The organism is Trichocoleus sp. DQ-A1, assembly GCF_039961955.1.
Lineage (GTDB): Bacteria > Cyanobacteriota > Cyanobacteriia > Cyanobacteriales > FACHB-T130 > FACHB-T130.
Genome location: NZ_JAMPKE010000016.1, coordinates 1 through 57,671, shown reverse-complemented (window position 1 = coordinate 57,671; position 57,671 = coordinate 1). Strand labels below are relative to the sequence as shown.

General features: G+C 47.1%; 46 protein-coding genes and 2 pseudogenes (1 of these 48 running past the window's edge). 21 read left to right on the top strand and 27 right to left on the bottom strand.

Features of this window, described 5'->3' with window-relative positions; genetic code table 11:
• From NDI33_RS16450 to NDI33_RS16405, 10 genes are all read right to left on the bottom strand, one after another.
• A protein-coding gene (locus tag NDI33_RS16450) for a hypothetical protein (protein ID WP_190413073.1) crosses the window boundary here: on the bottom strand, nucleotides 1–59 show its 5' end (the start). It extends 124 nt beyond the left edge of the window; the window shows 59 of its 183 coding nt (coding positions 1–59); its start codon is at nucleotides 57–59; its stop codon lies off the left edge, out of view.
• A 9-nt stretch (nucleotides 60–68) separates the two neighbouring features.
• Nucleotides 69–1,238, bottom strand: coding sequence for a zinc-dependent alcohol dehydrogenase (locus NDI33_RS16445; RefSeq protein WP_190413072.1), 1,170 nt, complete (start codon nucleotides 1,236–1,238; stop codon nucleotides 69–71).
• Nucleotides 1,239–1,485: 247 nt separating this feature from the next.
• Nucleotides 1,486–1,926 (bottom strand): hypothetical protein, encoded by a 441-nt coding sequence (locus tag NDI33_RS16440; protein WP_190413071.1) that lies wholly within the window; start codon nucleotides 1,924–1,926, stop codon nucleotides 1,486–1,488.
• Nucleotides 1,927–1,991: 65 nt separating this feature from the next.
• Nucleotides 1,992–3,161, bottom strand: coding sequence for a zinc-dependent alcohol dehydrogenase (locus NDI33_RS16435; RefSeq protein ID WP_190525871.1), 1,170 nt, complete (start codon nucleotides 3,159–3,161; stop codon nucleotides 1,992–1,994).
• A gap of 129 nt (nucleotides 3,162–3,290) precedes the next feature.
• Nucleotides 3,291–3,695: a hypothetical protein gene (locus NDI33_RS16430; RefSeq protein WP_190672689.1), complete on the bottom strand. Its 405-nt coding sequence runs from the start codon at nucleotides 3,693–3,695 to the stop codon at nucleotides 3,291–3,293.
• Between the two features lie 89 nt (nucleotides 3,696–3,784).
• Entirely contained in the window at nucleotides 3,785–4,489 is a 705-nt protein-coding gene (locus NDI33_RS16425) for an SRPBCC family protein (RefSeq protein ID WP_190413068.1), read from the bottom strand.
• Nucleotides 4,490–4,549: 60 nt separating this feature from the next.
• Nucleotides 4,550–5,425: an SDR family oxidoreductase gene (locus NDI33_RS16420; protein ID WP_190672769.1), complete on the bottom strand. Its 876-nt coding sequence runs from the start codon at nucleotides 5,423–5,425 to the stop codon at nucleotides 4,550–4,552.
• Between the two features lie 97 nt (nucleotides 5,426–5,522).
• On the bottom strand, nucleotides 5,523–6,623 hold the full coding sequence (locus NDI33_RS16415; RefSeq protein ID WP_190413066.1) for a DJ-1/PfpI/YhbO family deglycase/protease: 1,101 nt from the start codon (nucleotides 6,621–6,623) through the stop codon (nucleotides 5,523–5,525).
• A gap of 96 nt (nucleotides 6,624–6,719) precedes the next feature.
• Complete coding sequence (locus NDI33_RS16410; RefSeq protein ID WP_190413065.1) at nucleotides 6,720–7,127, bottom strand: DUF2267 domain-containing protein; 408 nt, start codon at nucleotides 7,125–7,127, stop codon at nucleotides 6,720–6,722.
• A 238-nt stretch (nucleotides 7,128–7,365) separates the two neighbouring features.
• On the bottom strand, nucleotides 7,366–7,623 hold the full coding sequence (locus NDI33_RS16405) for a hypothetical protein (RefSeq protein ID WP_190425293.1): 258 nt from the start codon (nucleotides 7,621–7,623) through the stop codon (nucleotides 7,366–7,368).
• A gap of 905 nt (nucleotides 7,624–8,528) precedes the next feature.
• Here NDI33_RS16405 and NDI33_RS16400 point away from each other — a divergent pair.
• Both NDI33_RS16400 and NDI33_RS16395 read left to right on the top strand, forming a co-directional pair.
• Entirely contained in the window at nucleotides 8,529–11,081 is a 2,553-nt protein-coding gene (locus tag NDI33_RS16400; RefSeq protein WP_190672686.1) for a PAS domain S-box protein, read from the top strand.
• Between the two features lie 148 nt (nucleotides 11,082–11,229).
• Nucleotides 11,230–13,371 carry an EAL domain-containing protein gene (locus NDI33_RS16395; protein ID WP_190672683.1) on the top strand — a complete coding sequence of 714 codons (2,142 nt, stop codon included), beginning with the start codon at nucleotides 11,230–11,232 and terminating at the stop codon, nucleotides 13,369–13,371.
• Nucleotides 13,372–13,433: 62 nt separating this feature from the next.
• Here NDI33_RS16395 and NDI33_RS16390 read toward each other — a convergent pair whose 3' ends face one another.
• The 8 genes from NDI33_RS16390 to NDI33_RS16355 form a co-directional block, all read right to left on the bottom strand.
• Entirely contained in the window at nucleotides 13,434–16,994 is a 3,561-nt protein-coding gene (locus NDI33_RS16390; protein ID WP_190672680.1) for an AAA-like domain-containing protein, read from the bottom strand.
• Nucleotides 16,991–18,421: an AAA-like domain-containing protein gene (locus NDI33_RS16385; RefSeq protein WP_190672677.1), complete on the bottom strand. Its 1,431-nt coding sequence runs from the start codon at nucleotides 18,419–18,421 to the stop codon at nucleotides 16,991–16,993. The genes NDI33_RS16390 and NDI33_RS16385 overlap by 4 nt, the downstream gene beginning before the upstream one ends.
• A gap of 360 nt (nucleotides 18,422–18,781) precedes the next feature.
• Nucleotides 18,782–19,354: an HD domain-containing protein gene (locus tag NDI33_RS16380; protein WP_190672764.1), complete on the bottom strand. Its 573-nt coding sequence runs from the start codon at nucleotides 19,352–19,354 to the stop codon at nucleotides 18,782–18,784.
• A gap of 105 nt (nucleotides 19,355–19,459) precedes the next feature.
• On the bottom strand, nucleotides 19,460–20,116 hold the full coding sequence (locus tag NDI33_RS16375) for a hypothetical protein (RefSeq protein WP_242033003.1): 657 nt from the start codon (nucleotides 20,114–20,116) through the stop codon (nucleotides 19,460–19,462).
• 305 nt (nucleotides 20,117–20,421) lie between these two features.
• Entirely contained in the window at nucleotides 20,422–21,444 is a 1,023-nt protein-coding gene (locus NDI33_RS16370) for a serine/threonine-protein kinase (RefSeq protein WP_190672674.1), read from the bottom strand.
• Between the two features lie 193 nt (nucleotides 21,445–21,637).
• The gene (locus NDI33_RS16365; protein ID WP_190672671.1) at nucleotides 21,638–23,185 is read right to left on the bottom strand and encodes a hybrid sensor histidine kinase/response regulator; all 1,548 of its coding nucleotides are present in this window, start codon (nucleotides 23,183–23,185) and stop codon (nucleotides 21,638–21,640) included.
• A complete protein-coding gene (locus NDI33_RS16360) occupies nucleotides 23,182–23,628 on the bottom strand; it encodes a response regulator (RefSeq protein ID WP_190413057.1) in 447 nt (148 codons plus the stop codon). Before NDI33_RS16360 ends, NDI33_RS16365 begins: the two co-directional genes overlap by 4 nt.
• A gap of 41 nt (nucleotides 23,629–23,669) precedes the next feature.
• The gene (locus tag NDI33_RS16355) at nucleotides 23,670–26,102 is read right to left on the bottom strand and encodes a PAS domain S-box protein (RefSeq protein WP_190672668.1); all 2,433 of its coding nucleotides are present in this window, start codon (nucleotides 26,100–26,102) and stop codon (nucleotides 23,670–23,672) included.
• Between the two features lie 341 nt (nucleotides 26,103–26,443).
• Between NDI33_RS16355 and typA the strand changes: the two genes are divergently transcribed.
• On the top strand, nucleotides 26,444–28,234 hold the full coding sequence (gene typA, locus NDI33_RS16350; RefSeq protein WP_190413055.1) for a translational GTPase TypA: 1,791 nt from the start codon (nucleotides 26,444–26,446) through the stop codon (nucleotides 28,232–28,234).
• A 145-nt stretch (nucleotides 28,235–28,379) separates the two neighbouring features.
• On the opposite strand, the gene NDI33_RS16345 is transcribed toward typA, so the two are convergent.
• Complete coding sequence (locus NDI33_RS16345; RefSeq protein WP_190413054.1) at nucleotides 28,380–29,600, bottom strand: type IV pilus twitching motility protein PilT; 1,221 nt, start codon at nucleotides 29,598–29,600, stop codon at nucleotides 28,380–28,382.
• 208 nt (nucleotides 29,601–29,808) lie between these two features.
• Here NDI33_RS16345 and NDI33_RS16340 point away from each other — a divergent pair, with 208 nt between their 5' ends.
• The 7 genes from NDI33_RS16340 to NDI33_RS16310 all read left to right on the top strand — a co-directional run bounded on the left by NDI33_RS16340 (nucleotide 29,809) and on the right by NDI33_RS16310 (nucleotide 36,873).
• On the top strand, nucleotides 29,809–30,966 hold the full coding sequence (locus NDI33_RS16340; protein WP_190672665.1) for a DUF58 domain-containing protein: 1,158 nt from the start codon (nucleotides 29,809–29,811) through the stop codon (nucleotides 30,964–30,966).
• A 95-nt stretch (nucleotides 30,967–31,061) separates the two neighbouring features.
• Nucleotides 31,062–31,424 (top strand): ferredoxin thioredoxin reductase catalytic beta subunit, encoded by a 363-nt coding sequence (locus tag NDI33_RS16335; protein WP_190413052.1) that lies wholly within the window; start codon nucleotides 31,062–31,064, stop codon nucleotides 31,422–31,424.
• Nucleotides 31,425–32,048: 624 nt separating this feature from the next.
• Entirely contained in the window at nucleotides 32,049–32,450 is a 402-nt protein-coding gene (locus tag NDI33_RS16330; RefSeq protein ID WP_190672663.1) for a DUF309 domain-containing protein, read from the top strand.
• Between the two features lie 132 nt (nucleotides 32,451–32,582).
• Nucleotides 32,583–33,095 (top strand): LptA/OstA family protein, encoded by a 513-nt coding sequence (locus tag NDI33_RS16325; protein ID WP_190672660.1) that lies wholly within the window; start codon nucleotides 32,583–32,585, stop codon nucleotides 33,093–33,095.
• Nucleotides 33,096–33,197: 102 nt separating this feature from the next.
• Entirely contained in the window at nucleotides 33,198–33,926 is a 729-nt protein-coding gene (gene lptB, locus NDI33_RS16320) for an LPS export ABC transporter ATP-binding protein (RefSeq protein WP_190413049.1), read from the top strand.
• 194 nt (nucleotides 33,927–34,120) lie between these two features.
• A complete protein-coding gene (locus NDI33_RS16315; RefSeq protein WP_242031305.1) occupies nucleotides 34,121–35,284 on the top strand; it encodes an LptF/LptG family permease in 1,164 nt (387 codons plus the stop codon).
• Nucleotides 35,285–35,703: 419 nt separating this feature from the next.
• The gene (locus NDI33_RS16310) at nucleotides 35,704–36,873 is read left to right on the top strand and encodes a hypothetical protein (protein WP_190672657.1); all 1,170 of its coding nucleotides are present in this window, start codon (nucleotides 35,704–35,706) and stop codon (nucleotides 36,871–36,873) included.
• 50 nt (nucleotides 36,874–36,923) lie between these two features.
• Here the strand turns inward: NDI33_RS16310 and NDI33_RS16305 are convergent, their stop codons facing one another.
• Entirely contained in the window at nucleotides 36,924–38,351 is a 1,428-nt protein-coding gene (locus tag NDI33_RS16305; RefSeq protein ID WP_190672655.1) for an NADP-dependent isocitrate dehydrogenase, read from the bottom strand.
• A gap of 681 nt (nucleotides 38,352–39,032) precedes the next feature.
• On the opposite strand from NDI33_RS16305, the gene NDI33_RS16300 reads away from it, so the two are divergent.
• From NDI33_RS16300 to NDI33_RS16280, 5 genes are all read left to right on the top strand, one after another.
• Nucleotides 39,033–39,713 carry a response regulator transcription factor gene (locus tag NDI33_RS16300; protein WP_190438583.1) on the top strand — a complete coding sequence of 227 codons (681 nt, stop codon included), beginning with the start codon at nucleotides 39,033–39,035 and terminating at the stop codon, nucleotides 39,711–39,713.
• A gap of 136 nt (nucleotides 39,714–39,849) precedes the next feature.
• Nucleotides 39,850–40,344 carry an adenylyltransferase/cytidyltransferase family protein gene (locus NDI33_RS16295; RefSeq protein ID WP_190413045.1) on the top strand — a complete coding sequence of 165 codons (495 nt, stop codon included), beginning with the start codon at nucleotides 39,850–39,852 and terminating at the stop codon, nucleotides 40,342–40,344.
• Between the two features lie 113 nt (nucleotides 40,345–40,457).
• Complete coding sequence (locus tag NDI33_RS16290; RefSeq protein ID WP_190413044.1) at nucleotides 40,458–41,180, top strand: GUN4 domain-containing protein; 723 nt, start codon at nucleotides 40,458–40,460, stop codon at nucleotides 41,178–41,180.
• 482 nt (nucleotides 41,181–41,662) lie between these two features.
• Entirely contained in the window at nucleotides 41,663–43,267 is a 1,605-nt protein-coding gene (locus tag NDI33_RS16285) for a GAF domain-containing sensor histidine kinase (protein ID WP_190672653.1), read from the top strand.
• Between the two features lie 132 nt (nucleotides 43,268–43,399).
• Entirely contained in the window at nucleotides 43,400–44,815 is a 1,416-nt protein-coding gene (locus NDI33_RS16280; protein WP_190438581.1) for an IctB family putative bicarbonate transporter, read from the top strand.
• Between the two features lie 293 nt (nucleotides 44,816–45,108).
• Here the strand turns inward: NDI33_RS16280 and NDI33_RS16275 are convergent, their stop codons facing one another.
• Both NDI33_RS16275 and NDI33_RS16270 read right to left on the bottom strand, forming a co-directional pair.
• Nucleotides 45,109–45,402: a WGxxGxxG family protein gene (locus tag NDI33_RS16275; protein ID WP_190413041.1), complete on the bottom strand. Its 294-nt coding sequence runs from the start codon at nucleotides 45,400–45,402 to the stop codon at nucleotides 45,109–45,111.
• Between the two features lie 235 nt (nucleotides 45,403–45,637).
• Nucleotides 45,638–45,781, bottom strand: a complete 144-nt coding sequence (locus NDI33_RS16270) for a hypothetical protein (protein WP_190413040.1) — start codon at nucleotides 45,779–45,781, stop codon at nucleotides 45,638–45,640.
• A 937-nt stretch (nucleotides 45,782–46,718) separates the two neighbouring features.
• Here NDI33_RS16270 and NDI33_RS16265 point away from each other — a divergent pair.
• From NDI33_RS16265 to NDI33_RS16255, 3 genes are all read left to right on the top strand, one after another.
• Nucleotides 46,719–47,564, top strand: coding sequence for a DUF4114 domain-containing protein (locus NDI33_RS16265; protein WP_190413039.1), 846 nt, complete (start codon nucleotides 46,719–46,721; stop codon nucleotides 47,562–47,564).
• Nucleotides 47,565–47,848: 284 nt separating this feature from the next.
• Nucleotides 47,849–50,812: a DNA polymerase I gene (gene polA, locus NDI33_RS16260; protein WP_190672652.1), complete on the top strand. Its 2,964-nt coding sequence runs from the start codon at nucleotides 47,849–47,851 to the stop codon at nucleotides 50,810–50,812.
• Nucleotides 50,813–51,001: 189 nt separating this feature from the next.
• On the top strand, nucleotides 51,002–51,574 hold the full coding sequence (locus NDI33_RS16255; protein ID WP_190425059.1) for a thermonuclease family protein: 573 nt from the start codon (nucleotides 51,002–51,004) through the stop codon (nucleotides 51,572–51,574).
• A 36-nt stretch (nucleotides 51,575–51,610) separates the two neighbouring features.
• Here the strand turns inward: NDI33_RS16255 and NDI33_RS16250 are convergent, their stop codons facing one another.
• Together NDI33_RS16250 and NDI33_RS16245 are read right to left on the bottom strand one after the other, a co-directional pair.
• Complete coding sequence (locus NDI33_RS16250; RefSeq protein ID WP_190413036.1) at nucleotides 51,611–51,877, bottom strand: LapA family protein; 267 nt, start codon at nucleotides 51,875–51,877, stop codon at nucleotides 51,611–51,613.
• A 74-nt stretch (nucleotides 51,878–51,951) separates the two neighbouring features.
• A complete protein-coding gene (locus tag NDI33_RS16245; protein WP_190672650.1) occupies nucleotides 51,952–53,391 on the bottom strand; it encodes a phosphoglucomutase/phosphomannomutase family protein in 1,440 nt (479 codons plus the stop codon).
• Nucleotides 53,392–53,681: 290 nt separating this feature from the next.
• Between NDI33_RS16245 and NDI33_RS16240 the strand changes: the two genes are divergently transcribed.
• The 3 genes from NDI33_RS16240 to tsaB all read left to right on the top strand — a co-directional run bounded on the left by NDI33_RS16240 (nucleotide 53,682) and on the right by tsaB (nucleotide 55,707).
• Complete coding sequence (locus tag NDI33_RS16240) at nucleotides 53,682–54,239, top strand: Npun_F5560 family protein (protein WP_190413034.1); 558 nt, start codon at nucleotides 53,682–53,684, stop codon at nucleotides 54,237–54,239.
• Nucleotides 54,232–54,930, top strand: a complete 699-nt coding sequence (locus NDI33_RS16235) for a hypothetical protein (RefSeq protein WP_190429186.1) — start codon at nucleotides 54,232–54,234, stop codon at nucleotides 54,928–54,930. Before NDI33_RS16240 ends, NDI33_RS16235 begins: the two co-directional genes overlap by 8 nt.
• A 78-nt stretch (nucleotides 54,931–55,008) precedes the next feature.
• Entirely contained in the window at nucleotides 55,009–55,707 is a 699-nt protein-coding gene (gene tsaB / locus NDI33_RS16230) for a tRNA (adenosine(37)-N6)-threonylcarbamoyltransferase complex dimerization subunit type 1 TsaB (protein WP_190672648.1), read from the top strand.
• A 95-nt stretch (nucleotides 55,708–55,802) separates the two neighbouring features.
• Here tsaB and NDI33_RS16225 read toward each other — a convergent pair whose 3' ends face one another.
• The 3 genes and pseudogenes from NDI33_RS16225 to NDI33_RS16215 form a co-directional block, all read right to left on the bottom strand.
• Entirely contained in the window at nucleotides 55,803–56,141 is a 339-nt protein-coding gene (locus NDI33_RS16225; protein ID WP_190672646.1) for a hypothetical protein, read from the bottom strand.
• A gap of 485 nt (nucleotides 56,142–56,626) precedes the next feature.
• Nucleotides 56,627–57,559, bottom strand: a pseudogene (locus NDI33_RS16220) (iron uptake porin); the annotation flags it as partial.
• A gap of 12 nt (nucleotides 57,560–57,571) precedes the next feature.
• Nucleotides 57,572–57,671: pseudogene (locus NDI33_RS16215) on the bottom strand (IS982 family transposase); the annotation flags it as partial.

The window sequence follows — 57,671 nt, the reverse complement described above, 5'->3', positions numbered from 1 at the left end:
GCAAGCAAATTATTAATCTTGACGGTGTTTTCACCCCGATCAGAGCGGTCAAGTTCCATAGTTTGACCTTATGGTTTTAGTACAACTTTGATGCAGTTGTCTTTTTTATTTTTGAAAATTTCGTAACCGTGTTTCGCCTCTTCTAAAGGCAAGCGGTGTGTGATGACGAAAGAGGGATCGATATCGCCATTTTGGATATGTTCCAACAACGGTTTCAAGTATCTATGGACGTGCGTTTGTCCCATCTTGAACGTCAAGCCTTTATTGAAAGCTGCGCCCATTGGAATCTTGTCGAGGAATCCGCCGTAAACACCCGCTAGCGATACATGACCACCCTTGCTACAAGCGACAATGACTTGCCGCAGGGCGGTGGGGCGATCGGTTTCCATTCGCACGGCTTGCTTGACTTTATCGTAAAAAGCATCCGGCCCGGTACCGTGTGCTTCCATGCCGACGGCATCCAGACAAGAATCTGGCCCGCGTCCGCCAGTCATCTCTTTGAGTGCTTCACCGACATCGAGTTCTTCATAGTTGAGAATTTCTGCCCCGCATTGTTCTTTAGCCATTTGTAAGCGTTCGGGAATGCGGTCGATAGCGATAACGCGATGGGCACCTAGCATGAAGGCACTTTTGATTGCGAACTGTCCGACTGGCCCGCAGCCCCAGACAGCTACAATATCACCCGGTTTAATGTTGCAATTTTCCGCTGCCATGTAGCCGGTCGGGAAAATATCCGTTAGGAACAGTACCTGATCGTCTGTCAATCCATCGGGAATTTTGAACAAACCGACATCGGCAAAAGGCACCCGCGCATACTCCGCTTGACCTCCAGCATAGCCGCCGAACAAGTGGGAGTAGCCGAAAAGTCCTGATGGCGAATGACCGTACATCTGTTCAGCCATCCAGCCGTTCGGGTTGGAGTTATCGCACAGCGACCACAAATCGCGGTTGCAGAATAGGCAGTTACCGCAGGCGATAGTGAAAGGGACAACGACGCGATCGCCTATTTTCACATTCTTGACGGCGCTGCCAAGTTCAACCACTTCCCCCATAAATTCATGACCGAGGATATCGCCCGCTTGCATGGTCGGGATGAAACCATCGTAAATATGCAAATCGGAGCCGCAAATCGCTGTTGACGTAATTTTGACGATGGCATCGCGCGGGTTAAGAATTTTTGGATCGGGTACATTATCTACCCGCACATCGTTGTTTCCATGCCAACAAACAGCTTTCATTAAATTTTTCTCCTTAAGTCATTCGTCATTATTTATGGGTTATTTCCGATTCATTATTAGTCATTATCAATTACTAAGAACAATTTACTAATGACTAATAACTACACATACACCCTAGGTAAATCTTTCTCTTTGCGAGTTCTCCTGGTTAAGGAGGTTAGGAGGAGCGAAATGTCAAGCAAATATTATCCGTTGTTCCACTATCCCCCCTCGTTAAGGGGGGACAATTTGCACGCTGGATTACAGATTATTTTGAGTAAGATGGGCTGCTCAGGTTATTCGCCGCGTCGTTGAAACCTTCCTGCGTCCCTTGAACTGTCTTACCAACTACATCGTCAGCTTTATCTTGAATCTGATTAAAAAACTTTTTGGTACTTGGAGGCGTCGGCTCGTCAAGATTCAGTTTTTCCTTGACATTTTCAGCAGCATCTCCAATTTTATCCAATAAACTACTGCCTGTATCTTCAGTCTGATCTTTTAGCGTTTCAGTCCTAGCATTGATCGAACCATTAGACCCTGGCACTTGGTAAGCGTTGGTTTCTGGTGTCAATGTCGTGTTATTCGCAAGGGCTTGTAGAGGAGTCCCGTAACCGAAAGCTTGCATCACCAAAAATGCAGCACTTACCAGAAAGGCAGTAGCAATCTGGCGCAAACGAATACTTTGTAGAAAAGAAATTACTTGATTCATGAAAACACTCCAGTTTATTATTTGATGATTCGTAATCGGTTAATCTTTCTTCCCAATTACTGACTTCAAGGTTTAAGCACAACTTTGATACACTTATCTTCTTTGTGCTTAAACATTTCGTAGCCATTCTTGGCTTCTGCTAGGGGTAACTGATGGGTGACAACGAAGGATGGATCGAGTTCGCCCTTCAAAACTTTATCCAGCAACATCTGCATATACTTTTGCCCGTGCATTTGCCCCATCCTGAAGGTCAAGCCTTTGTTGAAAGCAGCACCAAAGGGCAGTTTATCCACAAAGCCACCGTAAACACCCATGATTGAGAGCGTGCCGCCTTTACGACAAGCGACCATCATTTGCCGCAGGACGTGGGGACGGTCTGTTTCCAGCCGGACTGCTTGCTTCGCTTTGTCGTAAACTCCTTCAACCCCCATGCCGTGCGCTTCTAATCCCACCGCGTCAATGCAGCAGTCTGGACCCCGTCCGCCAGTCATTTCTTTCAGCGCTTCGCCAGCATCAACTTCTTCGTAGTTAATCGTTTCCGCTTTTGCGTGTTCCCTCGCCATTTGGAGACGTTCGGGAAAACGGTCGATACCGATCACTCTCTCGGCACCTAGCATATAGGCGCTAATCATGGCGAACTGTCCGACAGCGCCGCAACCCCAGACGGCGACAGTATCTCCTGGCTGAATATCGCATAACTCCGCGCCCATAAATCCGGTGGGAATGGCATCGGAGATAAACAATAATTTCTCGTCGGGAATTTCTGCGGGAACCTTGACGACACCCACATCCGCGAAGGGAACGCGGATATATTCGGCTTGCGCGCCTGCATAGCCGCCGAATAAGTGAGAGTAACCGTAAATTGCCGAAGTGACGTTACCGAAGAGCTTTTCTTCCATCCAAGCGTTCGGGTTGGAGTTGTCGCACAGCGACCACATATCATGGTTGCAATAGTGACAGTGACCGCATCCGATAGTGGAAGGAACGACAACGCGATCGCCTGGTTTTAAATTGGTTACTTTGCTACCAACTTCGACGATTTCTCCCATGAATTCGTGACCGATAATGTCACCCGGTTGCATCGTCGGAATGTAGCCGTCATAAATGTGCAAATCGGAGCCACAAATTGCCGTCGAAGTAATTTTGAGAATGGCGTCGCGCGGATTGAGAATTTTGGGATCGGGTACGGTTTCAACCCGCACATCGGTGGCACCGTACCAACATACTGCTTTCATTGATGTTGTTTATCCTTTTATTAATTACCCCGCCCTTGTGTATCCGCAGGACGGGGTTTCTCACATCCCTGTCTCAGGTAATGCAGTCAGTCGCTTAACTTCTCAACCCGAATTGAGCGAAAAGCCGAATTATCTAGGTGCCCGATTCTTAGTCTTGGCGACTCCCTGCTCATTTTTGTCTTGAACAATACTTGGGTTGCCCACGTCACCAGGTTGATCGTTATCAAATCTTTGGCGGACAATCACATCGGCAGTTTCGGGAATATTTTCTCCCAGCTTTTTGATGTTCTTCAAGCCAGTATTGCCGATTCCATCTCTGTCTCCAACATGGTCTTCAGCCATGTCAATCGCTTTTTTGATCTGAGCGTTGCTGGTCTTATTAAAATCTAAATTGTCAGCAATCAGGGTTTGAGCTTGTGCTTGGAACGATGTGCTGTAGGTAAAAGTCGGAATTACTAAAAATGCGATCGCTGCTAGAACAACACTAGCCAAACGCAAACAAATTTTTTGCAAACGATTAATTCCTTGATTCATTTCAATCTCCGTTGTTTATTTTTGGTTTGAGGAAAACCTATTCTTCAGTTTTCTCTCTACTTAATTAAGAATCCCATGAAATAAAATTCTTAACTTCTTCCAGAAGGTTGACCTTCTGTTGTTGCAATTTCACCTGCTTCCATAATCATTTTGAAACGGCGCAAATCATCGCCAACTTGCTGTTCTGGTTCTTCGCCGAAAAGTTTAGCGATCGCAGCACCGACAGCACCACCCGGCGGGTTATATTCAATGACGACTTTTACTTCCGTACCCCGATTCGCAGGCGCAGGTGAAAAGCGCACAAACCCTGCATTCTCAACGTCTGCTCCTTCCGTCGAAGCCCAAGCGATTAACTCGTTTTCTTTCTCGTTGATAATATCTGCATCCCATTCCACACTTGCACCCATTGGCGCATTGGCAACCCAGTGCGATCGCCGCTCGTTGACGACCGTTACTGATTTCAAATGCTTCATGAAATTAGGCAAGTTTTCAAAATTATGCCAAAAGCGATAAAGTTCATCTGCTGGTTTATTGATCGTGACGGTCTTTTCAACTTTGATGCTTTGGTTCATCCCTGCTTTTTCCTGTATGGTGTCTTGGATACCTTTTTCTGCGGTCGCACTGTGATAAATTAGACCACCACCCGCGATCGCCATTAACGCTCCCCGAAGAGATCGTTGCTTTAAACCCATCAGTACAAGTGCGCCGCCGCCGAGTAACGATCCCCAACGCTCCTTATCGCCGACATTGCTGGGTTCATTCTGACCGCTGGGGACGATATCTTTGGATGTCATGTTCTGTTTTCCTCAAACGGTAATTGATGATTTGCTGAGTAATATTAATTTCTTACGCGCTTAACTAATCGTTTGGACTTGTTTGTGTTCTAGCCCTTCTCTGGCATGATCTAGACGCAGTTCTCCTTGCGGTTCAGCACGCAACGATTCTGGCGTCTGCTCGCCGATGGCTCCTTTCGCCACTGTGATGCCACCATCTGCCAGCCACAATGCCCCCGTGACGTAACTCGCTTCATCCGAAGCAATAAAGGCATAGACGTTTGCCATTTCCTCTGGCGTGCCGCGTCGAGCCATTGGAGTTGCATTAATCAGCATTTTCTCCATCTGAGCATCCATCGACCCGGTTTCTTTGTGTGTCCAAGCGGTATCAATGGCACCAGGACAGACACAGTTAGCGCGAACACCGTATTGAGCTTGCTCAACCGCCACACCTTTCATAAAGGAATGCATCCAGCCTTTAGTACCCCCGTAGGGGGTGTTTCGCGCCAGTCCGTTAAAGCCAGCCTCAGACCCGGCAGAGACAATGTTTCCGCGTGTTTTTTGGAGGTGCGGTAGAGCGTACTTGGTCATCAGGAAGGCGGAACGGATGTTCATCCGGATCGTCTGGTCAAAAACATCAATGGGGTAGTCTTGAGTCTCCGCCGTTACTAAAAAGACACCCGCATTATTCACCAAAATGTCCAGACGCCCGTAATAGTCAATAGCGGCTTGAACACAAGCTTTGGCGTGGGATTCTTCCGAGATATCCCCCGCGTAAGCGATCGCTTCTGCACCATAGTGCTGAATTGCTTGTGCGACTTCATCCAGCGGATCGCTAGGGAGTCCATTGACAACGACTTTGGCACCTTCTTTGGCGAATTTGTGCGCGATCGCTTCGCCGATTCCAGTCCCTGCACCCGTGATAATGGCAACTTTGCCTTCCAGTTTTCTACTCATGCTCATTCCGGACATCTCCTTAAGAAACGTTTTGAGTGTTGAAGCGATTAGCAATTAAATAAGGTGAGCAATGCCCACCTTACTTGGCACTCAAAACTTACATCTTGACGGAAACACCAGTCGTCGGCTTCGCAGGCTTGACTTCCTGACCTGCCATCCGAGATTTATAAAGTGCCGCCAAACACTGTTCGTACTTCGACAAATCCACTTCAATCTCGGTGAGAATGGCGGTAGTAATCGGATCGGTAAATTTCATCCGCAAGTTGTTAATATCGACAACGCCGGTTTGCAAGTCGCCCATGCTGCGACGCAAAAGATCGGTGTCGTCACTGCCTTGCAGAGACGCTTTGAACTTGGCATATTTATCAGCAGCTTGTGCCGGAATCGAGGGGCTTTCTCCCAGGGCATTGAGCCGTTCTTCCAGCATTTGAATGTGATGCTGCTTATTTTTGATCATGTCTTGCAGCATCGAGGTCAATTCTGCATCTGTGCTTTTCTCGGCATACTGCCCAAACGCTTCTTGCGAATAACGTTCGCCAGCCAGCGCCGTATTCAAACCTTTGGCAATATCGCCCTTGGTGGAACCGCCCCAAGAATCCGCCAGTTTCCACCATTCAGCGGTGATATCGCTTTCATGCGGTAAAGCCGCTTCTTTGCCACCGTAACCGAGACGGCTGAGAATTGCGGTGGTAAAAATTGCCAAATCACCCGGTTGACGCGAGGTGATCAGGTTGCCGTCAACCACGACCGGCTCATCCACATAATGGGCACCGGCATTGATAATGTCTGTGCGGATAGAGAAGAAGCCCGTTGCTTGCTTACCTCTAAGCAAATCAGCTTCAATCAGAACTTGTGGTCCGTGGCAAACGGCAGCCACCAATTTCCCATGCTCGAATGCGTCTTTTACAAAGTTGACGGTGTTGGGGTTCGTCCGCATCATATCCGGAGCGATGCCGCCGGGGATAATGACTGCATCGAAATCGAGAGCCACGGCTTCTGTCGTGGTGCCATCCGGTTTCTGGGACAATTTGCCTTGTTTACCGACATAATTCTCGTTCATCCGAGAACCGAGGACAACGACCTCCATTCCCGCCATCTGCAAGGCTTTATAAGGGACTTGAAATTCAGAATCTTCAACCCCATTTTCGATCAGGATGGCAACTCGCTTCTTGCTGCCGTTATTATTTTGCTGTGTCATGGAATCTCCTTATTTTATGAAAATTTTGCAAGGAAAAAAATTTTGAGCGATCGCGAGAAAAAGTAAAATTCCTTTGGAGTTTTACCTTTAAAATTCTTACGAACTGGGAACTTCACTCAATGAGGTTCCGGTAAGAAATAGCTCTGCGTCATCTTCTGAAAAATTAGCGCGGACATCTGCAAACTCACCAGGCGTTACGGCTTTTTGCAGCACTGCGAACACCGCTCGAACATGAGTTGCAGCATCGCTGGGATCGGTTCCCTCTTTTTCGCTGACGCGCTGGTAAAACTCTTGCAGCGAGAAAAATTGACCGTTTTCGCCCTCTCGCCCACGCAGACACTCTTGTAGTTCTGCTGGCAGTTGTGAAGCTAGGTCTTTTGCCTCGTCTCCAACGATGCGTTCTTTCAGTGTTTCCAGCGTGGCACGAGTGGCACGTTCTGCTTCCTGACGGTGGCTCAGTTGGGCAACGCTTTGAACCTGTTTAATGAACTGCTCGTATTTCACTATTGACCTCTTAAATCTTTCCAACTTTCACGCTTCGCTCTCTTAATGACTTGCCAAAGCGTTGAATCTTTCTAAAAAAAGTACGCTCCTTACTCCATGAAGTTCGCGCCGTAATTGCACGATATTTTAATTTGCACGTTTTTTACTCGTGCAAACTAGGGAATTCGTGGCTGCTTCAACCACGAATTCTCTCAAGAATTTAAAGGGGGAAATAAGTCTGAGCTAGCTTTTGCGATCGCTATCTAGCAACTGCCCCCTGCGGAGCAATCCGCTTGGCAAGCAATTCTTTCGCCCGTTCGGCGCGTTGAGATTCTTCTTCTTCTAGTTGCTGGAAGAACTCTACGAGTTCATCATCCCCAGCTTCCTCAGCATCCTGAATATAAATTTCGTAGGTACTGGCACCCTCTAGGGCATGGTATAGCACGCTGATCAGGTTGTAGTGTTCGTCTGCGGTTCCCGTGATGATCTCATCGTCATGATTGCCGTGATGCGTCATTTTCCCCTCCTTTTGCTTTCCCTAACAACTCAGCGCTAGAGTCTAAGTCTTGACTTTAAGCCTATGTATTCCCTCTAACGGTCTGCTTCGCTCCTAGGTGATATATCTATTTGTTTTTAATTCGCTCCAAAGTCATAGGTTTACTTACCAGTAAATCGCTATGCTGAAATTTAATCACCGTAATTTTTGCGGGGTGCGGACAATTTTAAATTGCGAATAGCGAGTCGTTATTTGCTTAAATGAGCGCACCCCTTTATTATTATTTGAGATTCTTATTTGAGTTTGAGAATTTAGATAATTTTATCAGTTGGGTCTTTCGCCGAGAAGGCAGTATGAATCAGGCACAGTCCTATGACCGAGCAACCCGATACACAAGCTCAATAGACTGCGAACAAAGATTTACCGTAGGAAATTACCGTATTTTCAGGCACTAGTGTCCACCTAGAACCTGCATTCCGCATTCGGCGATTGTCGCCGAATGCGGAATGAGATCGGGCATAATAAATCACCCAACTAACCCAGTACTGACTTAACCCGGTACTGACTGGGGGCAATGTGGATGCCGCTTAAAGTGTAGATTCAGTCAGTGATAAAGCGGTGGCTGGAATCGCTGCCATCTGGATCGGGACTTAAGAGAAGATTGTAAAACAGAAGATTTTAGAACAGCGCCACGGTCGTCGTTAGAAATTAGACCAATGTTTTTTAAAGATTATCTGGCGCGTAGAGATTAATCTGTTCCGACCACCTCAGGTAGAAACTCAGACTAAATAGCACTGAAGTTTGTATATTGCATCACACCGGAGAAATACGTCATTAGGTATATTAGAGAGAAGTTAAGATTCGTGTACGGTAAGAAACCGAGGCTTAATATTCGCTACTAATTACTTCTGAGAGCTGCAACTGCAATGGCAAGCCAGCAAGGCAAGGTAGGCAAGAAGTTTCACACTATCGAGCGGCACGGGGAAGCGGGAGGGTTATGCGATCGCATCCTCGCAACCATGCCTGTGGGTCTTGTGATTGTGGATGCTCGTACCCCCACTCCTTCTATAGCCTATTGCAATCCGGCTTTTGAGAAGATAACGGGCTATGCTTCAGCAGAAGTCATCGGACGCAACTGCTTTTTTTTGCAAGGAATCGATACTGACCAGGATGCGATTGAGCAAATTCACCAAGCCTTCCAGTTAGGGCAAGAGTGCCAGGTAGTGTTAAAGAATTATCGCAAAGATGGCACGCCTTTTTGGAATGAGCTAATTGTTGCTCCTGTCTGGGACGCCACTGGCGAACTGACTCAGTTTCTGGTTTTTCATACAGATATTACCGAGCGCCAGCTCGCTGAACAACAGTCACAAGCGGCGTTACAACAAAGCGAAACCAGGCTGGGGCTTGCTCTGAATGCTGCCAGTATGGGAGTTTGGGAGTGGGAGAGGCAGACGGGTCAGCTAACCTGGTCGGCAAATGCGGAATCTTTATTAGGTTTCCCACCTGGTTCCTTTGGTAGCACTTATGGAGCTTATTTAAAGTGTATTCATCTGGAGGACTGCGATCGCTTCCGTCACGCGATCGCGCAGATTGTACAGGCATCCAGGACAGAAAACTTGGCAGGTCGTCTCTTTAGCCTCGAACATCGTCTCCTTTGCCCGGATGGTGCAGTTCGGTGGGTTGCCGTTACGGGTACCCTATTTTGCGACCCAACCAATACACCGGCACGGGTTACTGGGACGGTGATGGATATTACAGGTCGCAAACAGGTAGAAACAGCCTTATGGAAGCAAGCGACTGGAGAACGGCTGCTCAGAAACATGAATCAGCGCATCCGCCAGTCTCTGAACCTGGAAGAAGTCCTGAAAACGGCTGTATCGCAAGTCCGGCAATTTCTCAACACCGACCGGGTAACGATCTACCGCTTCGATTCAGATGGGCGTGGAGTTGGGGTTGTAGAATCGGTCGGCACGGGTTGGACTAAGAGTTTAGGAACTCAGATCCATAGCAGATGTTTTGGGGAAAATCACCTGCCTCTTTACCAACAAGGTGAGGTTCAAGCGATTGAGAATATCGACACGGCGAATCTCAGCCAGTGCCAGATTGATTGGCTAGTGAAGTTTCAGGTAAAAGCCAATCTGGTCGTCCCGATTGTCCAAAACAAGACGGAGGTGAAAGGACTCTTCCTCAACCCTCATACCTCAACCAGCCCTCCTCCCCCATCCACTCCTCAGTCCTCAGTCCTCAGTCCTCAGTCCTCTTCCAACCCTCAGTCCTCACTCCTCAGTCCTCACTCGTCTTCCAACCCTCAATTATGGGGGCTGCTTGTTGCCCAAAACTGCACCGAAACCCGGCAATGGCAGGCATCGGAAGTAGAATTGCTCAAACAGCTTAGCGTGCAGCTAGCGATCGCCATTCAGCAATCGACGCTATTCGAGCAACTGGAAGCCGAACTGGTCGAACGCAAGCAAGCTGAGGAAGCATTACAAAAATCAGAAGCACAATTGAGGAAAAAAACGACCAAACTTAAACAAGCGCTGCATCGGCTGCGGAAAACCCAAACCCAGTTAATCCAAAGCGAAAAAATGTCCAGTTTGGGGCAGTTAGTAGCGGGTGTCGCCCATGAAATTAATAACCCCGTCTCTTTCATTTATGGGAATTTGACCCCGGCTTTGCAGTATGCCCAAGATTTGCTGCATTTGTTAAACCTCTACCAGCAGCACTATCCTCAGCCAGCGGTGGAAATTCAAACAGAAGCCGAGGCAATGGATTGGGAGTTTCTGGTCGAAGATTTCCCAAGGCTATTGGATTCTATGCAAATGGGGGCGGAACGCATCCGCCAGATTGTCCTGAGCTTGCGGAATTTCTCCCGCCATGATGAGAGCCAGAAAAAGCCGGTGGATTTGCATGAAGGCATCGACAGCACCCTGTTGATCTTGCAGCATCGATTGAAGCCACAGGGAGGAAAACCAGGTATTCTGATTATCAAAGAATACGGCAACCTACCCCAGGTGGAATGCTACGCAGGGCAGATAAATCAGGTTTTTATGAATCTGCTGAGCAACGCCATTGATGCTCTGGAACGGGAAAACGTTCAGGCTTCATGGATGATGAATCATGGAGAAGAAAGTAGCGATCGCCAATTCCCGATCGCCAATTCCCCTTTACCGACAATTCGGATTTGCACAACAGCGAACAACCAAAATCAAGTAATTATCCGGATCGCAGATAATGGTTGCGGCATTCCAGAAGCAGTCCAAAAACGAATCTTTGACCCCTTTTTTACGACTAAACCTGTAGGAGAAGGGACTGGGCTGGGGCTGTCCATTAGCTACCAAGTGGTGGTGGAGCGTCACGGAGGTCAACTAAAGTGTCTGTCAACGCCCGGACAAGGGACAGAGTTTGTTCTAGAAATTCCGCTTCAGCAATCTACCGCCTCTGCAACCCCACTCCCGATGGCTCCCTCCCAGGTTGCGTAATCAGTAGTTAGGTATACGCTGATGAGTGGCAGACGATCCCAAGAGGGAAATCTTAAGAAATAATAAAGAATTATCAGGAAATCCTAGCCGGAAAAATATGGAGCCGATGGAGCTGAAACCAATATCCCAGTCCCACAGGATAAGGACGATGCGATGCGAAAGGATCGACACTGCTAGGAACGGTGACGGTTCTAGTCTGGGTATATTGCCACAGCATTGCCTCAGTTCCTTGGGATTAGGTAATGAACAGCTGCTACGCGCCAGTGTTGGAAATGCACCAATTATTTTGTATGCCCTAGATAGCAATGGCATTTTTACGCTTTCTGAAGGCAAGGGACTGGAGGCTCTCGGACTGAAAGCCGGTGAGGTAATCGGGCAGTCGATTTTTGACCTTTATAAAGACCGGCCTGAAATCTTAGCGAATATTCGCAACGTTTTAGCTGGAAAAGAAGTAACCTGGATTGTCCAGATAGGCGATGTGGTGTACGAAAACCGCACCACCCCGCTGCAAAATCAAACAGGTCAAGTGGTTGGTTTAGTGGGTGTGGCGATTAACATTACAGAACGCCAGCGTACAGAGGAAAGGTTACGGCAACTGGCAGCGGCGGTTGAATTTGCGGAAGATGCGATCGCGATTACTTCGACTCACTTAACTTTTCCCGGCCCAGAAATCATCTTTGTCAATCGCGCGTTTACGAGAATGACCGGCTACACCCCAGAGGAAGTCATCGGTGAATCACCGAGGATCTTGCAAGGACCCAAAACCGATCGGACTCTCCTCGACCGACTGCGACAAACTCTGTCCGAAGGGAAAGTATTTTATGGCGAAGCGATTAACTATCGCAAAGATGGCACGGAGTTTTACAACGAGTGGCACATCGAACCCATCAAAAATGAACAAGATGAGACGACTCATTACCTAGCAATTCAACGCGATATCACTCAACGCAAGCAAGTAGAGTCGCAATTATTTCATGCAGCCTATCACGATGCTTTGACAGGCTTGCCCAACCGAGCACTTTTTATGGATCGGTTGCGGCAAACCCTGGAACGGGCGAATCAATGCCAGGACTATTTATTTGCTGTGCTGTTTTTGGATGTCGATCGATTTAAGGTGATTAACGATAGCCTGGGACATCTAGCAGGAGATCAATTGCTGGTAGCGATCGCTAAAATTCTACAGGCATCGGTGCGCCCAGAAGATACGGTGGCACGGTTGAGTGGAGACGAGTTTGCCATCGTCCTAGCAGATTTACCAGACCTGAGCCAAGTCACCCGCATTGCCAATCGATTGCAAAGGCAACTGCGAAAACCATTGCAGATTGAGGGGCAAGAAGTATTCAGCACCGTCAGTATTGGCATTGCTTTGAGTATGCTGGGCTATGACCAGGCAGAAGACATCCTGCGCGATGCCGACATTGCTATGTATCGAGCAAAGGCACTAGGGAGGGCGCGGTATGCGGTGTTTAACAAGACCATGCACCACCAAGCAGTTGCCCGATTGCAGATGGAAACGGATCTGCGACACGTTCTGGAACGCCAGGAGTTACGGCTGCACTATCAGCCGATAGTATCGCTGGCAACAGGTCAAATTTCTGGCTTCGAGGCGCTGGTGCGCTGGCAGCATCCCACACGCGGTTTAGTTTCCCCAGCGGAGTTTATCCCCGTGGCGGAAGAAACGGGACTGATTCTGCCGATGGGTGAGTGGGTGCTGCGCGAGGCTTGCAGTCAGTTGCAACGCTGGCATTCGGCATTTCCAAACTACCGGGGACTGACAATGAGCGTCAATTTGTCGGGCAGGCAGTTTTTGCAGCCCGATTTAATTGAAAAGATCGACCAGATTTTGTACAAAACCGAGTGCGATCCCTACAGTTTAAAGCTGGAGATTACCGAAAGCGCGATCGCAGACAATGAAGATGCGATCGCGATGCTGGAATATTTGAGAGTTTTGGGTGTTGAGCTATCGATTGATGACTTCGGCACCGGCTATTCTTCTTTAAGCCGGTTGTATCATTTTCCGATTAATACCTTGAAGATTGACCGTTCTTTTGTTAGCCGCATGGGCATCGGTGGCGAAAGTTTACCCATTGTCCGAGCGATTGTGACGCTGGCTAATAATTTGGGAATGGATGTCACCGCCGAAGGCATCGAAACGATTCAACAGATGAAACAACTCCAGACGATGGGATGCGAATCCGGACAAGGATATTTGTTTTCTAAGCCAGTCGATAGCATGGCAGCTGAAACATTAATCGCCGCATCGTCGTGCTACAACCTCAGCCCAATCTGAGCGAATTCTCTTCAAATTTTGCAGGTAGAACGGATTAGTTTATGGTGAATACCTAATGTAAATCAGGATTGAATTCCATCGCAAAGATGGCGATCGCTTTCCTCCACATCTGCATTCGTCTGCAAATAATCCCGCACCCAATCGCATCCATACTGGAGGAAATCGAGCTGGAAAATTCGCTCTAAATTCCACAAAATTGCAGTTCTATCCTGACTTGCTGAGGCGATTAACGTCCCATCAGGACTAAAGGTAACTCCAAACACCCCATCACTATGTCCCTTTAAGGTTTCAAGCTCTTTACCGTCGTAGCTCCAAAGTTTGACAGTGCCGTCGAAACTGGCTGAGGCGATCATCTTGCCATCAGGGCTAAATGCTACCCCGAACACCCCATTTTTGTGCCCCTTCAAGGCTCTGATTTCCGTACCGTCCCGCCGCCAAAGTCTCACCATGCTATCCATCCCTGCTGAAGCGAGGGTCTTTCCATCAGGGCTAAATGCCACTCCAGCTACCTGACGGCGATGGCTTTTTAACGTGGAAAGAAGCCTGTAGCTGGGCTTTCCAGATGTGGCATTATCCCACTGCCAAAGTTTGACTGTACCATCCACGCTAGCTGAGGCAATGAGCTGTCCGTCAGGGCTAAAGGCAACTCCGTTAATGTGGTCGGTATGCCCTTTGAGAGTTGCCAATTCAGTGCCGTCAAGCCTCCAAACTTTGACGGTTCTGTCCTCACCCGCCGAGGCGAGTGACTGTCCATCTGGATGGAAATCAACGGCGAAGACTCTGCCTTGATGTCCGGTGAAAGTGTGGATTAAGGTTCCATCCAGTCGCCACAACCGAACAGTGCTGTCATAACCACCTGTAGCAATGGTGGCGACCTTTGGGCTGAAATCGACTCCGAAAACTTTATCGGCTTGTTTGGGGAAAGTGCGAATTAAGCTACCATCAAGCCGCCAAAGTTTAACGGTCTGATCGCGACTGGCGGTGGCAATTGTCTTACCATCAGGACTAAATTTTATGGTGTAAATTGATGCTTGATGTCCGTTAAGAGTCTGGCTAAAACTGTCATCAAGCTTCCAGAGCGCGATCGGGCCATCCCAACTGGCTGAGGCGAGGATTTGCCCGTCAGGACTCCACGCCACTCCAGAAACGACATCCTTGGCGGCTGGCAGGGTTTTTACGAGAGTCCCGTCAAGGTTCCAAAGTTTGACTGTTCTATCAAGACTTGCCGAGGCGATTAAACGACCTTGAGGGTTAAAAGCGATTTTGCCTACTGCATCGCTGTGTCCAGTTAGGGTTTGGACTAAAGTTCCATCAAGGTGCCAAAGTTTGACTGTTTTATCCCAACTCGCCGAGGCAATCAGATTTCCGTGAGGGCTAAAGGTAACGTCCCTAACTCTATCCGTATGTCCGGTAAGGGTTCTCAGCAGTTTACCGTCTGTACTCCAGAGTTTGATGGTTTTATCGTGAGAAGCAGATGCAACGATCTGACTGTCAGGGCTAAAGGCAACGCTGGCAACTTCATCCGTATGCCCGGTGAGAGTCAAGAGCAGTTTGCCGTCTGTACTCCAGAGTTTAACTGTTTTATCTTTAGAAGCAGATGCAATGGTCTGACCGTCAGGAGAAATGGCTACGTCTGCAACGTCTTTGGTATGTCCTTTTAAGGTCTGCCACAAGGTATAAATCGGCTTTCCGTCTGGTGAATTTGTCCTGTTTTTGCGCCAAAGTTTAACTGTGTTATCCCCAGAACCAGAAGCAATTAGCTCCCCTTTGGGGCTAAATACGACTCCCCAAACCGTATTGTTGTGACCTTGAAGCGTTCCCAGTTTTGTACCGTCTTTTTTCCAAAGATCGATGCTTTTGTCCGCAGAAGCTGAGGCAATGAGTTCGCCATCAGGGCTGAACGTTACATCATTAACCACATTGTCATGCCCGGATAAGTGGTTATAGTCAACCGCTCCATAAACAGCCTGATGGAGAGCCTCCTTCACTGAGTGCTGAATATCTCCATCTGCAACATTCAACTTGTCTAATCGTCGCTGTGCTGCGATCGCTTGTACGAGTGCATCTAACTTTTGATTTGAAGCGAATAGTGCTTCGGAAGATTTAGCGATCGCTTTGATCTCGCTTACAGCCGTTTGCCGATACTGAACATAAACTGCTAGCCCCAATACACAGGCTAAAATTAATACAATACTTACGACAAAAAGCAAAAACCTTTGTCGCCTAGAACTTTTTTTCTCTAGTGCTAATCTTTTTTGTTCCTCCGCCAGTCGCGCTTCAACTTCTTTCAGCCGTTCTGCTTCTAGAGTTTGCTGCATCTCCAACCTATCCAATTCGCCAGAAGCGGCTAAAAATTGATAGTCCAAATCGCTCAAGCTTTTACCTTGTGCCCATATTTGAGCGTCTTTCAGCGCTTGTCCGCGCAACAGCCGCGATGCATCCTTTTGTTTTGAAACAATCCAAGCATCAAAAAGTTGAGAGTAAGGGCGCAGTTCCTTTAATTGCTTGTCTACCCATTCGAGATTAAATACTTCTTCATAGATTCGATTTTTTATCTTTAAATAAACCTGATGTTTTACCACTAATCCTGATAACAACAGTTCTATTTGCTCTCGGCTGTCATCGGTTGGTACTTCCACACCTTGTAGGATTTGCTGGTACATTCCCAAAAATCTGCCAGCGCGTTCCTCGTTGCGAAGGATGCGATCGCGTATTGTCTTTAAATGCTCTGGTTCATCTTGGCTTTCCCATTTGTGAATGATGCGTGTCTTCACCAGGTTTTCTACCCAAAACGCCTCATTTCCTGGAGGAATAGTCAGAACGCTGTTCATCGTCTCAGACTCGCTCAATCGCGTGTCAACAAGATTCCCTACCAAGTTACACAACTTTTGAGTGAGAAAAGGTTGCCCTCCACTCCAGGCTAATATTTCTTTTAAAACGGTTTGTGAGTTTCCTTCTTTTACCTCTAATCCTTTCACTAATGGCTGAGCTTCGTGCAGTCGAATGCCAGTTAGTTCTATCGCTTTCCCAATATTAAAGGGGGTTCGGTTTCTATCAACAATGAGATCGCTTGGGGTTGCTACACCAAAAATTGCAAAAGTAATCCGTCTGTATTCTGGATTGATGGCTCGTTGGTTGTAGCAGAACCGAATCCAGGCAAAGAAGTCATCGACCGGAAAATCCAAACTTAAAATGCTATCAACTTCATCAATAAAGATAAATAGTCTTTCATTCGGAAATTGAACCAATAACAAATCGGCAAGAAATCGGCTCAACCTTTGGAGTAGGGAGATATCTTCTTGCTCTCGCCACCAAGCTTTCAAATTAAGTTTTTCTAACAAGTTAAAACCCGACCACAGATCGGCAACAATTCCCTTGTACCACTGAGTCGGCGTAATATTTTCACTGCCGATATTAGTCATATCCACAGCAGTGCATTTAAACCCTTCTTGTTGCAAGCGATGGCGAGTTCTCACCAGCAGAGAGGATTTGCCCATTTGTCGGGAGTTGAGAACGTAGCAAAACTCACCCTGTTTTAATGCTTCATAGAGTTGGGAGTCTGCAATTCGTTGTACATAGCTGGGAGCTTCGCTGGTTAGACTACCACCGACTTGGTATTTCATCGCTCAGTATTCTTGGAGTGGCATTGGCATTCTTTTTTCTCTCCTAGCTGCGAGCGAAAATAGAGACGATATAGCTGGCAGCTGGGACTTGCCCGATTTCCATCCATTTGAATCAATCCCATACTTTCTAACTTATAGGCAGCGATCGCTTCTAATTGTACGCTCTCATCAGCAGTAACAACTTGTTGCAAAGCAGATGCTAACTGTGGTTCATCTTGGAGCATTACCAAATGACTCCGTAGATGGTCGCTATAAATCCCAGCGGGTGTAGGAGCCACTTGCAATAACTCCTTTAATGTCATCGCTCCTCGGCGCAGGTGATAAAGCGCTACGCTTACCAAATAGGGATGTCCGCCCACCATTGCCATTAGTAGAGATGCGTAATCGTTGCGGCAGGAAGTATCATTTTGGGCCTCTATACTATCGCTCCAATCAAGTCCATAGCGCTGTGCAAAATCCTGCACTTGTTCGCTTGAAAACTGTGGCAACCTAATGGATATGCCAACATTGAATGGGGACTGATTCAGCTTTAGCGGAATATAAATCTCCGTACTATGAACAACCAAAAGTCTGAGCTTTTGCCAAACTTCTACTGTCCGTGCTTGTTCGTGCCAAAATCGCAGCATCGGGAGAAAATCTAAGGCGATTTTGGGATGTTCAAAAACCCGATTAACTTCATTCAAAGCCAACACCAGAGGACTGTTAACTTGCTTGAACAGATAACCCTCAAAATAGATTTTGCAGCTAACTTTACTGCCCATATCCTCATCCCAAAACTCATCTATTAGGGGATTCAAATTCAACTGTCTGCTGACATTGGCACAGAACCAGCGTAGGAATTTATCGAGGGAGGCAAAAACTGCTTCGTCGGCTTCCTGAAAATCTAAAGAGACCGTTTTGTAACCAACATCTGTAGCGCGAGCCAGAATCCGGATAAGTAGCGAACTTTTCCCCATCTGCTTGGGTGCTTTAATGCGGAGCAGACATCCAGGTTGGGTAATCTCAGTGCAGGCGAGTTCTTCAATCGGGGGACGATTGATGTAGAGAGGAGAATCTAGCGGTACAGGACCCCCAGGAAATTTTTGCTCGGTTTCTGTTTCTGAAGCTATAAAATTAGCTTCTACTCCTGTGTCTGTTTGCGCTTCTTGCGCTCTATTTTGCTGTTCACCTGTCCGGTTTTGCTGGTGCAGGTTAACGAGTAAATGCAAATTTTTTTTCGTCACTCTCTGGTTGAGTGCTGCTGAGAGAGCCTGCCACAAGAGGGAGCCAACTTCTTTGAGGTAGGGGATACTGTAAGCAGAATCCCGTGCCATTTCACGATAATCGTCTCCTAACCAAGAGCGATGCAGGATTAATCGCTCAACAGGACTGAGTTGCCGAAAAAGCAGAACTTTTTCTACGGCTTCCAGAACTTCATCTACATTCATGCGATGACATCATTTGACGTAGAATCACATCTAGCAAGTTGTCTACAGAATTTTCAGTTCCTAAAACCAAAAAATTCTATCTTAATATTCTTACTTTTTATCGATAAAAATAGATAATTTTTGTACTATTTATTTGTCAAATAAAGGGAAAACAGGCTAGTTTTCGGAACTGCCTTCGCTGTATTTTCCTGTAGTCAAGAGGTTAGTACAGGAATTAGGGGGTCTCTACTTAAGAATCAGATGGCAACCCAAACAACCACGGCAAAAGCATCTAGCCTCTTGTAAAGGTGATGATACCGCTCCCGCATGAGACCACCCTATAAATTGGCAGGGTTTCAAGAGATTTGTCAATCAAGCAGCTTAAGTCGCTTTGTCTACCTGATGTTCTATTTCTGAAACGACCCGTTCTAATTCATCAATGAGCGGTGATGAACCGGCTTTGCGAAATGCGCCAACCAAAGAGCGATAATACCAAAGCGTTCCTTGTTTGCCTGCTTGGAAGCGTTCCCAAATTGCCTCGCCTACAATGTGATAATCAGTCAAAATCGAGCGGGCATTGTGGAGTTTATCGGCTGCTGAGACAAGACGCACCGAGGTTGAAGCAGTCGGGATATGGGCAATATAAGCTTCTTTGCGTTCCTGCCAAGGGGGTTTGGGTGTTGTTTCAGCATCGGTACAACCGTTGACAATTTCCGTGACGGTATCTCCAAACCGACGGCGAATTTCTTCTCGTGTCGCGGCACCGCCTTGGTCTTCGATGGCATCATGGAGTAGGGCAGCGATCGCTTCATCTTCATTCGCTCCATGCTCTAAAGCAATACTGGTGACGCCGAGTAAATGAGAAATATAGGGAACACCCGAACCTTTGCGAATTTGGTTCGCGTGCAAGACGGTGGCAAAGGTCAGGGCATCTGTAAAGCGTTGTGAGAGAATCATTTTAATTTTGGGTAATGGGTAACGATCGATCGTTTTTAGTCGTTGATTTGTGGCTGCTGACAAATGATAAATGACCCATTACTAATTCCCAATTATTCATCTTTAGTGTAAGCCTGCTTCCCAAATGCCAATATAAACGCGATCGCGCTTATCTCGCTCAATCACTCCCTGAAGAGCCTCTATCGAAAAAAAGAACTTGGGAGACTGACGCTGCTGTACCTGTTGTAAACCCTGCTTGATGGTGTCGTTGAGCTTGCAACCCAACATACTATTCAACGTCACTAGGACGATCTCGGTATTCACCCGTTGGGCAAAAGATGCTTCGGTTTGGCGTATGAGTCCAGAATTTTTATCAAATAAAAAACCCAAGCTCACCTGATCTGGGATTAATTGATAGGACATGGCACGAGTATTCGGCCAGTAACCTCTAGTGGTTACGCCGGGACTGCCAAGTATTCGTTGGACAACGCTATTATGTACTCCTGGTTGAAATCCTGGAACGCCAACGCCCATCGGAATATCCTGACAAATATTGGCATTAAAATCGTCCAGGGTTGGTTCTGGACGCAATTCGGGTGGTATATTTTCTAAAACCCGCGAAGGTGAATAAGGCTGAGTGCTTAGAAAAATGCTTGCTGGTACTACCAGCGCTTTTGGCAAGTGCTGAGGAAAAACTAATCCCTGTGCTGGTTTGGTAAACAGTAAACCAGCAAAAATATAGGCACCCATCAACATCATTCGGTGAGACGGTTTCACCATGTCCTTAGAATTTTTTTTGCATTAGGTATTTACTCATAAAAAGCTGCCCTTTCATCCCAAAACATGGTAAAAGGACAAAAACTAGCAGTCTTCGCTTCTCAGTCTTACCTGGATCTGACGCCAAAGCGATCGCTCTAAGTTCCCCACCGTCTAGAGGATGCAGCGCATCCAAATTCTCGTTCTTCCAGGCGTCAGCGCCCAAAAACGAGGGGGAGGTTCTATATTCGCTGCAATGAGTTTCAGGATGCGATCGCATCCTGAACTGACAACTTCAAGATTCGGCTATCGGAGCCATCTTCTATCTGTCACTTTTGACAAGCTTTTCGCAAGCGATCGCGCCAATTATGATTATCTTTTAATCTGTCTTCTTGCGCTTTTCGGAATCGCTCCCGCCACTCATTACTACCATTTAATTTATTTTCTTGTGCTTCACGCAATCGCTCCTGCAATTGGACAAGAGGACTGGGGTTAGCATTTGGGGGAGGTAAGATTCCCAACAATGCTAGCCATTCCTGCACTGACTGAGGGCGATCTTCTGGTTTTAAGGCCATACCTTTGACGATAGCGTAATTTACGCGATCGCCGAGGAGAGAATTAATGCGTTTGGGTGGTGTGAGTTCCATCCCATACGCTCTCATTGGTGAAGGTGTAGGTACTTGAGCCGTTAATAAGGTATAAAGCGTTGCAGCTAAAGAATAAACATCCGTGTAAGCACCGCGTTTGGAGCGCCAGTCATACTGCTCAATCGGGGCAAAGCCGCTGGAGCAAAATTCTGTCTGTGTTTGGGTGATATCTGGGGTAAACTCACGGGCAATGCCAAAGTCAACGAGAACCGCTTCAAAGACACCCTCTATGTCAGAAGTGACAACATCGGCATTTTTACAACGCAGCATGATGTTGAGTGGCTTGACATCCCGATGTAGTAAACCATTGTTGTGAACTAGCGTCAGGGCGTCACCTATCTGCTGAATGTAGCGCAATGCTTCCGCCTCGCACATTGCCCCTTTCTGCCAAACTCGATGGGCTAGACTTTCTCCCGCAATATATTCCATCACAATGCACCACAGCCCATCCTCTTGAATGACTTCATCAATTTTGACGATATGAGGATGATTAAATTTTGCTAACCGCACCGCTTCATTCAGAAAATCCTGCTGAAATTTGCCGAAGTCGTGTTGGCGTTGCAGAAAGTGGTTGAGGGTTTTGATGACAAGCAAATTGCCTTTTTTGTTTTTAACTAAATGCGCGATCCCAAAACCACCTTGTCCAAGCACTTTTTCAATGGTGTACTTGCCGTTTTGTAACTTCTGCCCAGGATTCCAAGCCATTATTTCTGACTCCCTTGCGCTTGCATCGATTTTGGCGCGGTCTGAAGAGGTATTCAATTTAGCTTAGTACAAGTGTACTATAGTCAAAGTACAAATACAAGCGATCGCGCTTTAGCCTAAGCAAAAAGCAATCTTCATGGCTGTGATACTCTACCGTGAAGCTCGGTAGTTGAGAACTGCTCTAAATGACAGTTTAATTGGCAAAATACGCAGTCGCATCGTCTAACTCCTCGGTAGACATCTGACTGTTCAATGGCAACAGCACAGTAAAAGTAGTGCCTACCCCAACTTCACTCTTGACGGAAATCTGACCGCCGTGCAAGTCCACGAATTTTTTAACAATTGATAATCCCAGCCCTGTACCGGGAATCTTGCCAACATTTTTGGCTCGGTGAAACACTTCAAATAGTTGTTCTTGGTCGGTTGGAGGAATGCCAATTCCTTCATCTTTAATTTGAATTGTTGCCTGTCCATCATGACAAGAAAGTTCAAGCTGGACAGTGCCGCCTTGCGGTGAATACTTAATTGCATTCGAGACCAAATTTGTCAGAATATGCCATAGAAGTTTTTGATCCATATATACCTGGGCACATTTACATTTACTGGCAAAGATGAGCGTGTGTTCTTTCCCAGTTGTAAACTGAATTTCCTCCATCAAATCGTGGCAAAATTGTTTTAAATCAAAAGGCTCTACATTAATCTCTAATTCTCCAATTTCTGCTCGGCTAATTGTCAAAACATCCTCTAACAACTGTGTCATATGTTTGGCAGCCGAGCGAATGCGATTGAAATATAAAGCTTTTTGCTCTTCAGTAGCTTTATAGTTGTAATGTTCAAGGAGTTCGGCAGACATGAGGATCGTGTTGAGGGGATTGCGAAACTCATGGGCCATCATTGAAACAAAGTAAAATTTCCCTTCGTTTAGTTCTTTTTCTTTTTCCAAAGCAATGCGAACTTCTTCTGCTCGGTTCCGTTCCGTAATGTCCCGGCAGTTTACAACAATTCTAGGAATTCGTGAATGAGGAATAAAATTTTTGCAAATGGCTTCCAATATCTGCCAAGAGCCATCTTGATGAAGAACTTTAAATTCTATAGATAGGGTAATATTTGGGTTTTCAACTGCTTGCTTGAGAGTCTGGATAACCTCTGCTACATCTTCAGGATGAATAAAATTATAGAGTTTTTTGCTAACTAGCTCTTCCGGTTTGTAACCTAAAACTTTCTCAACGGATGGACTTGTGTAATAAATAGTGCCATCAGTATCTAGAACAGCGATGATGTCTAAGGCATTTTCGATCAGTAAGCGGAAGCGTTCATCATTTTCCCGTAAAGCTTGTTCTGCTTCGCGCCGTTTGCGCCGCTCAACGGCTTCGCGCAACTCGCGTTCAACTGCGGGAATTAATCGCGCCAGGTTGCCTTTCATCAAGTAGTCAGAGGCTCCAGCTTTCATCGCAGCGACTGCGACATCCTCTCCAATGTTGCCGGAAACAATAATGAATGGTGAATCTAGCCCTTTGTCTTTCAACAAAGTTAAAGCAGCAGGAGCGCTAAAAGTGGGCATTGAGTAGTCTGATATGACAATATCCCAATGTTGTTTATCTAATGCTGTATTCATGGCAGCAGCTGTATCTACCCGCTCGTAAATCGGCTCGTAACCACCGCGCTCTAGTTCGTTGAGCAGTAATTCAGCATCATCTTCTAAATCTTCAACGATGAGAACTCGCAGCGGTTGATTCATCATATTCCTAGTAACGGCGGGGCTTCATTGAAAAGCAGCCAATACATTCCCAACTGCTTTACTGCTGTCATAAATTGTACATAATCTACAGGTTTGCGAATGTAACTGTTACAACCGAAACTATAGCCGTTGAGTCGGTCTTGCTCCTCTGTTGATGTCGTGAGAATGACGACTGGCAAGAGTTTTGTCAGATCGTTGGCACGCAGTCGTTGCAACACTTCTAAACCATCAATTCTGGGCATTTTTATATCTAGTAGAACGACTGCGGGTAGTCTGTTAATGTCCCTGTCAGTGTACCTACCTGTACCAAACAGATAATCGAGTGCCTCTACTCCATCGCGGGCTACTACAACATTGTATGGAATACCGCTTTGATCCAAAGCAAGTAAGGTAAGCTCTTCATCGTCAGGATTATCTTCCACCAATAGGATGTGTCGGTTATTCAATTTATTTTCCGTTTAGAAGCTAAGTTTAAATTCTGCCCACCTTAGAGCGTGAAATAAAAAGTTGCACCTTGTTCTACTGCGCTTTCGGCCCATACTCGACCACCGTGGCGGTGAACGATTCGCTGGACAGTTGCCAGCCCAATGCCAGTTCCAGGGAATTCTGTCATTGAGTGCAGGCGCTGAAAGGCTCCAAATAATTTATTGGCGTAAGCCATGTCAAAGCCAGCACCATTGTCACGCACAAAATAGGCAGGTTGAGAATCTGTCTGTAGTATGATGCCAAATTCGATACAAGCATATAAGCGATTTGACGTAAATTTCCAAGCATTATGAAGGAGGTTTTCCAGAATAATTCGTAAAAGCCGCGCATCGCCCTGTGCAAGGATGCCTGGAGCGATCGCAACTTCAACGGGTCGTTCCGGTTGCGACTGTCTTAGTTCAATGACAATCTCAGAAGCGATCGCGCTTAAATCAACTTCCGTGGTACGCATCTCGGTGCGTGTCACCCGCGAAAGCTCCAGCAGGTCATCAATGAGTTCTCCCATGCGCTGACTGCCTGCACGAATCCGATGCAGGTAGTGTTTGCCTTTCTCATCCAGCGTGTCAGCGTAGCGCTCCAAAAGCGCCTGACTAAACCCATCAACACTCCGCAGTGGCGCACGTAAATCGTGGGACACCGAATAAGAAAAAGCTTCCAGTTCCCGATTGGCAGCTTCGAGTTGTGCAGTCCGTTCGACCACCCGGCGTTCCAAGTCTTGATTGAGTTGTGTAATTTCCTGCTGGAATCGTTTGCGATCGCTAATGTCTTCAACAATGGCAATAAAGTACCTGAGTTCACCTGCACAATTACGCACAACCGATCCAGTCAGATTAATCCAGACTGGGGAGGTGTCTTTGCGGATGTAGCGCTTTTCCATTGAGTATGTTGAAATCTCACCAGCTAACATTCGACCAACATTTTCGAGGTCAGTATTGAGGTCATCAGGGTGAGTAATATCTTGAAAAGTTCGTTCTAAAAGTTCCTCACGAGTGTAACCAGTAATATCGCAAAGCTTTTGGTTCACCAGTCGCCATTGTCCATTCCTTTCTACCTCTGCAATCCCGACAGCAGCTTGATTGAAAGTGGCACGGAATCGTTGCTCGCTGTTCCGCAACGCTTCTTCCACCTGCTTCAGTCCAGTAATGTCCCGGGAGATACCCAGTACAGAATTGATTAAACCGTCTTCGGTAAATTCTGCAACCAGGCGAGATTGATAATATTTCAGACCATTCGGTGTCGGAAACTGAAATTCAACAACATTCTCTTGACCCGTTTCAAAAACTTGGCGGAAAATGCTTTCCCATTGGGAGACGAGATCCTCAGACATTCCTAATTCGCGATTCGTTTTGCCGATAAATACCTCAGACGGTACTCCTGTTGCCAGTTCTATTGCTGAGTTGACATAGATATGACGTAAATCTCGATCGAACCGGGCAATGATATCTGGAGTATTTTCGATTAGTGCTTTGAGTTCTTGTTCTCGTTGGTGTAGTGCTGCTTGCGCCTGTTTACGCTCAGCAATTTCAGCTGCTAACGATGCGTTTATGGTTGTTAATTCTGCCGTTCGTTCCCGAACCCGAATTTCTAGTTCATCATAAGCTCGCTGTAATGCTTCTTCTGCCCGTTTGCGCTCGGTAATTTCCCGACCTTCTGGAATTAATAGCACCACTTGTCCTGTCTCGTCTTTCACAGGTTTGAGCGAGGCATCAACAAACATTGTGCCTTGAGGAGTGGGCAGATTCCCTTCAAAACGAACAAAGTTACCGTTTGCTGCTTCGGTAATCGCTGCTTTCCACTGATTCAGGAATTCGGTGGGTAGGTTCCAAACTTCATCCCAAAATGGACGACCGACTATATCCGCCGCCTTAATTCCAACGAACTCTAGCGCTGTTTGATTAATCTCTAAGACAGTGCCATCCGGTTTTAGTAATCCAATGAATTGAAATGTTTGGTTAAAAATGGCGCGGAACCGTCTTTCACTTTCGCGTAGCGCTTCCTCCACTTGCTGACGCTCTAGTATTTCGTTTCTCAGCGCCAGGTTTACCGCTTCTAATTCTGCTGGACTAGGGAGAACCAGCGCTTTAGGGATCAATTCTGACAGCAGCACCGCCGTACCGAGGGAGACAATTGCAGTAAAAGCTTTGATCCATCCGGCTAGCCAGTAAGTAGGATGCCACAGCGTCCAGATTTCCATTAGATGAGTGGTGCCGCAGGCGATGATAAAGCTGCCAAACAGCAGAAAAATCCAGTTAAAAGGCACATCTCGTCTTTTGTAGACGAAATAGACCAGCATGAATGAAATCGAATAATATGCCAGCGCAATCAAAGCATCTGACGAAACATGAAGCCAAACTAAATCTGGCTTCCATAGATAGCAGTGTCCGTGGGGAATAAACCCTGCTGAAGCCAAAAGGGTTCTCAGGAAATCTGGCATGAAGTCTCCCTCATGTTGTGCTTGGTGATAAGATTTTCCTCGCCAATTCTCGTCTTCAGTTAGGCTAAGGGCGATCGCATTTCTTGGCAGTGATTCGTTTCACACGACTACCGCAATCATTGCGTCAAATAGTGTCTGTGATGCCTGTGCCTCACGCGCACTGGCACCGGAAAGGCAAAACAAAAATGAAGGATGGGGGATGCATAAAACTAGCGCCATGTTTCGGGCGATTAGGCTAGAATTGTTAAGGCTTCTTTACAGGATTTATGTTAAATCCCAAATTCTGTTAATAAGCCAAGAGACATCTATTTCAATCTCAACACCCTCTCTGGCACGCTTCTATGACGCTCCCTATTCGTAACGTCGCAATCATTGCCCACGTCGATCACGGCAAAACAACCCTCGTTGATGCCCTCCTCCGGCAATCTGGCATCTTCCGCGAAGGCGAAGACGTTCCTGATTGCGTCATGGATTCCAATGCCCTAGAGCGGGAGCGAGGCATCACAATTCTGGCGAAAAATACCGCCGTCAGATATAAAGAAACCCTGATCAATATTATTGATACCCCCGGACACGCCGATTTTGGTGGTGAAGTCGAGCGGGTGTTAGGCATGGTTGATGGCTGCATCTTGATTGTAGATGCCAATGAAGGCCCCATGCCCCAAACGCGATTTGTGCTGAAAAAAGCTTTAGAAAAGGGACTGCGCCCCATCGTTGTCGTTAATAAAATCGACCGTCCTCAAGCCGATCCCCACGGCTCAATTGATAAAGTCTTGGATCTGTTTTTGGAATTGGGTGCCGATGACGATCAGTGCGATTTCCCTTATCTGTTTGCCTCCGGTATCAATGGTTATGCCAAAAATGACCTGGAATCCGACAACATGGATATGCAGCCCATGTTTGAGGCAATTCTGCACCATGTCGCGCCACCTGTAGGCGATCCAAATAAGCCTCTACAACTGCAAGTGACAACCCTGGATTATTCTGAATATCTGGGTCGGATTGTGATTGGAAAAATCCATAACGGCACAATCCGGATGGGGCAACAAGTGGCTTTGGTGACGGAAACCAGCGCCATTGTGAAAGGTAAAATCTCCAAGTTGATGGGTTTTGAAGGCTTAAAGCGAATTGATTTGGAAGAAGCCTCCGCGGGAAATATTGTGGCGGTGGCTGGTTTTGCCGATGCAAATATTGGCGAGACAATTACTTGTCCGAACGAACCGCAAGCTTTGCCGCTGATTAAGGTAGATGAGCCTACCTTGCAAATGACCTTCTCGGTGAACGATTCGCCCTTTGCCGGACAGGAAGGGACGATGGTGACATCACGGCAAGTACGCGATCGCCTGTTCCGCGAACTTGAAACGAACGTCGCCCTGCGGATTGAAGATACCGACTCTCCCGATAAATTACTCGTTTCCGGTCGAGGCGAACTTCACCTCGGCATCTTGATTGAAACCATGCGTCGGGAAGGCTATGAATTTCAAGTTTCCCAGCCGCAAGTGATTTTCCGCGAAGTCAGCGGTCAACCCTGCGAACCTTACGAATGTTTGGTGCTGGATGTCCCGCAAGAAGCGAGTGGTGGCTGTATCGAACGTTTGGGGCAGCGCAAGGGCGAAATGCAAGATATGCAGATGAGTGCCACGGGTCGCACTCAACTAGAATTTGTAATTCCCGCCCGTGGTTTAATCGGCTTCCGGGGTGAATTCATGCGCCTCACCCGTGGCGAAGGGATTATGAACCACAGTTTCCTAGACTATCGCCCCATCACCAGCGATATGGAAACTCGCCGCAACGGTGTCTTAATTTCATTTGAAGAAGGCGTTGCTACCTTCTACGCGATGAAGAATGCTGAGGATCGGGGTGCATTCTTTATCACTCCGGGCACCAAAGTTTACAAAGGCATGATTGTCGGGGAACACAACCGCTCTCAAGATTTGGAACTGAATGTCTGCAAGGCGAAGCAGCTGACGAACCACCGTGCTTCTGGCGGTGATGAATTAGTGCAGTTGCAAGCGCCAATCGATATGAGCTTAGAGCGTGCCTTGGAATACATCGGTTCAGATGAATTGGTGGAAGTTACTCCCAAGTCAATTCGTCTGCGGAAGGTGACCAAGAAGTTGGCGAAGCGGTAAATGATTCGACAACAATAGCCCCAGCTTGAAGCTTGGGGCTACACGAAAAAGGCCCGCTGTCGCGGGCTTTTTTTTAGAGCGATCGCATTTTGGATGTCATATTTCTCCAAAATGCGATCGCTCCCACTTTCCTGTAAAACCTAGCTTACATCCAGGTACGAGTCGAACTAGAAGCGTCAATTCCCCCTGTGCGGATACGGCGATCTAGATCGTTCGGATCTGGGGAAGCACTCAATGCCGCCTCTAGCGTAATCCGACCCTCTAGCATTTGGTCGTAAAGCGCCTGATTCATCACTTGCATTCCGTCGAACGTGTCATCTAGCATCAACCGATAAGCTTCCTCATCGTCACCCTTGAGCAAGTAATCTTGCATCGCTGGGGTATTGATCAAGATGTCGTGGACTGCCGTGCGACGACTATCCGTGGTTGGCAGCAGCAGTTGTGCAATGACAGCCACCAAAGAATCGGTGATTTGAATTCGCATCGCTGGCTGTTCATCTGCGTTGTACAAGTTCAACAAGCGGTTAACCGCGTTGATGGCGTTGCGAGTGTGCAGAGTGCCTAAGACTAAGTGACCTGTTTGGGCAGCTTGTAGAGCAGTATTAACGGTAATGCGATCGCGCATTTCCCCAATCAGAATCACATCTGGATCTTCCCGCAAAACTGACCGCAGTGCCGCGTGAAACTCATTGGTATGCAAACCCACTTCCCGTTGACTAACCAAGCACTTTTGGGAAGGGTGGACGAATTCAATTGGGTCTTCAATCGTCACAATATGCTTATTCGTCGTCTCATTCAGATGACGAATCATCGCCGCTAAGGTCGTTGATTTTCCCGATCCCGTGGGACCTGTCACCAGAATCAATCCTTGCGGTTTGCTTACAATATCCTTGAGGACTTGCGGTAAGCCTAAACTATCAAGCGAAGGGATCTCTAGGCTGATCAAACGCAGAACCATTGCTCCGCCCATCAGGGATTCAAAACAATTCACCCGACAGCGCACGAAACCTGGGTAGAAAATTGCCGTATCCAGTTCCTTGTTTTCTGCAAACTGCTTTCGCTGAGCAGGAGTCAGGATCTCAGCAAGGTTTTGCTCAAAAATTTCAGGTGTTACCTTGAGCTGACCCTCAGCCTCTACCATCTGACCTCGAATCCGATATCTGGGAACTTGCCCCACTCGAATATGGATGTCCGAGGCTTTTTGAGCATACGCATCTTTGACCATCTGTTTGATGGAAGTCGCGCTGTTAACTTCTGGGGGTCGCCCTGGCTGCATCTGCGGAGGAACGGGTGGTGGCGGTAGTGGTGGTGGCATGCGTGAAGGAGCTTGTGCGCGAGTCGCTTCAGCATCATTGGCTTTGGTCATTTTTTCCCCCTGGGTACTTACTGGGTCCGGCAGCATCGGTAAAACCACAGTTTAATGGATCTTGCCTTTAAAAATTTTCTTTAAGTCAACCGTGAATGTCCTTAATTCTAAAAAATTACCAGACAGGTGTAAAATCTCTTATTTATTTGTAATCAGAATTTTGTTAAGGTGCTGGGATAGCTAGACTCTAGACTGGGCAGCGCTGTTTATGAATATCGGTAATCGGATAGCAGACTGGCTGGAAACTCGGTGGGTAACGCCAGCCTACGCTGGGTGGATATTGGGAATCATCGCCGTCTGTTTTTTTGGAGCTGCCACGAACACAATGGCGGGGTGGCTGTATGTTATTAGTGGCCTCAGCTTTGCGCTACTCGGAATTGCAGGCGTCCTATCCGTGCGATCGCTTCGTCATCTTCAAGTCACCCGACGCCCTATCCAGCCCGTCAGCGTCGGCGACGATCTAACTATTGAATTAGAAATTGAAAATCCGGTTAACCATCCCAAAACCTTACTTTTAGTCCGGGACGTTCTTCCCTTTGTATTGGGACAACCCGTACAAACGGCAATTGAAACGATTTCTCCTCATAGCGTTCACCACTGGGTTTACTACCTACCCACGCAAAAACGCGGGGTTTATCGGTGGAACACCGTACAACTGAGAACTGCTGCCCCTGTGGGATTATTCTGGTGTCGCCGCCAGCGTGAAGTTGCCGCTACGGCATTTGTTTATCCCACCGTTTTACCCCTCACCAACTGCCCGATGGTGGATGAAATTGGGCAAGAAAAAAGCCCCCTGTTTCTGAGTTTAGATCGCCGTTCTCAAGCTGCAACAGAAGGAGTCACGCGATCGCTTCGTCCGTATCGAGTCGGAGATCCCACTCGTTTAATCCACTGGCGAACCAGTGCCCGTTACGGTGAATTCCAGGTACGCGAACTAGAAGTCTTTACAGGTGGACAAGAAGTAATTATCTGCCTCGATAGCGCCACCAGTTGGAATCCAGAGCATTTTGAGCAAGCAGTCATTGCGGCAGCATCCCTGTACTTCTATGCCAGTGGGCGTCAGTTAAGTGTAAAACTTTGGACAGCCTTCACAGGTTTAGTGCAAGGTCATCGCGTGGTTTTAGAAACTCTAGCCGCAACCTACGCCGGAGAAGATGCCCATGCTGGAGATCCACCGACGCTTCCCTTAATCTGGCTGACTCCCAATCATGTTACTCTAAGCTCTTTACCCCCCGGTAGCCGCTGGATGATCTGGATGCCGGAGTCTTTAACTGAGCCTGCAATGCCTGTGAATCGTAATTCCCCTGGAATTGTCATCAATACCAAGCAGCCGCTACAACTTCAGCTACAATCCCCTCTGAAGTAGGCTTGCCCGATTGCATCGATCCCAGCCAATCCCCTTGAGGAAAAGGCTTAAGATACAATGCATAAACACCTGTCGATCTCGCGTCATCTCATATTATGAACCCATCAGAAACTGAAACAAAATCTAGCGAAAAAAGTCTAGAGGCGATGCGCCATTTCTCCGAAACTTACGCCAAGCGTACCGGCACCTACTTCTGCGTCGATCCTTCCGTAACAGCCGTAGTGATTGAAGGACTCGCCAAACATAAAGATGATCTTGGTGCCCCTTTGTGTCCCTGTCGCCACTATGAAGATAAAGAAGCAGAGGTACATGCAACTTTCTGGAATTGTCCTTGCGTACCGATGCGAGAGCGAAAAGAGTGCCACTGCATGTTATTTCTGACAGAGGATAACGAGTTTCGGGGTGAGATGCAGGAAATCTCTCTTGAAGAAATTAAAGCCGTACGCGATAGTATGTAACGATTTGCTCTAGCTAATCGCTAATTGAAAAGTTGCTACTTATAAATGTTTTTTAGCCTAACTACCAATTATCGATTAGCGATTAGCTGAAGCATCAAACTTATCATGTCGGTAACAGCCACACGTCCCAGAAAGTTTTCAAAATAAAGCCTCCCGCGTGCTAAAATAATTTTTTAAATTCCGCTTGGTTGGATAAATCAGAAAAGAACTATCGCCTAAAATCCACTTTTTATTGGTTGATCTGGGCTGATAAACCTTATAACAATTAAGTAAGATTGTAATTTTAAAAACAAGTAGCGATCGCAAGCGAAGCAATTAAAAAAAGCTACTCAAAAGGTGATTTTGGTCAATAGGATTAAAAAAATAAAGGAATTTCTATTAAACTTTATTTAAACTTAAATAAAGCATTTCACAGCAGTTTTTCTATCCGTTAAAAACTTAAAGCGATCGCTTGTTTTGGAGGCTTTCCATCACCCACGCGCGAAGCAGCTAAACATAGGCATCTTCGTCTGGAGCGATAAGTGTGGTGATGCCTGAACACAACCATAACCACGAGGGAAGGTGCTTGACGGTAGGGAACTGAAAACGGCAGAGTAATGAAATTATTAATATAGTTCCCGACTAATGACTGAAGAAATCCCATCTGAATTTTGGCAAGGGATCGAAGAGTTTAATCAGCATGAATTTTACGCCTGCCACGACACCTTAGAGGCTCTGTGGATGGAAGCCAGCGAGCCGGAAAAAAGGTTTTATCAGGGAGTGCTGCAAATTGCCGTTGGATGTTATCACCTAGGCAACCTTAACTGGCGCGGTGCAGTTATTTTACTGGGAGAGGGAATGCGCCGCTTGGAGGCATACGAACCTGCTTACAGTGGAATTGATGTCACCGAACTGCGGGAACAGAGTGCCGAACTGTTGACGGCACTGCAACAAGCTGGAGCAGAAAACGTGGTTGATTTTGTAGAACAGATGCAACAAAACGAGAATGCTTCACAGTTACCGAAAATAGTGCGAATAGAGGCTTAGAAACTTCTCAAGACTCAGAAACGTCGGGATTGTTGTGCCTGGTTATCGCTGGATTTGTTCTAGATCGATCCTTTAGAGAGAGTAAACTAGGCACAAGAGCCGATCACCGTCTTTGATGTCTCCGCAAGACCCATGATGACCTCATCTCAATTTAATCAAAGTCTAATGCGTCGCCTGGGATTAGTGCTGATGCTGCCAGCTGTTTTAGCGGGAGCGATCGCTATCCCCACCGAAATCCAAACCGCCCAAGCTCAAACCGCCGATGACGGACGCGCCCTCACCGTCCGTTCTGATGTGCAAGAAGCCAACTCGAAAACAGGTGTAGTAACAGCTCGTGGCAACGTGCAAATGTATTACCCCTCGCGGCAGATCCAGGCAACTGCTGCCCAAGCTCAGTATTTCAGCAAAGAACGCCGCATCGTTCTGAGTGGGAACGTCTACGTCCTGCAACAAGGCAATAGTCTCCGAGGCGAGACAATCACCTATTTGATCGATGAAGGACGCTTTGTTGCCCTGCCTCAGTCCAATCGGCAGGTAGAATCAGTTTATCTGGTCGCCGATCCAAATTCTCCAACTACACCCGTAGCGCCACCGGCTCCCGCCGTCAATCCTAAACCAGCCTTCAAAACGCCGAATAGTCGCTAGCCATTTGTCACATGGCTAATCGCAAATCGCGAATGGCTAATCGCTAATGGCTTTTAATAATTAGCAGTTAGCCATTAGCAAGGAACAATTAGCTAGTTCTCAATGAAAATCGTACTGGAGAATATTCACAAGTCTTACGGCAAACGTGCGATCGTCAATCGCGTCAACCTTTCGGTGGCGCAAGGGGAAGTCGTGGGACTACTCGGCCCTAACGGTGCTGGGAAAACGACGACCTTTTACATTGCAACTGGCTTGGAAAAACCCGATCAGGGTACGGTTTGGCTGAATGACCAGGACATCACTACCTTACCCATCCACAAACGAGCGCATTTAGGCATTGGCTATCTTGCTCAGGAAGCCAGTATTTTCCGCAACCTCACCGTCCAAGACAATATTCTCTTGGTGCTGGAACAAACAGGCGTGCCTCGTCGCGAGTGGCAAAACCGTCTAAATGGTTTGCTGCAAGAGTTTCGGCTAGAAAAAGTAGCAAATACGCTGGGGATTCGGGTATCTGGGGGAGAACGTCGGCGCACCGAGTTGGCGAGATCCTTAGCGTCGGGACGAGAAGGACCAAAATTTTTGCTATTGGATGAGCCGTTTGCCGGTGTCGATCCGATTGCCGTATCGGAGATTCAAAAAATTATTGCCGGACTGCGCGATCGCTACATGGGCATCTTGATTACCGATCACAACGTCCGCGAAACCCTCGCCATCACCGATCGAGCCTACATTATGCGCGACGGACAAATCCTCGCCTCTGGCAATTCAGAAGAACTCTACAATAACCCCTTAGTGCGACAGTACTACTTAGGAGATGACTTCCAAAGATAGCCTTGGGTAATCGGTAATCGGGAATTGGTAATCACAAGAGTCATCAGTAAGAAGCATTGAATTTTGAAAGCACAAGAGAGTTTTGAATTCAAAATTTCAGACGCGATAACTGTAAGTTTACTCCTTAAAACTTTCCTCCAATTACCCATTACCCATTACCCATTACCCGTTACCTACCCATCGATCCTTGACCAATGACCAAATCTTTCAATCCGCTCTCCCCCCTGATTTCGACAGTCTCGGTGATGGATCGCTATATTGGCACCGAGCTGGTCGCGCCTTTCCTATTTGGCATGGGATTCTTTTCTTCCATCGGGGTAACGATTGGCAGTTTATTTGACCTGATGAGAAGGACTGTGGATGTAGGTCTACCAGCATCGCTCGTTTTGAAAGTCCTGCTGTTAAGTCTGCCACAGTTTATGGCGTATGCCTTTCCCGCCTCAGTGCTACTGGCTGCCTTATTAACCTATAGTCGTCTCTCCGCTGACAGTGAGTTGGTTGCCCTGCGTAGCTGCGGGGTGAGTATTTATCGATTGGTGCTACCAGCGATCGTCCTGAGTTTTGTTGTGACCGGCATCGCCTTTACGTTTAATGAGTATGTAGTACCCGCGGCGAACTATCAAGCCAAAGTTAGTCTAGATAAAGCTCTAAATAAAGAAAAGCCATCTTTCCAAGAACGCAATATTTTCTATCCAGAATATACGAAAGTCAAGCTACCCAATGGTCAAAGAGAGCAAGTGCTAAAACGCCTGTTCTATGCAGAAAAATTTGACGGTCAGAAGATGGAGGGATTGACAATTCTAGATTGGTCTCAGGAGGGTCTCAATCAAATTGTTACTTCGCAATCTGCTGCTTGGAATCCAGGACAAAACACCTGGGATTTTTTCAAAGGCACGATTTATTTAATCTCTCCCGATGCTTCCTACCGCAATATTTTGAAGTTTGAACACCAACAGTTGCAGCTGCCTCGTACCGCCTTGGATTTGGCAAATTCTGGGCGCGACTACGGCGAAATGAATCTTGCACAAGCCAGAGAACGGCTGAAATTAGAACGCCTCAGTGGTAATCAACAAAAAATTCGCAAGCTTCTGATCCGCATTCACCAAAAAATAGCTTTACCCTTTGCTTGTGTCGTTTTTGGTATTGTGGGTGCCGCTTTAGCCAATAGACCGACTCGCACCAGTAAAGCGACGGGTTTTGGGATTAGCGTGATCGTCATTTTTGCTTACTATTTGTTAATGTCCGTCGGTGATGCTCTGGGACTAAGTAACTTCCTCTCTCCCGTGATTGCTGCTTGGTTACCGAATCTGTTTGGATTGGGAGCGGGGGCGTGGTTCCTGCTTCGAGCTGCCCGCTAAACTTTAAGGTAGTGTCATCGTCAGTCGTGTAGGGACGGTTCTCGCTCAAGATATTGAGCAATAGCGAAGCATAACGCACTGTGCAAATTACTGTTTTTCTCTCCCTAATTGATTGGGGAGAGAAAAAGTTGCACATGGCCTAAGCATATCTATAAACCCACCCGTTCTTGGTAGAGGCATATCTGTTCCCTGCCCCTCAGTGAGTGTTTTTCGGTTTCTAGTAACTAATGCTCGTTGAGCGATCGCAACCTTTCTAGCTTCCTAAATTTAAACTTTAGTAAACTAAAAGCTTGGCTAAAATTTTACAAAAATGAAAGAAATCTTTTAACAAACTGTATATAAAGACAGTTCCTGTTCAAGGCAATAGCGTATAAAATCGACTTACAATCCCTTGTGCAAGTCGAGCTGCACTACAGCTTATGTCATCCTCCAAACAAGTCCCTGCCTCCATCCGCTATCTCAAAGCACGGTTACGGACATTCACGCGCCCTGCGTTTTGGGGATCGGCGATCGCACTGGTGATGATGGTGATAGGGGTATGGGAGTACTGGGTACACCCAGAATGGCTTAACAGCCTTTTAGATGGAGAAACGGAGAGTGGGCAAGTCGATTCCGCAGACAATCCTTCGGATGACCCAAACCTTTCTCAAGAAAGCAGTGTGATTGGCGCTGATATCGATAACTTGCCCGCGCTCATGCAGGAATTTAATCGCGGTACTAATCAAGGCGCTGGCAAGAAGGGAAAGGAAAAAGCTCAAGATCCCACCCAGCAAGAAGGTTTATTTGAGCAACTGACTCGCAACCCGGCGACTGCTTCTAATACAGAATCGACCATGCAGCCTCAAGCGATCGCAGGAATCCCCAAAGCTCCGCAAAACTCGAACAATCCATTTCTGACATCAGCACAAGATTTATTAAATACTGGATTAAATGTTGGCCCCCAGCCCAATACAGGGGCATTTTTGGGATTGACACCCACGAACCAACAGGCGGTAAATCCTACTACAACAGCAACCTCTACTCCGAATCTAGGCTTTGGCGTGCCCAATTTAACTAACCAGAACCAAAACGTCCTGCCAGTCAACTCCCTGCAACAAGCGTTGAATCAAAATTCCGCAAACCAAGCAGTAAACGCATCGCCATCGGGAAATACGTCTCAACAAACGCTTCCCAATTCCACATCCACTGGGCAAATGGCACCACCGCCAGCAAGTGCCCTAGCGAACACTACAGGCTATAGCACTCCCTTACCCACGACTAGCAACGCTACTCAGGGTTCTTCCACCCCGAATTCTTACACCTATTTAACCCAACCCCAGGCGGTTCCTCCCGTTGTAGCACCTGCTGTCCCCGTAACACCACAGATAGCACCGCCAGTGGCACCGATAACGACCAGTAATTATGGGCAGTACCCATATGGAGCGAACACTCAAAGAAGCGGCTTCAACAGCAACTCTGGTTTTGGCTCCAATCTTGGTAATTCCGGAGCGCAACCGGGTCAGTTGAACCAGCCTAACTTTACAGCTCCTCGTCGCGTTCCAGGACGCTACATTGGTGGGGGTCAGATTAATACTTTCTCAAATCCATAGCTGTTAGCAATTAGCTGTGGGTTGGCGAGCTAATTGCTAATCGCTATTGACTAATTACTTTGGAAGTATTGGATGATGGCGGAGGCAAATTCTGAGCATTTCAGAGGCTCCACCGGCGGTTCCATGAGTCGAGCCAAATCATAGGTCACTTCGCCGTTAGAGATCGCCTGACCGAGGCCATGCTTAATCAAGTCAGATGCCTCCTGCCAGCCCATAAATTCCAACATCATCACGCCTGACAAAATGACCGACCCGGGGTTTACCCGATCGAGTCCAGCGTGCTTCGGTGCGGTGCCGTGAGTCGCTTCAAAGATGGCGCATCGATCCCCAATATTGGCTCCTGGCCCCATCCCCAGGCCACCGACAATCGCTGCCGCTGCATCTGACAAATAATCACCATTCAGGTTCATCGTAGCGAGGATGGAATATTCATCCGGTCGAGTCTGAATCTGTTGGAAAATGCTGTCAGCAATTCGATCGTTCACCATTACCTTGTCTTTCCACTGACCGTTGCCGTGGGTTTCCCAGATGGCATTGAGAACATCTTCCACTTCACGGGTGATTTGGGCTTTTTTCTCTGCCGTCAAGGCGTCGTACCCAGGCTCAATCTGACGGGCGTTTTCTTCCAAGGTAATCTCTGGATTACGGGCTTTGTTGTCCAGAATCCATGATTCTCGTTCTGTAACGCACTCAGCGCGAAACTCAGCGATCGCTACTTCGTAACCCCAGTCCCGGAAAGCGCCTTCGGTGTACTTCATGATGTTGCCCTTATGCACCAGCGTCACCATCTGTTTCTGCTTGGGTAGCCGCAGGGCATTCTTGATCGCACGGCGCACTAGGCGCTGGGAACCCGTCTTACTAATTGGCTTGATGCCGATTCCAGAGTCTAGGGGAATTTGCTTTTTGCCGTGTTCTGGCGTAGCTGGAATTAGCTCATTATTGAGGATGTCAATCAATTTGTTGCCAATTTCGCTGCCTTGACGCCACTCAATTCCCAGGTAGATGTCTTCTGTATTTTCTCGATAGATGATGACATCGAGTTTCTCCGGGCTTTTGTGGGGAGAGGGGGTGCCTGGGTAATACTTGCAGGGGCGGACACAGGAGTAAAGGTCAAAAATCTGACGCAGTGCCACATTCAGCGACCGGATGCCGCCCCCAATCGGGGTTGTTAGCGGCCCTTTGATGGCAATCCCGTATTCTTTAATTGCGTCTAGGGTATCTTGGGGCAAATATTGGTAGGTGCCGTACTTCTCACAGGCTTCATCCCCGGCGTAGATTTTGAACCAGCTGATTTGTCGCTTGCCACCATAAGCAGCTTGGACAGCGGCATCAAAGACCTTCTGGGCGGCGGGCCAGAGGTCGATGCCCGTGCCATCTCCGCGAATGAAAGGAACGATCGGGTTGTCTGGAACAACGGGTTCGCCATCTTTGAAGATGATACGTTCGCCCATGTCAGGAGGAGTGATTTTTTCGTACATATTGCACTTTTGTTGGATCTAGTCTAGCCAGACAATATTTTGACAGGAAGACTACCAAATCGGCTGATTCGCAAAAGTTTCGGTTAAGCTTTTTTGCAGTTTAGGCGGTTTGATTGCCATGATGTTCGCAAATCATCCAAGCTGAGGCAGGGCTGCTAGGAGGCTGTTACCTCATTTTGGATTTTGGATGGTGGAGACGAGATTAATCGCGTTTCTACGAAGGGGACGTTGTCAGAAGTTTAAACCAGGCACCAAGGAGCGCAAAAAAGGATTACAGACCTAATAATAGTCTCTAGAAGTGTGACTGGGATGAAGGAATTAGCGCTTCAAATCAAAACTTTGGCATCTATTTAGCCAAGAGGCTCTACGAGAATGGGTCGAACGGCTAATTTTTTGAATAATCTTAAGCGCATTCTGTCATCAGCCTTTATGCTGATCCTTTAGGCTGATAATAAAGTAGACTGAGGGCGATCGCTGGTTTTGAGTCCTTCAATCTCACCAATACTGGCTGAGAAACTCTTGACGCTGCCAGATAACGTCAAGCTGATATAAAAAAGAGATATGCTGCACAAGCCGCCTCTGCCCTTTTCACAAAAACCTCAACTTACATCAAAGCGGGATGAATTCAGTTTGCAGACCTAGGCTGATATGGCCCCTGAAAGGCGCTCTTCTAGAGTAACGATGAAAAAAATTTTGCTCGTTGATGATGATAGAACCCTGCGAACTGTCTTGACACGCTACCTGCAAAACCAGGGGTATCTGGTTCAGGATGTAAGTTCTGGTATGGAGGCACTAAGCGCTTTTGAACAAGCTCCACCGGATTTGGTGGTCAGCGATGTGATGATGCCGGAGATGGACGGTTTGGAATTCTGCCGACGCCTGCGAACAACTCCTATCGGGCAATTGGTACCGTTTATCTTTTTGTCAGGCAAAGGAGAGCTAGAAGACCGAATTCAAGGTCATACGATTGGGGCAGATGATTATCTGACTAAACCCTTCGATCCCAGGGAATTAGTCGCAAAAATTGAAGCTCAGCTAGAGCGATCGCGCCGCATCCATGCGGAAATGGTACGGTTGATGCAGCAGATGGCAACCAGTTCCACTGCAGCGACAGCAATCGGAGCGCTGGGTTCTGCCACCTGCGAGCCACTTCCGTTAACACCCGCAGAGCAAAGAGTTTTTTGGGAGGTGATTCAGGGATTTACCAATAAACAAATTAGCGATCGCTTGTTTATCAGTCCGCGCACCGTTCAGACCCATCTTAGTAACATCCTCAGTAAGCTGGAACTAGAGAATCGCTCTCAACTAGTTCGATTTGCCTTTGAACACGGATACCGACCTCCCACCCATGAAGAGCCGTGAGAGATGAGGCAGTCATTGGTAATTGGTAATCAATTTTTAAGTTGTAGAGACAAGGGTTGATCGCCTCTGAATTTTAAATTAAAAATTTTCTGATAACTCAAAACTCAAAACTTATCGCTCAAAACTCTCATTACCTATGATTTCAGGCGTCTATACACTAAATGAATTAAGTCAAGCGATCGCGGCAGATCCTAGCCGATGGCGACCGCTAGTATTTACTAACGGGTGCTTTGATTTACTCCATACAGGTCATGTTCGATATTTACAAGTAGCAAAGTCCTTGGGGCGATCGCTCGTCGTGGGGTTAAATAGTGATCAGTCCGTCCGTGCAATCAAGCCCCATCAGCAGGGATTGCCTCCCCGACCTATCGTGCCTGAGCAGCAGCGGGCTGAAGTTCTCGCCGCCCTTAAGCCCGTGGATGGAGTGGTAATCTTCGACTCATTGACAGCCACTGGCTTAATTGAAACACTCAAGCCCGATATCTATGTCAAAGGAGGCGACTACAGCTTGGAAACCCTGCCTGAAACACCTGCCGTTCAGGCATACGGAGGTCAGATTGAATTGGTCAAAGTGGAAATTTCCACCTCGACCACAGCGATGATTGACCGCATCCTGCACTCAAATGATTAGCGCATTTGTCAAAAGTCATTAGTCATTGGTCATTAGTCATTGGCTACGGACTAAAGACTAGAGACTAATGACTAATGACTAATAACTAACAGCAACCTGAAATGACTTGCTTCATGACAGACCAAACGACTGCCGACCTACCATACACCAGCCAAGACCTTACCGACCTACGCTGCAAGTTTGAGTCGGGTTCTGAAAAAACGCAACTACAACTCCTCCCAGAACTTCTAAAAGCGGGTAATGCCGGTTTGGAGGTACTGATGGAATTTTTACGTAACAATCAGTCAACTCCTACCAATTTAGTTACAGCTAAAGCCTACCAGACCCTCTACAACGCCAATTTGCCAGCTGCAACTGAATTTCTTCAAACCCATTTCCCTTCCGGCATTATCCCCTTACACTCAGAACGCGGCATCGACTACAGTTCCCTGCAACACCTGCTCTTGCAACAAGACTTTCTTGCCGCTGACCGCCTAACCTTGCAAAAGCTGTGTGAATTGGCAGGTGCTCAGGCTGTACAGAGAAAATGGTTGTACTTTACAGAGGTAGAAAACTTCCCCATTCCTGATTTACAAACCATCAATAGCCTGTGGTTCCTACACTCGGAGGGCAAATTCGGTTTTTCCGTGCAACGGGAAATCTGGCTGAGTCTCGGCAAAGACTTCTTAAAGTTCTGGCCCAAAATTGGCTGGAAGAGCGGCAACAACTGGACTCGATATCCCAACGAGTTTACCTGGGATCTCAGTGCCCCTAGGGGTCATCTGCCTCTGTCAAATCAGCTGCGGGGTGTACGGGTGATTGCCGCCTTGTTATCTCATCCCGCCTGGTCAAGTTGAAAACTTCAAGGCTCAGGACTCAGGACTCAGCAAACAAGAGTGATGAGTGAATGAAGCAAGAAAGCCTGTTGCCAGCAGAAATGACTCTACTTTTCACTCTTGTTTTTCATCCTGGCTCCTCAATCGAATCACCGTCACTGAAGACTTGTCGGCTAGGTTGAGCCGAGTGCTAAACTCAACGCCTCCCTTGATTTTTGTTGCTTTCTCCTCCCTTGAAGGCTAAAGCCTTACGGCATGAACGCGCCTGCGCGACCTCAAACACCACGTCGCCAGGGCGGGAGAACCCCCGCTATTCTTGTCGTTCAACCTACGATAGAAGTCAATTTTGTTTAAACTCAGTGTCATTTACCCTTAGTCCTTTTTAACCGAAAAGCAAAACTCTCTGCTCAACGTGTTTGTTAGAGGCCTTCTTCGGGAACGCTAAGTGTAGCGGGATATTAAATTAAGTCATACAAGCAAAGCGTATGGGAGTAGGGATGGTAATGGCAGCCCCAGAAAGCAGACTTTTTTGTCGTTTGGATGGTTTGACACCGGCAGTACGAGAACAACAAAGGTTCGCTGCTTTGGGAGAATTGGGTCTACTTGAAGCAGAGATGGTTCCAGTGTTCGAGGAAGCTACTCAAACAGCAGCCCGATTTTTGGAAGCGCCGATTTGCATTTTAAGTTTAATGGCTCAAGACAAGCAGCGGATCAAAGCAGCTGTGGGTTTATCACGATTAGGGTTGATGAACGATCTCGCCACGTCCCGGCAGCTCCCACGCCATCAATCTTTGTGTACTTATGTGGTCGATAGTCATCAAGTTTTGATTGCTGGCGATACGCTAACAAATCGAGCGTTTGCTGAAACTGCTCTTGTGCAGCACTACGGCATCCGTGCCTATCTAGGGACACCGCTGCTATCATCTAGTGGAATCTGCCTGGGCACCCTGGCAGTGATGGACTTAGTGCCTCGTAACTTTACTAGCAAAGATATTGACTTTTTGGAACTTATGGCTCGCTGGAGTCTGAGTGAATTTGAGAGAAACCGTCTGTTTTTAGAAACGCGACAATTGGGGTCTTTAGAGCGTACCAACTCCAGCTATTGGTTTGCTAAGCCGTCGTCTAACGGGCAACCAGAAACGGGTAAAGACCTGGGATACAATGCCGCCTCGAACAACAGCAGTATGGGCAGCAATGCGGGTGAAGTGTTGTCCCTGACCCGTTCAACCCCTAGCCCCTCTGCAACTAGCTCCGTTAAAGTCAAACTGCTATCCCATCTGTCACAGGAACTGCGGACTCCGTTGACTTCAATTATGGGGATGGCAAGTGTTTTGGGACGCGAAGTTTATGGGCCATTAACGACCAAGCAGAAGGAATACCTGGAGATTATCCACAACAGCGGTCAGCACTTAGTGTCGCTAGTTGATGAAATTTTGTCTCTGGGAGGGTTGGATGAGGTTAGCCAAAAACTCGATTTCACCTCTGTGGACATCGAAATGCTGTGTCAACAGGCGATTAATAACCTGCAACAGATTGCGTCTGGGCGGCAGCAACAGATTCGTCTATCTGTAGAGCCTGGAAAGCGCATCTGGTTGCTTGACAAGGATAAAGTGCGGCAAATTCTTTACTACCTGATTTTTAATCTAATTAACTCAGGGAGTGCAGGGGGCGTGGTTCGCATTCATGTCTCTCGCAAAATTGAAAAGCTGAACATTGCGGTGTGGGTTTCTCATCCCTGGCTAGGAGATGGTCTGCCTCAGATTGAGTTTTATGCCCAGTCCGATATGTCGCCAAATCATCACTTAGAACCAGCTCTCTCAGAAGCCAGTGTTGCTTACATTCAAGAGCCATACTCCGTGCCGTCCCTCACATCAATGAATCAATTGTTGCTGAATGACTCTCGTGCCGCTGATTCTGCCGTCTCAGAAGGGCTGTCCCATTTATCAGTCGGCAATGGTTCTCGTGAAAGTTTGGGGTTGTTGCTGAGCTGTTTATTGGCAGAAATTCATGGTGGGCACATTTCTGTTCAAGGCTCTCCAGAAGCGGGATATCGCTATGTAGTCAGCTTGCCACAGGTGGATGCGGTGGAAACAATTGGTGATGATTGACGGACTAGAGACTATAAACTATGTACTTGGGTAATCGGTAATCGGTCATGGGAAATGGCTAATCGTTCATTGACCAATGACTAATGTGACCAATACCAATCACCCATAATCACTTCCCCCCTGACCTATCACATGAGTGTTTGGCAACAATTTACCTTGTCCAGTTTGCCGCTGTATCAATGGCAAAGTGCAAGCTATTTACATCGGTTGGTTGGTAGCTTGCGAAGCTGGCGGCAGAGTAGCGTCTGCGTGCAGTGGGCGGAGCCGTTGGGAGCCTTGTTTGTGGCTTTAGTGTTCGCTTTGGCTCCTTTTGTGTCAACGGCTCTGGTTGGCGTGTTGTTAGCTGCCGGTGCTGGCTTTTGGATACTGCTGACTCTGTCAGATGAGGCGGATTATGTACCGGGCGAAGCGCCTAAAGTTACTCCAATTCACTGGCTGGTGTTGCTGTACTGGGGCATTGCCACTGTAGCAACGGCTCTGTCGCCAGTGAAGATAGCTGCTTTGAAGGGCTGGGGCAAGCTAACGCTGTATTTGCTATTTTTTGCGCTCATGGCGCGAGTGCTGCGATCGCCCCGACTGCGTTCTATCCTGATCGCGGTCTATCTCCACATTGCGCTGATTGTTAGTGTCTACGGGCTGCGACAATGGTTTTTTGGGGCGGCGGCACTGGCAACTTGGACAGATCCAACGTCTCCCCTGTCTAAAACGACGCGAGTTTATAGTTATCTGGGGAACCCCAATTTACTTGCGGCTTATCTTTTGCCTGCGATCGCTTTCTCTCTGGCTGCTATTTTTGCTTGGCGCGGCTGGAGTCGTAAAGCGCTAGCGCTGACGATGTTTTCCGTTAATACTGCGTGTTTGATTCTCACGTTCAGTCGCGGCGGCTGGATTGGCTTTATATTTTTGCTTTTAGTCTTTTCGCTGATGCTGCTTTACTGGATCGGCGAACATCTGCCACCTTTCTGGCGGACTTGGTCGCTGCCGATTCTGTTAGGAAGTTTGGCGCTAGTGCTAGCGGTGGCGATCCTATTTGTGGAACCAGTGCGCGATCGCGTTTTTAGTATTTTTGCAAGTCGCAAGGATAGCAGTAACAATTTCCGGGTCAACGTTTGGGAAGCGGTGATTGAGATGATCCGCGATCGCCCGATTTTAGGGATAGGCCCTGGCAACGAGGCTTTTAACAAAGTTTATCCCCTTTATCAGCGCCCGCGCTATACTGCCTTAAGTGCTTATTCCGTTTTCCTGGAATTGGCTGTAGAAACTGGCTTAATTGGTTTTTGCTGCTTTATGTGGTTGCTGATTGTCACCTTTAACCAAGGATGGCTACAGCTAAATCGTTTGCGGCAACTGGGCAGGCGTGAGGGCTTTTGGCTGATAGCAGCGATTGCCACGATATTTGGTCTATTAGGACATGGTTTGGTAGATACAGTTTGGTATAGACCGGAAGTAAATACGCTTTGGTGGATGATGGTGGCGTTGATTGCTAGTTATTACACTTTCTCACCGAGTAGCGATCGCACTCCCCACACACTAACGGAACACAGTTAATCCGATTTCCCTGTTTGATTATTCATTAGTTTTTAGACTTTTTTCGGCACCTACTCCGTCCAAAGGCGAGCGAAAAAACAAGGACTCGCAAACTCTTGTCCAAACAGGACTCCTAGAGTGGATGGAGTTGTACTCATGACTAAAAACTAAAGACTCTGACTTTTGATTTATCTGGAATCCAAACAAGTTTAGAAAATTTCAAAAGCAAAAAGGCAAAGGAAAGATTTCCTCTTCTTTCTTTTGCCTTTTGCCTTTTTTAGTGCCGTTAATTTTCCTATAAGCCACCCGTTTTTTTACTCTCTGTAGCCGGTACGACTTACTGGATCTGGATCGCGGTAACGGGTTGGTTCTTCATGCTTGCGACCCGCTAAGCCTGCTAAACCAAGCAGCCCCAGCAAGCCCAACCAGCCCCAATCAAAATTGCGATCGCTTTCAACGGTTCTAACGTCTTGGCGAGGATCGGTGTTTGTAGTTGTATTTGTATCAGTATTCGTTTGAGCAGAAGCAGGCACAGTCAAAGGCAGAACCGCCATGCTTAAGGAGAGAACGCCAGCTCCAATAAATTTTGATAAATCAGATCGTTTCATAAATAAGGCTCCTTGTCCGTTCTTCATCACAAACTTATAGATTTCCCTCCAAATCAGAATCAATCTACGGCTATAAATTAAAAACTTCTAGACTCTAACTATAGAGATAGAAAATGTCTCTTCTTTCCACCATTCTCTCCCTCTTTATAATTAGGTAATTTTCAGGGTATAAACCAAATTTAACTTTTTAAGACTGGGGATCAATAATAAGCTTGCGAATTCATGTGAGTTTGGCTTAAGCAGCAGGTAGTAAATGGTAGTCAATGGTGATAGAGGGCTGCTTGGTTTGGTGGCTCTTGCAATCAATCCGCACACCAGGTTGACCAGAAAGTTGCCCGACTGCGGTGAGGGAGCAGCCCATTTCTGCAAAAAGGCGCATGGAATTCTCTTCTAAACAGACTAAACCTGCAAGACAAGGGTTCTAAAGTCCCCGTACCGTCTGAACTCTGTTTGATAAAAGCTCTCACAACTTCTGCCCTCTTCATCTCAAGGAGATAGAAGTTGCCAGGATTTACTTTTCTCCAGAGATAATGGCACCCATCAGGGTGTCTCCCTGAGGTGATGAGAATGCTCGCTCCGAGAAATGTTCTTCAACTGGTCAACTTCAACTGGTCATTCAGTGTCTCAATCATCGACCGCTTCCGCAACACCGTAAACGTTCTCGTTTACGGTGTTGCAGCCTATCAGCGAAGCAATTGTGGCTGCGGACAGGGTTTTCAAACCTTTAGAACCAGTTATCGACACCGTAGAACTTTTCTTTTTATCTGAGCATGGGACAAGCAGATGGATGGAGAATTCAGCAGTTTCGGCCTATCTGTTATGGCTGTTCTTTATCCCGAACTCACGGTTACGTAATCTGCGTAGGCTGTCAGCATTGTGCGTATTACCAGTTCCCGCTCGTGTTTTAACCTGACTCTGGAAATTTCCCCATTCTTGAGAATACTGAATTTTTATGGATAGCGCTGTCAAATAAAAAGCGCTATCCGCAAAATCCCTGAAAAGCTTTCAGAATATTTACCGATGTGCTTCAAAAAAAAAGTTTTGAGGTTGAGGAAAATACTGCTTTAAATTCAAAATTAATTAGTAGCTTTGTAAGTGTATTTAAGGGTTTTACGTAAATATTCAATACTATGAAGAAGCCAAAAAGAATTAGAAAAGCTGTAGACAAAGAATTATGATTTCAGTTATTAATAAACAAGGAAAAGAAAACACACGTCTGCACCGGGCTTCTAAAGTAAAAATAAACTCAATTATTTTGGATGTATTTGCCGGTTGGATGGGGTGAAGTCGTTCATCGCCTTGGTAGAGGTACTCAAATGAAAATCAAACTAATTACTAGTCTGCTCGCCGCTGCTGCTGCCCTGACCGGCGTCATCTCTGCAACTGCACCGGCATCGGCTGAGATTAACTGGGGTTCTGTAAATACTGCACCCACAAAGAATGCATTGAGCCAATCTGATGATTTTTCAAACATCAGCACGCTTATCGATAGCTTAAATACGCAGATAAATAAGTCTCAAGAAAAATACGCATTTCCAGACTTGAGCCTTTTAGGCGGTAAATCATTTGATTTAAGCAAATTAACGTTGCAAAACGATACTGATGTTCGTGCTTACTTCGTCAATGAAGGGGCGGATTATAACAATCAGCTAGGTTATCAAGCACTTGACAGTAACGGCGACATTGTCAAAGATGGAATGGCTTTCTGGGAACTCAACAGCACAGAAAGTATTAGGGAAAACCAAACTAGCTTTACTAATCTAAAGCAAGGAGATTGGGTCAACTTAGGCAACTTCAGTAAAGGTACAACCCTGAATTTCCAGTTGAACGCCAATAGCTTATACGGCACCAGCAACTCCTACGGCATTTACAATTCTGCTTTTAATGCTCCTAACCCTGATGGGCTACAGCACGCCAGAGGATATCTCTTTAACTCCCGTTACCTGGTGATCGGTTTTGAAGATTTGTACGGAGATGGAAGCGAGACTGGCGTGACTCCAGCCTCTGACCGGGATTTCAACGACACAGTTTTCATCGTCGATATCGGCAACCAAAGTCTGCAAAGCGTACCTGAACCATCTGCAACGTTGGCACTGGTAGCTGCAAGTACGTTAGGGATGTTTGGCCTGCGTCGCCGCCGCAACAGCCAAATCAATGGCTAATCCCCTGGCCTATCGCTGATAATCTTTGCAAGTTCAATTAGTCAATAACCCCTGTTTCTAGCCTGCACCCTGCGGGCTTTTTTATTGGAAGCTTATGTAGCAGCTGCTTCGCTGTAAGTTTAGCCAGTGAAGCAGCGCATAGATTAGGATATTTCCCCTAGGGGTAGTTAAAATCATTCAGGCTGAGCCGTGGGATGAGATATCTAACAGCTTGTTCGCCTTAAGCGAGCAATCTGAGGCATTGTAAAGAATATCTGCTCTCTGGCGCTAGCTAAAATAAGGCTATGTCTCAATCTACCTCTGCCTCCAACCCCTCTCACTCCGCTGCTAGCTCATCTGATATGCGGCCTGTCTTCATCCTGGTGGATGGTCACTCGTTAGCCTTCCGCGCCTACTTTGCCTTTGCTAAAGGGCGGGATGGAGGCTTAAAAACAAAGACTGGGATTCCTACCAGTGTTTGTTTTGGCTTCCTCAAGTCGTTACTGGAAGTAATAGCATCCCAGCAACCTCAGGCGATGGCGATCGCATTCGACCTCGGCTTACCCACTTTCCGCCACGAAGCCGACGATACCTATAAAGCTGACCGCGCTGAGACGCCAGAAGACTTTATCATCGACCTGAAAAATCTTCACGACCTTTTAGATGCCTTCAATCTGCCAATTGTGACGGCACCGGGGTATGAGGCAGATGATGTCTTGGGAACGCTGTCACAAAAGGCGAGTGCGGCTGGGTATCGGGTAAAGATTGTTACGGGCGATAGAGATTTATTTCAACTGGTTGACACTGCAAAGGAAATTAGCGTTCTTTATCTCGGTCAAACCTTCTGGCAACGTGGCAGCAATACAGGGCCAGTAGAATTTGGGCCAGAGGAAGTTAAAGAGAAACTAAAGGGCATTACACCAGAGCAGGTTGTCGATTACAAAGCTTTGTGTGGCGATGCCTCCGACAATATCCCCGGTGTCAAGGGAATTGGCGACAAAACAGCCGTGAAGTTGCTTACAGAATACGGCTCCCTGGATGGGATTTATGCCTCATTGGATGAGATTAAAGGAGCAGTCAAACAGAAGCTGGAAGCCGGGAAAGAAGAGGCATACCGTTCCCAGCACTTGGCAAGGATCGTTCTTGATGTCCCTCTAGACGTTAGTTTAGAAGCCTGCCCGCTGAAGGGATTTGATAACGCCGAGCTAGAACCGCTGCTAGAAAAGTTAGAGTTTAGGACTTATCTAAGCCGAATCAAGCAGTTGCAGCAGGCATTTGGCGGTGTGGCAGAGGAAGCTAAACCCGTTGAATCTAAAGAAGAACTTGAACAAATCACCTTTGATGATGGCGATTCCTGGTTTTTCAGTGCCGCTGACACCGAAGCGGCTAGCAAGGCAGCCACAAATGCTACGAGTAAAATAAGCGCCCAAATTATTGATACTCCAGAAAAACTGACAGAACTGATAAAGCAGCTGCAAACTTGCACCGACCCTGACAAACCAGTAGCTTGGGATACGGAAACGGATGCCCTAGAACCACGCGACGCCCAACTGGTGGGGATTGGCTGCTGCTGGGGCATCGAGCCATCTGAAGTTGCTTATATTCCCACGGGTCACAAAACTGGTGAAAATCTGGATAAAACGGCTGTCTTAGAAGCGTTGCGTCCGATTCTCGAAAGTGTTGACTATCCCAAATCGTTGCAGAACACCAAGTTTGACCGGCTGGTGTTGCGCTGTCAGGGAATTAACTTGGCTGGGGTGGTGTTTGATACGATGCTTGCCAGCTACGTGTTAAATCCAGAAAACAGCCACAATCTCGGCGACTTAGTCTTGCGGCATCTGGAGTTAAGTATCAGTAATTATGCGGATGTGGTGCCCAAAGGCAAAACGATTGCCGATATGGATATTCAGACGGTAGCCTACTACTGCGGGATGCAAGTCTATGCCACTTTCCAGTTGGTACTAAAGTTACGAGAAAAATTAGAGGAAATCCCCGCTCTTCAACGGTTGTTACGGGAAGTAGAACAACCTTTAGAGCCAGTTTTAGCCCAGATGGAATATGTGGGCATCCGGATCGATCCAGCCTATCTCCAGACACTCTCTCAAGAACTGGAAAAGGATTTAGCGGGGATTGAGCAAAAAGCTTATCAGGAAGCTGGAGAAAAATTTAGCTTGGGTTCACCGAAACAACTGAGCCAAATTTTATTTGACAAGCTCAAGTTAGACACCAAAAAGTCTCGGAAAATTCAGTCGGGTTATTCTACAGATGCGGCAACGCTGGAAAAACTGCAAGGCGATCATCCACTTGTTGATGCCGTTTTAGAGTACCGCACCCTCTCCAAGTTGAAATCTACTTATGTGGACGCTTTACCGTTGCTGATACGTCCCGATACCCAGCGGGTGCATACAAATTTTAATCAGACAGGGACGACGACAGGGCGATTGTCTTCTTCTAATCCCAACTTACAAAATATTCCTATCCGCACAGCGTTTAGTCGGCGAATTCGCAAAGGATTTGTACCGGAACCTGGTTGGTTACTGGTTGCAGCTGACTATTCACAAATTGAGCTGCGGATTTTGGCTCACTTGAGCCAAGAGCCGGTGCTGATTGAGGCATACCAGCAAAATGAAGATATTCACAGTGTCACCGCTCGGCTGTTGTTGGAGAAGGATACGGTGACATCTGAGGAACGCAGATTGGGGAAAATTATCAATTTCGGCGTAATTTACGGAATGGGGGCGCAGCGATTTGCGCGGGAAGCTGGGGTGAAGGCGACAGAAGGCAGATTGTTTATCGATCGGTTTAACGAGCGCTACCGTAAGGTTTTTGAATATTTGGAGCGGGTGAAGCGGGAAGCGATCGCTCACGGTTATGTCGAAACTATTTTAGGACGCCGCCGTTACTTTAACTTTGAGGGCGGCAGTCTCCGCAAGCTGCAAGGGAGCAATCCCGATGAAATTAACCTTGACAAACTCCGTAATTTAGGACAAGCTGACGCCGGTTCGCTACGCGCCGCAGCTAATGCTCCCATCCAAGGTTCTAGCGCCGATATCATCAAAATTGCAATGGATAAACTGCACAAAGTTTTGCAGAATTACCAGGCGCGTTTATTATTGCAAGTTCACGATGAATTAGTGCTTGAAGTTCCTCCCTCTGAATGGGAAGAACTACAGCTTAAAATTCGTTCCACAATGGAAAATGCGGTTTCTTTGAGTGTGCCATTAGTCGTTGATGTGCGTGCAGGGCAGAATTGGATGGAAACGAAGTAAAAAACTGTAGTTTCGACAGCCTTTCCTGTATGACTGTTCGATTGGTGGTTAAGCTCAGCGTGGGATAGAAGCGCGATCGCATTTCGCTGCACCACTCCAACTGCTAAAAGCCAGTAACAGGCGTCCGAAACTATTGGACAATGGAAACGTCTGTCCAGATGGACTTTTCTTTTGTAGTAAATATTTATAATGACCGGCACTCGCAAACTCATCCAAAATTCTCTTATCTGGACTGGTGCAGTTGTTCTCATCCTTGGATTGGTGGGATGTGAAGCTATTTTTGGTTCTCCTACTTACCCGGTTAAGCGAGTCAGCGATGGGGATACTCTCGCCGTGACGGATCGCAGTGGGAAAAACATCAACGTGCGTTTTGCTTGTGTGGATGCTCCGGAAGTTCCCCATTCTAGTAAGGAAAAAGCAAGCAAAAAAGCAGTAGATCAAAATCAATTCAAGTGGGGAATAAAAACCCAGCAACGATTGCAAGAATTGGTACAGCAAGGAGGCGATCGCGTTCGCTTAACTGTGACTGATACTGATAGGTATGGGCGTAAAGTTAGCGAGGTGCGCCTGCCTGACGGCACTTTTGTTCAGGAAGTGTTGGCAAAAGAGGGGCTGGTACTGGTGTATCGTCAGTATCTAAAAGATTGCCCTAGCGCTGCTATCGTTGAGCAAGCAGAAGCTGAGGCGAAAAAGAGTCGGCGCGGCATTTGGCGTGACTCCAAATTTCTGCCGCCGTGGGAGTATCGCAGTGAGAGTAAGTAGCAAAGGCTGATAGTTAATTGCAATGGACAATAACCATCAAAAGTCTTCGTCAGCATACTCACTGGCATCTTCTGATTGAGACTGATTACTGGAAGGCGATCCCCAAACAATAGGCACGATTGCACTCCCAATCGCCCCCGCGCCAGCACTAAACGCTAGCACGACGCCTACTGGCATCCGGATCGACTGGAAAGTTAGAAATTTCACCGATACCGGCGTGATGTTTTGAATGGACAACAGAGCGATCGCTGCGACGGAACTGGCTAAAATCAGCGAGGTAAGCAGGTTGGTAAGGGCTTTCATATTGATAATGGCGACTGAGTAAGTTCCTGCTACCAAGTAGGAGCAAGAGCAATGCCCTTGCTCCTACCGATCATTTAGACTGTGACGGGTTCCAGTTTGTTAATGGTTTGTTCCATTTGCTGGGCAATTTGAGTCATTTTTTCTGGAGTATTCGTTTCCAGATAAACCCGCATTAGCGGTTCTGTTCCGGAAGGACGCAGGAGTATCCAACTGCCTTCTTCTAAGTAGAGTTTAATCCCGTCTTTGCGCCCTACTTCTTTCACTTTAATTCCTGCCACTTCTGCTGGGGGATTTTTGGTGAAATCATCGATTACAGCGGCTTTGTGGGCGTCCTCTAAGTGCAAATCGAGACGTTTGTTGTACAGAGGACCATCGGCTTCTGCGATTACTTCTTCTACTAGCTGACTTAAAGGCTTGCCTTCGTAAGCGATCGCTTCTGCGACTAGCATATCGGCTAAAATCCCGTCTTTTTCGGGAATATGTCCGATAATGCTCAATCCACCTGATTCTTCGCCGCCGATCAATACCTGCGTCTCGCGCATTTTCTCGCCGATGTATTTAAAGCCTACTGCTGTTTCGTAGATTTCCAAGCCGTACTTAGCAGCGAGGTTATCCAGCAGGTGGGTGGTGGCAACGGTGCGGACAATTGCGCCAGTTTTGCCTTTGTTTTTGACTAAGTGACGCGCCAGCAGCAGCAGCACCGTGTTCGGTGTCAGCACGTTTCCTTGTTCGTCAACAATGCCGAAGCGATCGCTATCTCCATCCGTCGCCAAACCTAAATCTGCCCCGTCTTTTTTCACCGCTTCGACGAGTCCAATCAATTCCTCTCCCTTCGGTTCTGGCATTCCACCGCCAAAGAGAACATCGCGATAGGTGTGGAATGCCTCTGTATCGCAACCACAGCGCTCCAAAACAGTATCCAGGTAGCCACGAGAAGTGGAGTAGAGGGCGTCGTACTTCACCTTTAGCCCTGCGCTCTTAATTCGCTCTACATCCAGCAGGGTGTAAATAAACTGGAGATAATCTGGCTTGGGATCAAAGGTAGAAATCTTGTTGGCATTGTTGCCACTCGGCGGCTCATCCGTAGCGTCTTCAATATTTGCTACAATTGTATCCGTAATTTCCGGTGTAGCCGGACCAGCGTAATCGGGGATGTATTTGATGCCGCAATAGGGAGCTGGGTTATGACTGGCGGTGAACATCAGTGCCCCAGCAGAGTTGAGAAGCTTAGCGTTGTAAGCAATAACTGGCGTCGGGCAATCTCGATCGACAATTTTCACCGTCCACCCAGCGTCTGCCAAAACTTCGGCGGCAGTCCGGGCGAATTGGTCGGCTAAAAAACGGGTATCGTAAGCTACTAAGACGGGACGGTCTTTGGAATAGGCGTTTTCGAGATAACTCGCGATCGCCCGCGTTACTTTACACACATTGGCGAAGGTAAAGTCATCGGCGATAATCCCCCGCCATCCATCGGTACCAAATTTGATCTTGTTTGAACTGCTGGCTGCGCTCATCTTAACCACTTCCTCTTGATTCCACCTAAATACTACAAGACGCCTATCGCTTCAATCTCGCTACCGGATGACAAATGGTTTGTATAAACTGAACAATTTGTTCGCACCGGCAGAAAATCTAGCTGAATCTGAGGATACGATAGACCCAACCCTTAATTGCAAACAAGGGTAGCAATCAGGTGTTAATTGCCGTTGCAAATGGTAAATTAGCTGCAAAAGCAATATGAGCCATCCGCTATCGCCTCGCGCCTGCCATTAGGAAAATCATCTCAAAGGAGCCGTAAGCCATTGTGAGCCAGACAGACACGCCAAACCTACAAACGCTTCAATCTGACGCAACTCGCCTGCGCGAAGAGTTGCAGATGCGAGATCAACTGGTTCAGCAGTTGTCTCAAGAACTATTCCGGTTGGTTAAGGGCAATGCTAATTTTATGCCCAGACCGGAAGTTTCTGAGCGGCACATGGCTCAGATGAGAGCGCTGCGAGAACAACTGCAAGAGGTCGAACAGCAGGTAACGTTCTACCAGGAACAAATTACAACCCGCGACACCGAGATTTATCAATTGCGGCAGTCCGTACAGGAATTGACCGACCGCAGCCGGATGCTCGAACAAGTGGTACAGGAGTTGCCACAGATTTATCGCCAGAAATTTGCCGAACGCATGGCACCCGTGCGGGAGAAAGTGGCGATGCTGCAACGGGAAAACCGTCAACTCCATGCCGAGTTGCAAAGTGTCAGCTACCGTCTAGCTGTCAGAACCCGTCGCACGACGACCGGACTCGATCTGCCCAGTTTCCCGCGTACGGGTGTTCGTAATAGCCCGATTCCAACCTTTGGTCATGCGTAAAGTTCTGATTGTGGTTGATGCTGCTGATGAACTTCCGGTATCGCCCACAATAGCCGAAATTGTTTCTGCCCTCAAGCAAAGCGCGCTCAATTCCCCAGTACCGACAACGATACAAATTGTAGAGACGCAATTTATTGCCTCAGTCTGGACGGACTTGCAAAACCAAGCGGAAACTCTTTGGTGTCCTTTAACGCTGAATTTGCCAGAAAGCTTGGAATTTCCAGCCCAATCCCTTTATCAGGCTTGCCGCGATGTGACTGGTTTACGCCAGTTGGTGGAGCAATTAGGAGCGACGACGGGTGTCGGTGATTTCTGGTTGCCAATCGTTCTTACGGCAAAGGGGCCGCTCTACGGCGAGGTAATTGGTAGGGTTGAGGATGATGAAAGTAGGCGCTTAGAACCGACTTTGAAAGGTTATCGTCAGCCGGTGCATCTATCGGATATCTGGCGTCAGCCACTGTACCAACTGGGGCATCGATTGCTGCAATTTTTATCAGCGCCACCAGCTGTTTATTTATTACAGTTCGGCTTTCAAGAGCAAGGGATTTTTTTTGACCGACTTTTGCCGTTTCCAGGGGAACCAGCGATCGCTAGCATTAACGTTCAAAAGCCAGATTTATTTACCTGTCACTGGCACTGCTTGACGGGTCAAGCAATTTACGATCTCCAAATCAACGCCTTTCACGACTAAGAAGTCGCGGCTAGGCACTTGTAGGGACTCCGATTTATCGGGTTTCCCTATCTGGGCTATCGATCCCTTGAACTGGGCATGAATTCCGTGAAGCTCGATCCAACAAAATACGGCTTAGCACTACATACCAGCAGTCCTGAACTAGGTCTAGCACTCAATAACTTTTCTGGAGATTTCCGCTGCCAAACTTGGGATTTAGGGCGCGATTTATCCACTCATTTACATCATCATCTGGCTGAGTTTATTCAGCCGCAGATGTGGGCTGATTTGAAATTTATCTGTGTAGCAGTAGGTCCAGGCAGCTTTACAGGGACTCGCATCGGTGTTGTTACAGCGCGGACACTGGCGCAACAGTTAGATATTCCCCTATTTTCCGTCTCTACACTGGCATCTGTGGCTTGGTCAGAAGTCGGTAAAAGTAAACAGCAAGGCAATGGAAACAGTGAAGAATCTTCACTCAGTAATGCGATCGCTGTCCAATTGCCAGCTCAACGGGGTCAATTATTTACCGCCATTTATCAGGTATTGCCATCCAGTTCCGGACTCGCTCAGATGTTACCAGATAGCGTGATGACACCGGCAGTATGGCAACAAACGCTGGACAGTTGGCATCCCTATCAGCTAATTGATATCGCTGCTGGGGCTGGGCTAGGGGCAACCGTTTCGAGCCTACTAGAACTAGCCTATCTAGATTGGCAACAGGGGAAGCGTCCCCACTGGTCAGAAGCACTACCCTTTTATGGTCAACACCCCGTTGAGGAGAAAACATCTGGGTAGAATAAGCGGATGCGATCGCTTAAAGATATCAAACAGCCGACCTCTACAATAATTTCGACACTATCTCAAAAATTGAGATGTATCACCCCTTGGCGCTACTGTCGCATAGAAGATACATCAAAAATTCTGCTTGACATGGGAATCCGTTGATTAGTGGCTTTACTGTCCGCTACAGGGGAGCTAGAATCAGTAGCTTTATTTCCAGCTTTAGAAACAACAACTTGCTCAGTATTGGTAGAATTGACGGCAGTATTACCAACGTCAGATTTAACACTTGTATTCCACTCTGCGGTCTGTTCCGAGGAGCTTGAGTCGATAGTATCAACAATGTTACTTTCTAAAGGAATAACCGTTTGGGCTTGAGAATTAGCCGCAATTAAAATAGAGCTTTGAGTTAAAATAAAAACTAGAAAAGAAAAAATAAATTTAGCCACTTTGACTCAACCTCCTTCAAATAAATAATTAACTTTTGCAAAAGCAAAAATAATCTGTATCTATCTGCAATTACAGATAAAAATTTTGAAATCAACCCATAAATTTTTCTGCCGTAAATGTTTTCCAGGGTAGACAAATACAGCAAAATTTACAATTTCTATTGAGGTTGATTAAAGAGCGACAAATAACAATTAGAGATTCTTGTAGTTGCCACTATAATTCCTTAACCGAACCTTATGTCAATTTATAGCTTCTACTCTTCTATCTACAAGCGAGATAACACTGAAAATAAAAAAATATTAAATTAAAAAAAAGTAGACTTAGTAAAATTACGGTAAATTTGGATAAAGTTTTTGTAGCTAAATAAAGGTTTGATGAGGTGTAAACTGGCATTTTGCATCAGAATATCATCCTGAGCGACATCCAAGAACTCCTGCGATGTTGCACTTTGCTGAATGTGACAAGTGTAGATAGGGAAATTTTCCTAGAAGGAGAAGCTAGTCCGTAATATACCTACAGCGATTGGGTCGCTAGCGGGTGTATGTCCCGGTTCAAAAATAAAGACTACCCCTGGCGTGATGCTAATGTTGTCCGTTGCCTGCCAACGATAGAACGCTTCTACATGAGTGGTCGTTCCAGGTTGTCCTCCTTCTCTGCCCAAACCCGTATTGAAAAAGTCAGGGATATTATTTCCTACGGGCAAATCGCTGCTAACAATTTTTGGTGGTTGTCCAATATAAATTCCTCCCAAATTTCCTTGTCCAAATAAATCGGGAAAATTGAGATACACCATATAGTTAGTTGTTTCTACATTTCCCGATCTTCCGGGAATGTGGGAATTGGTATAACCAGCCCATCCACCTAACGAAATGCGCGGCGTAATTCGCCAGTTAATCGTGGCACCAACGGCATCAGTTTGCAGGGATGCTGAATTACCAGTCAGTGGATTAATAGCACTCAACTGGTCGTCTCCAATCCCAGTCAGCAAAGAACCATTGGGAGAGTAGTCATTAACATAATACAAAGTGATATCAAGCGGATCGGTTGGGGTAAGCGCTAGTTGGACACCTGCGGTATTGTGCCCGTCAGGTCGTCCATCGCTATGAAAAAATCCTGGAATAGTCGTTGAGTAAACCGCCTGCAAACTGGCACGTTTAGCAAATTGCCAATCAAAACCGATACCGCCACGACCAAAGCCAATATTCAGAATTGGGTTTCTTTGGGCAAAAGCAGAAATTGGACCTGTAGCAGCGCTTTCCACACGATTTGGGCCTCGGAAAGCGTAAGCCATATTTACTCCTTCTGTCCCCACGAGAACAGCAAATTTGTCGGTGAGGAGGAAACGGTAGTTTAGATCGCTCAAAATCACATCGTTATCATTAAACAATTCATAGCTCAGTAGGACATCGTTAGTTAACGTGAGTTCGGGTTAAGCAGGCAAGGCAGCATCGTTGATCAGGGAGGGCTTCTTGGGCTGGTGGCAGTAGGCAATTAAGCCGGCTATCAAATTGACGGCAAAGTTGACAGGA

Bases quoted from the DNA above. Each gene is read 5' to 3' on its own strand.
- NDI33_RS16355 (WP_190672668.1), bottom strand. From the start codon at position 26,102: ATGCCAGATTTCCTGAGAACCCTTTTGGCTTCAGCAGGGTTTATTCCC.
- typA (WP_190413055.1), top strand. From the start codon at position 26,444: ATGACGCTCCCTATTCGTAACGTCGCAATCATTGCCCACGTCGATCAC.
- NDI33_RS16370 (WP_190672674.1), bottom strand. From the start codon at position 21,444: ATGGCTTGGAATCCTGGGCAGAAGTTACAAAACGGCAAGTACACCATT.
- NDI33_RS16270 (WP_190413040.1), bottom strand. From the start codon at position 45,781: ATGCGCCTTTTTGCAGAAATGGGCTGCTCCCTCACCGCAGTCGGGCAA.
- NDI33_RS16390 (WP_190672680.1), bottom strand. From the start codon at position 16,994: ATGAAATACCAAGTCGGTGGTAGTCTAACCAGCGAAGCTCCCAGCTAT.
- NDI33_RS16435 (WP_190525871.1), bottom strand. From the start codon at position 3,161: ATGAAAGCAGTATGTTGGTACGGTGCCACCGATGTGCGGGTTGAAACC.
- NDI33_RS16245 (WP_190672650.1), bottom strand. From the start codon at position 53,391: ATGAGCGCAGCCAGCAGTTCAAACAAGATCAAATTTGGTACCGATGGA.
- NDI33_RS16265 (WP_190413039.1), top strand. From the start codon at position 46,719: ATGAAAATCAAACTAATTACTAGTCTGCTCGCCGCTGCTGCTGCCCTG.
- NDI33_RS16440 (WP_190413071.1), bottom strand. From the start codon at position 1,926: ATGAATCAAGTAATTTCTTTTCTACAAAGTATTCGTTTGCGCCAGATT.
- NDI33_RS16330 (WP_190672663.1), top strand. From the start codon at position 32,049: ATGACTGAAGAAATCCCATCTGAATTTTGGCAAGGGATCGAAGAGTTT.
- NDI33_RS16295 (WP_190413045.1), top strand. From the start codon at position 39,850: ATGATTTCAGGCGTCTATACACTAAATGAATTAAGTCAAGCGATCGCG.
- NDI33_RS16375 (WP_242033003.1), bottom strand. From the start codon at position 20,116: ATGGTGAAACCGTCTCACCGAATGATGTTGATGGGTGCCTATATTTTT.
- NDI33_RS16405 (WP_190425293.1), bottom strand. From the start codon at position 7,623: ATGACGCATCACGGCAATCATGACGATGAGATCATCACGGGAACCGCA.
- NDI33_RS16385 (WP_190672677.1), bottom strand. From the start codon at position 18,421: ATGAATGTAGATGAAGTTCTGGAAGCCGTAGAAAAAGTTCTGCTTTTT.
- NDI33_RS16425 (WP_190413068.1), bottom strand. From the start codon at position 4,489: ATGACATCCAAAGATATCGTCCCCAGCGGTCAGAATGAACCCAGCAAT.
- NDI33_RS16280 (WP_190438581.1), top strand. From the start codon at position 43,400: ATGAGTGTTTGGCAACAATTTACCTTGTCCAGTTTGCCGCTGTATCAA.
- NDI33_RS16340 (WP_190672665.1), top strand. From the start codon at position 29,809: ATGAATATCGGTAATCGGATAGCAGACTGGCTGGAAACTCGGTGGGTA.
- NDI33_RS16255 (WP_190425059.1), top strand. From the start codon at position 51,002: ATGACCGGCACTCGCAAACTCATCCAAAATTCTCTTATCTGGACTGGT.
- NDI33_RS16305 (WP_190672655.1), bottom strand. From the start codon at position 38,351: ATGTACGAAAAAATCACTCCTCCTGACATGGGCGAACGTATCATCTTC.
- NDI33_RS16400 (WP_190672686.1), top strand. From the start codon at position 8,529: ATGGCAAGCCAGCAAGGCAAGGTAGGCAAGAAGTTTCACACTATCGAG.
- lptB (WP_190413049.1), top strand. From the start codon at position 33,198: ATGAAAATCGTACTGGAGAATATTCACAAGTCTTACGGCAAACGTGCG.
- NDI33_RS16300 (WP_190438583.1), top strand. From the start codon at position 39,033: ATGAAAAAAATTTTGCTCGTTGATGATGATAGAACCCTGCGAACTGTC.
- NDI33_RS16290 (WP_190413044.1), top strand. From the start codon at position 40,458: ATGACAGACCAAACGACTGCCGACCTACCATACACCAGCCAAGACCTT.
- NDI33_RS16395 (WP_190672683.1), top strand. From the start codon at position 11,230: ATGCGATGCGAAAGGATCGACACTGCTAGGAACGGTGACGGTTCTAGT.
- NDI33_RS16420 (WP_190672769.1), bottom strand. From the start codon at position 5,425: ATGAGTAGAAAACTGGAAGGCAAAGTTGCCATTATCACGGGTGCAGGG.
- NDI33_RS16325 (WP_190672660.1), top strand. From the start codon at position 32,583: ATGATGACCTCATCTCAATTTAATCAAAGTCTAATGCGTCGCCTGGGA.
- NDI33_RS16235 (WP_190429186.1), top strand. From the start codon at position 54,232: ATGCGTAAAGTTCTGATTGTGGTTGATGCTGCTGATGAACTTCCGGTA.
- NDI33_RS16335 (WP_190413052.1), top strand. From the start codon at position 31,062: ATGAACCCATCAGAAACTGAAACAAAATCTAGCGAAAAAAGTCTAGAG.
- NDI33_RS16315 (WP_242031305.1), top strand. From the start codon at position 34,121: ATGACCAAATCTTTCAATCCGCTCTCCCCCCTGATTTCGACAGTCTCG.
- tsaB (WP_190672648.1), top strand. From the start codon at position 55,009: ATGAATTCCGTGAAGCTCGATCCAACAAAATACGGCTTAGCACTACAT.
- NDI33_RS16275 (WP_190413041.1), bottom strand. From the start codon at position 45,402: ATGAAACGATCTGATTTATCAAAATTTATTGGAGCTGGCGTTCTCTCC.
- polA (WP_190672652.1), top strand. From the start codon at position 47,849: ATGTCTCAATCTACCTCTGCCTCCAACCCCTCTCACTCCGCTGCTAGC.
- NDI33_RS16445 (WP_190413072.1), bottom strand. From the start codon at position 1,238: ATGAAAGCTGTTTGTTGGCATGGAAACAACGATGTGCGGGTAGATAAT.
- NDI33_RS16285 (WP_190672653.1), top strand. From the start codon at position 41,663: ATGGCAGCCCCAGAAAGCAGACTTTTTTGTCGTTTGGATGGTTTGACA.
- NDI33_RS16430 (WP_190672689.1), bottom strand. From the start codon at position 3,695: ATGAATCAAGGAATTAATCGTTTGCAAAAAATTTGTTTGCGTTTGGCT.
- NDI33_RS16415 (WP_190413066.1), bottom strand. From the start codon at position 6,623: ATGACACAGCAAAATAATAACGGCAGCAAGAAGCGAGTTGCCATCCTG.
- NDI33_RS16345 (WP_190413054.1), bottom strand. From the start codon at position 29,600: ATGACCAAAGCCAATGATGCTGAAGCGACTCGCGCACAAGCTCCTTCA.
- NDI33_RS16250 (WP_190413036.1), bottom strand. From the start codon at position 51,877: ATGAAAGCCCTTACCAACCTGCTTACCTCGCTGATTTTAGCCAGTTCC.
- NDI33_RS16310 (WP_190672657.1), top strand. From the start codon at position 35,704: ATGTCATCCTCCAAACAAGTCCCTGCCTCCATCCGCTATCTCAAAGCA.
- NDI33_RS16365 (WP_190672671.1), bottom strand. From the start codon at position 23,185: ATGATGAATCAACCGCTGCGAGTTCTCATCGTTGAAGATTTAGAAGAT.